At 64.8% G+C, this 57,020-nt stretch carries 52 protein-coding genes and 2 pseudogenes (1 of these 54 cut by a window edge); 27 read left to right on the plus strand and 27 right to left on the minus strand.

Features of this window, described 5'->3' with window-relative positions:
• The 5 genes and pseudogenes from CPH63_RS14095 to CPH63_RS14115 form a co-directional block, all read left to right on the plus strand.
• Positions 1-310, plus strand: the 3' portion of a protein-coding gene (locus tag CPH63_RS14095; RefSeq protein WP_096303519.1) for a hypothetical protein. It extends 206 nt beyond the left edge of the window; only the last 310 of its 516 coding nucleotides appear in the window; the start codon falls outside the window, past its left edge; the stop codon is at positions 308-310.
• A gap of 301 nt (positions 311-611) precedes the next feature.
• Positions 612-830, plus strand: a pseudogene (locus CPH63_RS14100) (HNH endonuclease); the annotation flags it as partial.
• 273 nt (positions 831-1,103) lie between these two features.
• Entirely contained in the window at positions 1,104-2,468 is a 1,365-nt protein-coding gene (locus CPH63_RS14105; RefSeq protein WP_157749561.1) for a hypothetical protein, read from the plus strand.
• Positions 2,469-2,589: 121 nt separating this feature from the next.
• Entirely contained in the window at positions 2,590-3,042 is a 453-nt protein-coding gene (locus CPH63_RS14110) for a hypothetical protein (RefSeq protein WP_096303522.1), read from the plus strand.
• 256 nt (positions 3,043-3,298) lie between these two features.
• Positions 3,299-4,416 (plus strand): IS3 family transposase gene (locus CPH63_RS14115; protein ID WP_096303177.1). Its coding sequence is split into 2 segments (ribosomal slippage): positions 3,299-3,566 and positions 3,566-4,416, totalling 1,119 coding nucleotides; the frame shifts between segments, so codons are not numbered across the junction.
• 117 nt (positions 4,417-4,533) lie between these two features.
• On the opposite strand, the gene CPH63_RS14120 is transcribed toward CPH63_RS14115, so the two are convergent.
• From CPH63_RS14120 to CPH63_RS23755, 4 genes are all read right to left on the minus strand, one after another.
• Entirely contained in the window at positions 4,534-4,848 is a 315-nt protein-coding gene (locus CPH63_RS14120) for a hypothetical protein (RefSeq protein WP_096303523.1), read from the minus strand.
• A 108-nt stretch (positions 4,849-4,956) separates the two neighbouring features.
• On the minus strand, positions 4,957-5,973 hold the full coding sequence (locus tag CPH63_RS14125; protein WP_096303524.1) for an ImmA/IrrE family metallo-endopeptidase: 1,017 nt from the start codon (positions 5,971-5,973) through the stop codon (positions 4,957-4,959).
• A gap of 2 nt (positions 5,974-5,975) precedes the next feature.
• Complete coding sequence (locus CPH63_RS14130; protein WP_096303525.1) at positions 5,976-6,326, minus strand: hypothetical protein; 351 nt, start codon at positions 6,324-6,326, stop codon at positions 5,976-5,978.
• Positions 6,319-6,678, minus strand: a complete 360-nt coding sequence (locus CPH63_RS23755) for a colicin E3/pyocin S6 family cytotoxin (protein WP_096303526.1) — start codon at positions 6,676-6,678, stop codon at positions 6,319-6,321. The genes CPH63_RS14130 and CPH63_RS23755 overlap by 8 nt, the downstream gene beginning before the upstream one ends.
• A 150-nt stretch (positions 6,679-6,828) precedes the next feature.
• On the opposite strand from CPH63_RS23755, the gene CPH63_RS14140 reads away from it, so the two are divergent.
• On the plus strand, positions 6,829-7,308 hold the full coding sequence (locus CPH63_RS14140; protein WP_096303527.1) for a hypothetical protein: 480 nt from the start codon (positions 6,829-6,831) through the stop codon (positions 7,306-7,308).
• Entirely contained in the window at positions 7,308-8,633 is a 1,326-nt protein-coding gene (locus CPH63_RS14145) for a zinc-ribbon domain-containing protein (protein ID WP_096303528.1), read from the plus strand. Before CPH63_RS14140 ends, CPH63_RS14145 begins: the two co-directional genes overlap by 1 nt.
• A 151-nt stretch (positions 8,634-8,784) precedes the next feature.
• Here CPH63_RS14145 and CPH63_RS14150 read toward each other — a convergent pair whose 3' ends face one another.
• Positions 8,785-9,039, minus strand: coding sequence for a hypothetical protein (locus CPH63_RS14150; RefSeq protein ID WP_096303529.1), 255 nt, complete (start codon positions 9,037-9,039; stop codon positions 8,785-8,787).
• A 1,939-nt stretch (positions 9,040-10,978) separates the two neighbouring features.
• On the opposite strand from CPH63_RS14150, the gene CPH63_RS14155 reads away from it, so the two are divergent.
• Positions 10,979-12,034 carry a hypothetical protein gene (locus CPH63_RS14155; protein WP_096303530.1) on the plus strand — a complete coding sequence of 352 codons (1,056 nt, stop codon included), beginning with the start codon at positions 10,979-10,981 and terminating at the stop codon, positions 12,032-12,034.
• Here CPH63_RS14155 and CPH63_RS14160 read toward each other — a convergent pair.
• A complete protein-coding gene (locus CPH63_RS14160; RefSeq protein ID WP_096303531.1) occupies positions 12,031-12,450 on the minus strand; it encodes a hypothetical protein in 420 nt (139 codons plus the stop codon). The genes CPH63_RS14155 and CPH63_RS14160 overlap by 4 nt on opposite strands.
• Positions 12,451-12,465: 15 nt before the next feature.
• Complete coding sequence (locus CPH63_RS14165) at positions 12,466-12,810, minus strand: metallophosphoesterase (protein WP_096303532.1); 345 nt, start codon at positions 12,808-12,810, stop codon at positions 12,466-12,468.
• Positions 12,811-12,881: 71 nt separating this feature from the next.
• Here CPH63_RS14165 and CPH63_RS14170 point away from each other — a divergent pair, with 71 nt between their 5' ends.
• A complete protein-coding gene (locus CPH63_RS14170) occupies positions 12,882-13,451 on the plus strand; it encodes an HAD domain-containing protein (RefSeq protein WP_157749562.1) in 570 nt (189 codons plus the stop codon).
• Positions 13,452-13,483: 32 nt separating this feature from the next.
• Here CPH63_RS14170 and CPH63_RS22340 read toward each other — a convergent pair whose 3' ends face one another.
• On the minus strand, positions 13,484-13,807 hold the full coding sequence (locus CPH63_RS22340; RefSeq protein ID WP_157749563.1) for a hypothetical protein: 324 nt from the start codon (positions 13,805-13,807) through the stop codon (positions 13,484-13,486).
• Between the two features lie 12 nt (positions 13,808-13,819).
• On the opposite strand from CPH63_RS22340, the gene CPH63_RS14180 reads away from it, so the two are divergent.
• Positions 13,820-14,689, plus strand: coding sequence for a fibronectin type III domain-containing protein (locus tag CPH63_RS14180; protein ID WP_172892214.1), 870 nt, complete (start codon positions 13,820-13,822; stop codon positions 14,687-14,689).
• 70 nt (positions 14,690-14,759) lie between these two features.
• On the opposite strand, the gene CPH63_RS14185 is transcribed toward CPH63_RS14180, so the two are convergent.
• Positions 14,760-15,182 (minus strand): hypothetical protein, encoded by a 423-nt coding sequence (locus CPH63_RS14185; RefSeq protein ID WP_157749565.1) that lies wholly within the window; start codon positions 15,180-15,182, stop codon positions 14,760-14,762.
• Positions 15,183-15,504: 322 nt separating this feature from the next.
• Between CPH63_RS14185 and CPH63_RS14190 the strand changes: the two genes are divergently transcribed.
• The 3 genes from CPH63_RS14190 (at position 15,505) to CPH63_RS22345 (ending at position 16,616) form a co-directional block, all read left to right on the plus strand.
• Positions 15,505-15,855, plus strand: a complete 351-nt coding sequence (locus CPH63_RS14190) for a hypothetical protein (RefSeq protein WP_096303537.1) — start codon at positions 15,505-15,507, stop codon at positions 15,853-15,855.
• 95 nt (positions 15,856-15,950) lie between these two features.
• A complete protein-coding gene (locus CPH63_RS14195; RefSeq protein ID WP_096303538.1) occupies positions 15,951-16,187 on the plus strand; it encodes a hypothetical protein in 237 nt (78 codons plus the stop codon).
• 60 nt (positions 16,188-16,247) lie between these two features.
• Positions 16,248-16,616 (plus strand): hypothetical protein, encoded by a 369-nt coding sequence (locus tag CPH63_RS22345; protein ID WP_157749566.1) that lies wholly within the window; start codon positions 16,248-16,250, stop codon positions 16,614-16,616.
• A gap of 360 nt (positions 16,617-16,976) precedes the next feature.
• On the opposite strand, the gene CPH63_RS14205 is transcribed toward CPH63_RS22345, so the two are convergent.
• Complete coding sequence (locus tag CPH63_RS14205) at positions 16,977-18,074, minus strand: hypothetical protein (protein WP_157749567.1); 1,098 nt, start codon at positions 18,072-18,074, stop codon at positions 16,977-16,979.
• 376 nt (positions 18,075-18,450) lie between these two features.
• Between CPH63_RS14205 and CPH63_RS23760 the strand changes: the two are divergent.
• A pseudogene (locus CPH63_RS23760) lies at positions 18,451-18,684 on the plus strand (IPT/TIG domain-containing protein); the annotation flags it as partial.
• A gap of 2 nt (positions 18,685-18,686) precedes the next feature.
• On the opposite strand, the gene CPH63_RS23230 reads toward CPH63_RS23760, so the two are convergent.
• Positions 18,687-18,881 (minus strand): hypothetical protein, encoded by a 195-nt coding sequence (locus tag CPH63_RS23230; RefSeq protein ID WP_241895661.1) that lies wholly within the window; start codon positions 18,879-18,881, stop codon positions 18,687-18,689.
• On the opposite strand from CPH63_RS23230, the gene CPH63_RS23765 reads away from it, so the two are divergent.
• Positions 18,814-19,623 (plus strand): IPT/TIG domain-containing protein, encoded by an 810-nt coding sequence (locus CPH63_RS23765; protein ID WP_371364962.1) that lies wholly within the window; start codon positions 18,814-18,816, stop codon positions 19,621-19,623. The two genes, CPH63_RS23230 and CPH63_RS23765, sit on opposite strands and share 68 nt — an antisense overlap.
• Positions 19,544-21,673, plus strand: a complete 2,130-nt coding sequence (locus tag CPH63_RS22350) for a cutinase family protein (RefSeq protein WP_157749569.1) — start codon at positions 19,544-19,546, stop codon at positions 21,671-21,673. The genes CPH63_RS23765 and CPH63_RS22350 overlap by 80 nt, the downstream gene beginning before the upstream one ends.
• Positions 21,674-21,829: 156 nt before the next feature.
• Here CPH63_RS22350 and CPH63_RS14225 read toward each other — a convergent pair.
• The 5 genes from CPH63_RS14225 to CPH63_RS14250 all read right to left on the minus strand — a co-directional run bounded on the left by CPH63_RS14225 (position 21,830) and on the right by CPH63_RS14250 (position 26,199).
• Positions 21,830-22,947 (minus strand): IS3 family transposase gene (locus CPH63_RS14225; RefSeq protein WP_096303177.1). Its coding sequence is split into 2 segments (ribosomal slippage): positions 21,830-22,680 and positions 22,680-22,947, totalling 1,119 coding nucleotides; the frame shifts between segments, so codons are not numbered across the junction.
• A gap of 1,286 nt (positions 22,948-24,233) precedes the next feature.
• Positions 24,234-24,944 carry a dihydrofolate reductase family protein gene (locus CPH63_RS14235; protein WP_096303545.1) on the minus strand — a complete coding sequence of 237 codons (711 nt, stop codon included), beginning with the start codon at positions 24,942-24,944 and terminating at the stop codon, positions 24,234-24,236.
• Positions 24,944-25,462: an SRPBCC family protein gene (locus CPH63_RS14240; RefSeq protein ID WP_096305159.1), complete on the minus strand. Its 519-nt coding sequence runs from the start codon at positions 25,460-25,462 to the stop codon at positions 24,944-24,946. The genes CPH63_RS14235 and CPH63_RS14240 overlap by 1 nt, the downstream gene beginning before the upstream one ends.
• Before the next feature lie 3 nt (positions 25,463-25,465).
• Complete coding sequence (locus tag CPH63_RS14245; RefSeq protein ID WP_096305158.1) at positions 25,466-25,807, minus strand: metalloregulator ArsR/SmtB family transcription factor; 342 nt, start codon at positions 25,805-25,807, stop codon at positions 25,466-25,468.
• 197 nt (positions 25,808-26,004) lie between these two features.
• Complete coding sequence (locus CPH63_RS14250; RefSeq protein WP_096303546.1) at positions 26,005-26,199, minus strand: hypothetical protein; 195 nt, start codon at positions 26,197-26,199, stop codon at positions 26,005-26,007.
• 417 nt (positions 26,200-26,616) lie between these two features.
• Here CPH63_RS14250 and CPH63_RS14255 point away from each other — a divergent pair, with 417 nt between their 5' ends.
• Entirely contained in the window at positions 26,617-28,635 is a 2,019-nt protein-coding gene (locus tag CPH63_RS14255; RefSeq protein WP_096303547.1) for a bifunctional diguanylate cyclase/phosphodiesterase, read from the plus strand.
• 287 nt (positions 28,636-28,922) lie between these two features.
• Here CPH63_RS14255 and CPH63_RS14260 read toward each other — a convergent pair whose 3' ends face one another.
• The 3 genes from CPH63_RS14260 to CPH63_RS14270 form a co-directional block, all read right to left on the minus strand.
• On the minus strand, positions 28,923-30,395 hold the full coding sequence (locus CPH63_RS14260) for a carboxylesterase/lipase family protein (RefSeq protein ID WP_197704356.1): 1,473 nt from the start codon (positions 30,393-30,395) through the stop codon (positions 28,923-28,925).
• 234 nt (positions 30,396-30,629) lie between these two features.
• Positions 30,630-31,133 carry a hypothetical protein gene (locus tag CPH63_RS14265; RefSeq protein ID WP_096303548.1) on the minus strand — a complete coding sequence of 168 codons (504 nt, stop codon included), beginning with the start codon at positions 31,131-31,133 and terminating at the stop codon, positions 30,630-30,632.
• Positions 31,130-32,287 carry an ROK family transcriptional regulator gene (locus CPH63_RS14270; protein ID WP_096303549.1) on the minus strand — a complete coding sequence of 386 codons (1,158 nt, stop codon included), beginning with the start codon at positions 32,285-32,287 and terminating at the stop codon, positions 31,130-31,132. The genes CPH63_RS14265 and CPH63_RS14270 overlap by 4 nt, the downstream gene beginning before the upstream one ends.
• Before the next feature lie 232 nt (positions 32,288-32,519).
• Here CPH63_RS14270 and CPH63_RS14275 point away from each other — a divergent pair, with 232 nt between their 5' ends.
• The 4 genes from CPH63_RS14275 (at position 32,520) to CPH63_RS14290 (ending at position 39,367) form a co-directional block, all read left to right on the plus strand.
• Entirely contained in the window at positions 32,520-36,167 is a 3,648-nt protein-coding gene (locus CPH63_RS14275; protein WP_096303550.1) for a glycoside hydrolase family 3 N-terminal domain-containing protein, read from the plus strand.
• A gap of 109 nt (positions 36,168-36,276) precedes the next feature.
• Complete coding sequence (locus CPH63_RS14280; RefSeq protein ID WP_096303551.1) at positions 36,277-37,296, plus strand: LLM class flavin-dependent oxidoreductase; 1,020 nt, start codon at positions 36,277-36,279, stop codon at positions 37,294-37,296.
• A 60-nt stretch (positions 37,297-37,356) separates the two neighbouring features.
• Positions 37,357-37,797 (plus strand): MarR family winged helix-turn-helix transcriptional regulator, encoded by a 441-nt coding sequence (locus tag CPH63_RS14285; RefSeq protein WP_096303552.1) that lies wholly within the window; start codon positions 37,357-37,359, stop codon positions 37,795-37,797.
• Positions 37,798-37,921: 124 nt separating this feature from the next.
• Positions 37,922-39,367, plus strand: a complete 1,446-nt coding sequence (locus CPH63_RS14290; protein WP_096303553.1) for an MATE family efflux transporter — start codon at positions 37,922-37,924, stop codon at positions 39,365-39,367.
• A 690-nt stretch (positions 39,368-40,057) separates the two neighbouring features.
• Here CPH63_RS14290 and CPH63_RS14295 read toward each other — a convergent pair.
• Positions 40,058-40,348: a protease inhibitor I42 family protein gene (locus tag CPH63_RS14295; RefSeq protein WP_096303554.1), complete on the minus strand. Its 291-nt coding sequence runs from the start codon at positions 40,346-40,348 to the stop codon at positions 40,058-40,060.
• 161 nt (positions 40,349-40,509) lie between these two features.
• On the minus strand, positions 40,510-42,522 hold the full coding sequence (locus tag CPH63_RS14300) for a C1 family peptidase (RefSeq protein WP_096303555.1): 2,013 nt from the start codon (positions 42,520-42,522) through the stop codon (positions 40,510-40,512).
• A 641-nt stretch (positions 42,523-43,163) separates the two neighbouring features.
• On the opposite strand from CPH63_RS14300, the gene CPH63_RS14305 reads away from it, so the two are divergent.
• Positions 43,164-44,066 (plus strand): L,D-transpeptidase, encoded by a 903-nt coding sequence (locus CPH63_RS14305; RefSeq protein WP_157749570.1) that lies wholly within the window; start codon positions 43,164-43,166, stop codon positions 44,064-44,066.
• A gap of 44 nt (positions 44,067-44,110) precedes the next feature.
• Here CPH63_RS14305 and CPH63_RS14310 read toward each other — a convergent pair whose 3' ends face one another.
• The 6 genes from CPH63_RS14310 to CPH63_RS14335 all read right to left on the minus strand — a co-directional run bounded on the left by CPH63_RS14310 (position 44,111) and on the right by CPH63_RS14335 (position 51,384).
• The gene (locus CPH63_RS14310) at positions 44,111-44,326 is read right to left on the minus strand and encodes a hypothetical protein (RefSeq protein ID WP_096303557.1); all 216 of its coding nucleotides are present in this window, start codon (positions 44,324-44,326) and stop codon (positions 44,111-44,113) included.
• A 78-nt stretch (positions 44,327-44,404) separates the two neighbouring features.
• Entirely contained in the window at positions 44,405-45,097 is a 693-nt protein-coding gene (locus CPH63_RS14315; RefSeq protein ID WP_096303558.1) for a DUF5825 family protein, read from the minus strand.
• Positions 45,094-47,052 carry a RiPP maturation radical SAM C-methyltransferase gene (locus CPH63_RS14320; protein WP_096303559.1) on the minus strand — a complete coding sequence of 653 codons (1,959 nt, stop codon included), beginning with the start codon at positions 47,050-47,052 and terminating at the stop codon, positions 45,094-45,096. The genes CPH63_RS14315 and CPH63_RS14320 overlap by 4 nt, the downstream gene beginning before the upstream one ends.
• Positions 47,053-47,398: 346 nt before the next feature.
• Positions 47,399-49,180: an alpha/beta fold hydrolase gene (locus CPH63_RS14325; RefSeq protein WP_096303560.1), complete on the minus strand. Its 1,782-nt coding sequence runs from the start codon at positions 49,178-49,180 to the stop codon at positions 47,399-47,401.
• A 2-nt stretch (positions 49,181-49,182) separates the two neighbouring features.
• Positions 49,183-50,604, minus strand: coding sequence for an MFS transporter (locus CPH63_RS14330; RefSeq protein WP_096303561.1), 1,422 nt, complete (start codon positions 50,602-50,604; stop codon positions 49,183-49,185).
• Positions 50,605-50,670: 66 nt separating this feature from the next.
• Positions 50,671-51,384, minus strand: coding sequence for a GAF and ANTAR domain-containing protein (locus tag CPH63_RS14335; protein WP_096303562.1), 714 nt, complete (start codon positions 51,382-51,384; stop codon positions 50,671-50,673).
• A 117-nt stretch (positions 51,385-51,501) separates the two neighbouring features.
• Between CPH63_RS14335 and CPH63_RS14340 the strand changes: the two genes are divergently transcribed.
• From CPH63_RS14340 to CPH63_RS14360, 5 genes are all read left to right on the plus strand, one after another.
• A complete protein-coding gene (locus CPH63_RS14340; RefSeq protein ID WP_096303563.1) occupies positions 51,502-53,622 on the plus strand; it encodes a catalase in 2,121 nt (706 codons plus the stop codon).
• Positions 53,619-54,023, plus strand: a complete 405-nt coding sequence (locus CPH63_RS14345) for an ankyrin repeat domain-containing protein (RefSeq protein WP_197704357.1) — start codon at positions 53,619-53,621, stop codon at positions 54,021-54,023. Before CPH63_RS14340 ends, CPH63_RS14345 begins: the two co-directional genes overlap by 4 nt.
• A 74-nt stretch (positions 54,024-54,097) precedes the next feature.
• A complete protein-coding gene (locus CPH63_RS14350; RefSeq protein ID WP_197704358.1) occupies positions 54,098-55,180 on the plus strand; it encodes a glutamate--cysteine ligase in 1,083 nt (360 codons plus the stop codon).
• A gap of 89 nt (positions 55,181-55,269) precedes the next feature.
• Positions 55,270-55,953, plus strand: a complete 684-nt coding sequence (locus tag CPH63_RS14355; RefSeq protein ID WP_096303565.1) for an HAD family hydrolase — start codon at positions 55,270-55,272, stop codon at positions 55,951-55,953.
• Positions 55,954-56,026: 73 nt separating this feature from the next.
• Positions 56,027-56,992, plus strand: a complete 966-nt coding sequence (locus CPH63_RS14360) for a TIGR03557 family F420-dependent LLM class oxidoreductase (protein WP_096303566.1) — start codon at positions 56,027-56,029, stop codon at positions 56,990-56,992.
• The last annotated feature ends 28 nt before the right edge of the window (positions 56,993-57,020 follow it).

Below are 57,020 nucleotides of genomic sequence, written 5' to 3' on the forward strand. Positions count from 1 at the left end.
AGGACAAGCTCGGGAGCTTCAGGAGGCGCACGACTACCCAGGAGAATATCTGCTGCGGTTTGAGAGGAAGATCGGCGGCCGACGGGATTTTGACCACGGATACGATCAGATCGCTGAATGTTTCTTGGCGATGCCACAGTTGTTCGTAGAGTCCGATCGGCGGAAGATCGTCGAGCTGGCGTCCTTCATGGGCAATATGACACACCAGATTCTGCTGGACGGTGAGGTCAGCGGTGGGACCTTTTGGGCGGAAGTGGTCGCCGAGGCCCAGGCGAAAAGGGCCGTCAGCTTCGCACCCTTCCGCGACTAGGCTTTGAACGATCGTGCTGACGGCTGGTGACCGCAGACCGATCCGGTGCATCCGGCACAGTAACCACGGTGAGCACTAACGACCCCCAAGATGAACGGGCCAACACGCTGCTGGTCGTCGGCGGCGGAGCGTGGATGTCCGACGAACTGGCCGCCAACACCCTCGGCGTCACAGTGACGCCCACCAACGGCCTGTTCCTTCCGACCTTCAGCCCCCTGGACGGCCCTGACGGGCCCACCTGTGAAGTACGTCATGGTCGCCTACGACCGGCTCAACGGCCCACCGGCCTGGTCGAAGCAGGGGCGTGCTCGATCGAGACGGCCGGATCTGCGGGTACTGCCGCTCGCCGCAGGGATTGACCATCGACCACATCCGCCCCCGCGCCCAGGGCGGCAAGAACGGCTGGTTGAACACGGTCGCCTGCTGCGCTCCATGCAACGGCCGCAAACGCGACCGCACCCCGGAGCAGGCCGGAATGAAGCTGCTGGTCACGCCCTACGCGCCCCGCCGTCGACGCTGACCGGGTCGGGTCGGGTCGACACGGGTCTCGTAGCGAGGTAGCCAATCCGATGGCCGTCGGCCGCGCCAACCCGATCTCCCCTGGATGCGTCGCTCGGCACCCGTCGGCGGCCAGCTGGGCGCTTCCGGCCTGACCACACTCGACGCCGGACAGGGCCGGTTCGCTGCGGGTCGGCGTGTCCAACAAACGATGCTTGCGCGAATGCAAGTGCGTCGCCTAGCCTACCCGTGGACGCTGCATATTCCTGGGGGACTAATGGCGAATCATTCACGCTTGCGCAAATCCGCTCGTTCGCGCCGTGCGTTGCTGACTTTCGTCGCGGCGATGACGCTTTTGGCGGAATTCTTTGCGGGATCGGGTATTGCGAGTGCGGGCGAGACCTATCCGCCAGCAAGTGACGGTCCGGTGTCTTATTCGCCGGTTGGCACCAGCTACGCCTGCGACGGCGGCGTTCCTGCCTCCGCAACATTCAGCTTCTCCTGGGATGCGTCGAAGTTGACGACGTCCTACGACGTCTCAATTCAATTGGCTTCATTCCCTGACGGCGGCCCGGAGACTGATATCGCCGCCGTGCCGCTGACGATCGCGGCCGGGGCAAAGAACTCGTTCACTCAAACCTTCGCTGTCCCGCCCACGATCCTCGGGCAGAATCTGGACTTTCAGGTTCTTGCATCGAATCCGAACTTTCCGTACACCTCGACGTCTGACGTCTTCAGCTGCGTTAGCCCGCCGACACCGGGACCACTTCCCACAGTGTCTATCTCCACCCCAGATTGTGCGGGCAATTACACGATCACCGTCGACGGTTCATCTACGACTCGGTACTTCTTCTACAATCTACTCACGGACGACGGGTTCACGGGAGATGCGGATGTTGCTCCTGGTGAGGTTGATACGGAGTCCTATAGCCTCGTCGATCCATACCAGAAATTGGATTTCCGCTCGACGGGTCTCGGGATGACGATCAACCTTGGTTACGACTTCGGCAACGTGCCACTCGAAGAGCTGACCAGCTTTGGTGGCCTCTCCAAATGGGATATCGGGAAATTCCGGGTGCAGCCCGTACCGGCCTCCTGTTCTGCCACGCCCACGCCCACGCCAGCTGCAACCGCATCGCCGAGCCCAACTCCCGCTCCAACTCCCACGGCCACTCCTGCCGCCACGCCGATTCCGAAGCCATCGCACTTCACAGTCAAGGGCACGATCTCTGCGATCGGCTACAACGTCCCGGTTACGGGCAGCGTGGTGATCAACGGATCAACGGCAACTGCGAGCGGCTCCCTGACGAACGCAGTCGTGCACACCACCACCTTGCTTTACGGGTGGGTGCCAGTCGCGATCGAAGGCAAATTCGGCTTCGGACCAGTCGGCGGAACCCAGGCGACTCTAACCGTGCCAGTTGGCCTGTCGGTGTCGTCGGCCAACCTTCTTGGGTTCATCCCCTTACTGCCGTCATCCACTAGCTGCAAGACGACCGGCGCATCAACACTGACGCTCGCTGGCTCAGTGGCGACCGCTTACAGCGGAAACACCACCCTCAAACCGGTGAGCGGTTGCGGACTCGCCCAGGCCGCGTTCGGCGGGATAGGCGGGGCATCGCTGCACTTGACCATCAGCTTGAGCAAGACCCTGAGCTGAGCGGCACGACTCTGGTACACAGGGCTGCACGGTACTTCGTCGGGGCGTCCATCGGGGCCTGGCCCGGTCAGTCAGGCTGCTGGGTGAAGACTGATGCCAGGTACCCGGCACAGTAGTCACCGTGACCAACCTGCACTCCGTTCTCCACCGCCCCGGCACTCTGATCTCGGTCGGCGGCGGGGCCTGGACCTCCGACGAACTGGCCACCAACACCCTCGGCGTCACGGTGACGCCCACCAACGGCCTGTTCCTTCCGACGTTCAGTCCCCTGGACGGCCCTGACGGGCCCGCCTGGTGGATGCCGTGCTCGTTCGCGACCCGACTGCTGCACGCGGGCGTCCAGGTGGCGCTGACGGCTCCTGGGCCGTTCTGGCTGACCGAGATCCCGACCACGCTGACCGGCCGGGAGGTCTTCATCAACGACGTCGCCCAGCTGCGCGAGCGGGACAACCGCATCCCCGCCGCCGGGGCGTTCGTGAAACTGGCCGAGGCCAAGGACGACGATTTCCAAGCCGGGTGCGGGCGTGGAGGTGGGGGTGTTCTTGCGGGACATGGCGGTTCATCCAAACGGTGAGTGACCAGCGCCGGGTGCGCTGTACTCGATGTACCGTCCGCGCCGATGCGACGCGCGCAAGGAGCTGCCGACTCATCCTGGCTTGAGTTCGTCGAAATTTAGGATTGTCGGCATGGCTCCGACCGTTGAGCCGCGCTGGAACGAGTACGGCGTGTTTAGCTGGCGGCCGGAAGTCCTGTGGCCTGACCCCGGTTGGTTGATCCAGGTCGAGTGAGAGTCTTGCGGCCCACGTTGTGGGCAGGAAGGCTTGACCACGATGACTACGAGGAAGCGGCACAGCCCGGAGCAGGTCGTGCGGAAACTGGCGCAGGCTGATCGGATGCTGGGCGAAGGCAAAGACATTGCCGATGTCTGCCGGGAATTGCAGGTCTCTGAGCAGACCTATTTCCGGTGGCGCAACCAGTTCGGCGGCCTGAAAGCTGACGACGCGAAACGGTTGAAGGACCTGGAGCGGGAGAACGCCACCCTGAAGCGGCTGCTCGCCGACGCGGAGCTGGAGAAGGCCGCGTTGAAGGAGATCGCCCGGGGAAACTTCTGAGCCCGGAACGCCGGCGCGCGGCCGTTCACCACCTCATCACCACGATGGGCGTGAGTGAGCGGTTCGCGTGCCGGGTGACCGGGCAGAACCGCACCACACAGCGACACGAACCACAGGCGGCGACGCCGGCCGATCCCGACGCGGCGCTGCGGGCTTGGTTACGGGAGTACGCGAAAACGCATCCGAGGTGGGGATTCCGCCGCGCGTATCACGACGCCCGCGGCGAGGGGTGGACGGTGAACCACAAGAAAATACAGCGACTCTGGCGCGACGAAGGCCTACGCGTGCCGCAACGCCGCCGCCGTAAACGCCTCGGCACCAGCACCGCCCCCGGCCTACCGAAAGCTGACGCACCGAACACGGTGTGGGCCGTCGACTTCCAGTTCGACGCCACCACCGACGGCCGACCGATCAAGATCGTGTCGATCATTGACGAGCACACCCGCGAATGCCTCGGTGGGCTCGTGGAACGGTCCATCACCGCTGATGCGTTAGCCGACGAACTGGACCGCGTCGCCGCCGGTCGTGGGTACCCCGTCGTGCTGCGCAGCGACAACGGCCCCGAGTTCGCCTGCGCGGTGATGACCGATTGGGCCGGTGAACAGGTCGGGCTGTCGTTCATCCCACCCGGCGAGCCGTGGCGCAACGGCTACGTCGAATCGTTCAACTCACGCGTCCGCGACGAATGCCTCAACATCAACATCTTCTGGTCCCTGGCCCACGCGAGGGTCGTGATCAGCGACTGGAAACAGGAATACAACGAACATCGGCGGCACTCGGCTCTGGGCTACCAAACCCCAGCCCGCTACGCTGCCATCTGCACCCACCGAAACTGACTCTCACAAACCGTGGATCAATTCACGGGGTCCGGCCACCTGCACAAGCACCTGATGGGTGCTGGATCAGCGCCTACGTCGACTCGGCAGCGGGGCGACGTTGATCGGGCTATCCGATTATGCGGTCCCAGGACGCCTCAAGACGTCCTGGGACATCTTGGGGACGGTCCGTACGTGCGTGGACAGTTCTTGGTCGCCGTCTATGACCCGGAAATGCTTGTCCTCGGCGACGATGGTGATGAGTTTGCCCTTGTGCTGGCGGCCGATTCGCAGCCGCTGGCTCGCGACCATGACGACGCCGTCTGCTGGCACTCGTCGTTGGGCGCGGATCGAACCCGCGGGGGCGGGGTTGGGCAATGCGGTGCTGGCGGTGCGGGCGCCGGTGAGGGAGGTCAGGCGATCGTCGTCGAGCAGCAGCGGCCAGGTCGTCACGACGATGTTGTCAGAGATGGCGTGCCCCGGTGTGTCCGGAGACTTTGTCGCCGCAAATCAACGGGTTGCAACGCTCATGCACTGTCCGCGTTTGAGGATGGTCGTTGGCTAGTCCGCCGCTCGCCTGTTCGCGATCCGCTCCTCCGCCTTCCTTCGAAGATAGAGATCGAAGTCGTCGTGCTCGCGGATCGCGACGGGAATACGCGGATCATCTCGAACCGCACCGCGCGCAATCGATAGGGCTTGGTCGGTTGTTGCTGCTCGGTCCTTGCTTAGCTTGCCTGCGACGATCCCGTTGATTAACATGAATAGACGCTTCGCTGTCGTATCATCGAATCGCTGCGCCGCGATTGCCGACCGCAAAATTTCACTGGTACCTCGTTCATCGTCAACCAGTTCGAATGTCGTTGATTCGTTGAGATTGAACCATTGGACGCGGCGTCCACCACACTCGAACGCTCCCATGTCGTGCGCAACGCGCGCCAATTGACGTCGGCTGCCAGAGGCGCCTGCTGGAAGACTGCTACCGGGAGACATCAGCCACCGTTCCTCTCCGTTGCTAAACACGAAGACGAAGCCGGGTAGTAAGGCGTTCCGCAGAGCGAGCAAGCCCGCCATCGTGGAAACGTTGTAGGCATCCAAGTGATCGAAGAGGTCCTGCAGGGTCGACTGCTCAGCAGCCATTATCAGTAGGTCGTGCGGCACCAATAGCGCTGACGCGAATTCTGTCGCCTCACGCTCTTGCTTCGCAATCTGCTGTCCCGCTGCTCCGGACGTGCTTTGGTTGGGCGCATCCTCGAAGGACAGCGCGTGACAAGCCGTGCGACCTAGGTGCCACGGGATAACAAGATGCCCAAGCTCGTGACCGAGAGTGAACCTGCGGCGACGCGAGGAACTGGCAGCCAAGCGTCGCAAATAGAGGTGCGGGCGTCCTGTCCCCAAGCCGACCAATACGGCGTCGCAGTCGAAGTGCCATTCGTGCTCCGTGACGTCGGCATAGAGAGCGACGAGCGCGTCAGCATCAAACGCTCCAGAGAGATCGTGTCGCTTCCGGACTGTTCTCGTGAGCTCGGCAATCGGATCGCGCCGCGGAGGCAGCAACCAACGGATGGCTGTGTCTTTCATGGCTAGCCCTCGGCGGAATCCCCAAGAAGTCCGCGACTCTTCAACCAACGAAGGAGTTGTTCGGCATCGTTTTGCGAGTCGGCGCGCGCAGCGATTCCGTGCAGACCAACTTCACTCACGGTCTGGTCCAATGTTTCGCCGTTCCTCCTTGCCGCAACCAAGAACCGTATGGATGCGGGGAACCTGATGACGCTTGAGTATTCGTCCCACGACATCCCCAGGAATTCGTGTAGCTCCAGCTTGGAACTGGGGTCCTCATTTGGCAGCTCATGCCAAGTCTCGACGTAGTCGTCGAGATCAGGGATCAGAGCGCGCCCGGCGAGGAGGTCGTCGACGAACGTGGTCCTAGACATCGATGTTCCTTCCCTTCCGCGCTGGCTTGATGATGTCACCGGTCAATATGTCGGCTACTCCGATGTGTCTACCCCGACTGTTGAACACTTCGAGCTCGCAGTGTGTGCCGTCGTATTCGTATAGGTTGTCCTCTCGGTCCCGCCATCGTGCAGGCCCTGAGCGCGGGAGCTTTTCGAGGTCATCAACGAACGACGGCCTCGGTCGCGGTGTGTAAGTCACGGTCCATTCAGTTCCGATGGGGTGTTGAGACTTAGCGTACGCACGGATCCCAAGAACTTCAGGAGGCGCGGCGATCGAGCGAAGACCGGGTGGTCTTTCATCAGTTTGGCCATGCGGGAGTTCGACCAACATCCGGTGACCGTGACGCCTACTACTGCCCGAGTAGCAAAGCAAGGCCAATCGAGAATCACTTCGAGTTGAAAATATACCGAGACACGGTATACTTAAGGCTAGGACGGGCACCAACGGATGGAGCCCGAAGATAGCAAGGGATGCACAACTATGGAATACGACCCGAGGAAGCTGGACAAGGTAGGTCTGGCCATGATGCTCGAGCTGGAGAGTGTGAAGGCCGCCTACGGCGGGACAGTGACCGAAGTGATCAAGAGCGTCTTCGACGGCTCCACGGCTGCCGTGCAAGCCGATCTCAAGTGGCACCAGACACTGATGGATACCCTGTCGACCTGCATCGCCAATCTCCTACTCGTGCAGGGAATGGCGCCCCAGCGGGCGCACTTCTATACCGAGCGCTACGTAGCCAAGATGGTGGAGGATGGCATCGTCTCCCAGAACTGGCACGCGACGGCAGCGCTAGTCGATACTGCCTGGCAGGTTGACCGGGCGCGATCGCACCAATGGTCTGACGGGCCCGCCGATCCCGACGGCGCCTTCGGTGGCGAGATCCGTCTCACCACTGGCGCTCGCGGAACCGTCGTCACATCCGACGGGGGTCGTGTCGACTGGGCGGACGCGGACGCCTGATGCTCACCTCGATCAATCTCGCCGCCTATCCGCACCTGGCCGCGCAGTTCGACGTCGAGGCGAACGGTGGGCGTACGCCGGATCAGATCCCGGCTCGGACCGAAGAGAAGCTCTGGTGGCGCTGTCCGGTCGCACCAGATCATCGATGGCGGGCTACCGGGTACAAGCGGACTAGGGGGAGGGGCTGCCCAGCCTGCGCCGGCAAGCAGATATCGATCACCAACTCATTGGCCAACTACCCCCACCTCGTCGCGCAGTTCGACACTGATGCCAACGGCGGAGTGAGCGCGGATCAGGTCCTCGCCGGCAGTCACTCGAGACTGTGGTGGCGCTGTCCGTTCGCACCTGACCACCGATGGGTGGCCGAGGTACGGATGCGAGTCCGGGGGACCGGCTGTCCCGCGTGTGCCGGGCGGCAAGTTTCAGTAACCAACAGCCTCGCCAACCATCCGCATCTCGCCACCCAGTTCGACGTCGAAGCGAACGGTGGCCTTGCTCCGGATCAGGTACTGGAGGGCTCGCACCAGCTGTACTGGTGGTCCTGCCCGGCCGCCGCAGACCACCGCTGGCAAGCGCGCCCGTACAGCCGCGTCGACGGCGACGGCTGCCCCTTCTGCGCCAGTCGTCGGGTATCTATGACGAACAGTCTCGCCACCGTTGACCCGATCCTGGCCCAGCAATTCGACGTGCTCACCAACGAGTGTATGCCAGACGAGGTCATGGCCAACCGGACCAAGAAAGTCGCATGGATCTGCCCGTCGAACTCCGAGCACCGCTGGACCTCGACGATCAACAACCGAATGAGGGGGAACGGGTGCCCGGCCTGCGCAGCGATCACCGTCTCAGCGCGCGAAGTACGTCTCGCCGCTGAGCTGGATGCTGTGCTCGGACTCGACGTCACGGACCAACTCGTGAAGCTACCTGGCCACCGTCCGATGTACGTGGACGTGCTCTGCCGGCAGCGCATGCTCGTCGTCGAGTACGACGGAGCGAGATGGCACCATGGCGAGAAGAAGGAACGCGCCGACCGATCCAAGACCGACCGCCTAGCAGCGGCCGGCTACACGGTCGTGAGAGCCCGTGAGCGCCCCTTGCCACTCACGGGCGCGCTCGATGTATCGGTCGCCGGATACGGATCGATTCACGGCGTCACGGCGGAGGTGCTCGACGCGATTGCACGCCACCGCCCCGACGTCCTCGCCCGATCTGACGCTGCTGCCTACCGGCACAACGGCGTCACACTCGGACACGACGCGGCAGACGCGAGGTTGGCCAGAATTCGACTTCGCGCGGACGACACGCGCCGCCGAAGGCACTCGGCGTAGAGCGCCGTCAGTGGGTCGCGCCGGGCCGCTTGTCGCGACGATCCGTCGGGCTTCGGTCGCCCGAACTCGGTCAGCTAGGAGACCGAAGCGTCGCGCTGCGTCGGATGATGCCGACCCGTGCCAGCCGCTGCCGGCGCACTGAGATCGAGACCTAGCTAGGTCGCCGTTCGCTGGTCGAAGGCGGCTTGAGCTTCTTAGGTCTCCCCGTTCGGCCGGGCCGCTCAGCGAGCCACTTCTGCGCCGTCGCCTCGCTCCATCCGGACACCCGGCGCCGGCCCGGGTCCTCGCTGATTCCGATGACGACATCCGGTGCGGGAAGCAGCTTGGTGTTGAGGCTGTCCGGCTTGACCTTCGCGAGATCGGCAAGGTCGGAGACGCTGTAGAAGTGCTTCGATCGCGCTGCCATCAGTCCACCTCTCGCTTCGGAAAAATTGGCGTCGCCTGCCTCCGAGAAACCTACCGCCGGACGCTCGACCGGGGACACGAACTCGCCGCGCCACGCCGATCCGACGAGCCACGTCTGATGCCCGACGCGGGGACCCGCTTGGGGTACCGAAGGTGGTCGCTGACCCGGCGAAAATCGCAGCGCAGAAGTGGCCACTCGCGTTCTCCGGTTGCGACATTCGGCGGGCGTTCGGCGGACGCTTTCAGTCAGTGTTCAGGAGAGTGACGAGCGGTCGCGACGACTTGCGATTGAGCGTGTCCGGCGTCATCGACTAGCCCCCGGGGTCGTCCGAAACTGTCCGCTGCGAGGGCCGTCCCCACGACCTACCCGTGGACGCCGGCGGCGCTTGCGCACTCGCAGATGGTCTATCCGATCGCGTAGCGTCGGACGGGCCTGGCGATAGCCGCCGGGGTCGATGGTGACAACAGATTTGAGGCTCGGGCTGGCGCCCTCGCACGTTGCCGGGCGTGACGTCTCGAGGCGCCTCGACGACGCCGCTCAGGGGTTTGGTCCGGCGCGTGGCGGTGAAGGTATTTGCGCTTCTGGTGTGCCCTGGCAGTGGTGGCCAAGGCGGCTGACGGAGAGGCGTTGCCGCCGAGAATGCACCGCTCGGAGGACGCCCCATCGATTGCTCGGCTCGGCTCCGCCAACGGGTCGACTCCGATCTGTCGGCCAGCTTCACGGTGAACCGAAATGGACCGCGGCGCGTCGGTGGTCGGCCGTCCCGCGATCGGCCACAATCGATGCCCGCCGGCCTCCTTCTGACGCACTCGGTCTCTTGATGTTGCATGCTCGACAGCGAGCGACGAGGACGACGTCACATGGGGTCTGGCGACAGGCTCCGACTCGTCGATGGCCGCGTACGTTGCACACCTGGAAGGTCATGCCTTACGTCTGCGTGCCCTCGTACAGGAACCCGAATCGCGCGGAGCGAGTTCGGTCTGCCGCGGCGAGGGCCCGCTTCACGTTCGCCTCCGCGTTTGCGGTGACGGACCGTTTTGGAGCGAAGCGGAAAAATAGTAAGTCGCTGTACGGCCTGAGAGCCAGAAATCTCCGGAAATTCCGGGCCAGAAATCTGCTAAGCTCTGGCAGATTTCGAATCTACGCAAAAACGTCTATAACGAATCCCAATGCGGACCACACGCGGCGGTAGATACGTCAATTTCTGCGCGGTGGACGACGCTCCCGCGCGACTCTACGCATGATGCGTTGCATGAGGAGCTTCAGCGAATTCCAGGCGCCGACGGACGCCCGCCGGCGACGTGACACCGGCGCCAGAGATACCGATACCGACCAGCGGGTGGAGGCCGGATCGATGCCGAGGCAGGTGGTGAGCCAGCCCAGAACGGGGCGTCGGGTGGCACCAGTTCTCGGGGTGCTTCTGCGGCGCTACGTTGTCCATGCGCGGGTCCCGCTGACCCGTCGAAGCCGAGGCGTCGACGGGTCAATCAGCGCCACGACAGAAGCAACACTTGCCTGTCGGCTCCCACTCGTGAAGACCTCGTCGTCCGCCGGGGTGGCGACCACTCGGCATGACAGTTGGTCGTGGATAAATGACTAGCCCGTCGACGCAGCGAATGGATTCTCTGCCGAGCAGAGTGGGTAACCCGCGATGCTCTGCCGCGGCCCGTCTGGACCCGTTTTGGGGTGGCATATGGAACCCAGGTAGCACCGCGTCCTGGACGTCCCGTCGCGGCCAAGAGCGAGCGGCTGACTCCGGTCGGACACGTGCTCCAAGGGCGTTCCGAGAGCGATCCGAAGGACAGGCGATCAGCGACATCACGTCCCGCCATCGCGACGTTCGGCTGTCGGCGCTGGCGGCTATCAGCATGTGGCGCACGCTCACGGTCGAGCAGGTCGCGGCCATCGTTGGACAGCCATCTTTCGCCAGTCGTCGCTGGTGGATCGAGACGTGCTGTGGGCGAGTGGCCTCGTCGAGGAGGGCCGTCTGGCCGGGCAAAACTTCAGAGGCGTCCCGCTCTACCGACCGTATCGATCAGGCGACTTCGACAGGCTTGCCCGACGCCTGTCGCAAGCGGATCTGGCGGGCGTGACCGGCGGCGTTTCGTGGAGGTGGGGCAGCCAATTCGATCGGCACAATCTATTGGGTGCGGAGCTCGCACTGCGCGTGGCCGAGTACACGACTATGGCCTGCGTCCTCGGCGAATCGGTTGCCGGAGTCGACCTCATTTCACGCCTGCTGGGAACCCGCGTCCGAGCGGGCTCCAGTCGCGCCGCGGACGCGCTATTCGTCCGCGAGGACGGCATGCTGATCGCTGTCGAAATCACCGCGACTGTCACGAAAAACCTGCAGCAGAAGGCCGAGAATTGGGCGTCCGTCCTGCAGGCCGACAAGCAGCGGAGGCTAGTCGTGCTCTTCCTCGAGTGCTCCCATCCTGACTTCGTCGGGCGAGGTAACAGGGTTCATGCTCAGCTGCAAACGGTCGTGAATAAGGCAGCAAATTCGAGCATGCCAATGGTGATGAACGACGTGCCAGATCGAATGCTCGTCGCCCGATGGCGAGACTGGTTCCCGTCACCCGGTGAGGTCCACCGTCGGTTCCTCGCGTTGGAGGCGGCGGTGCCCACGGGCCAGAACGCGAGGGATCGCTGGCGGCAGGTTTGGGCGCTCGACCCCTTCGCATTTCCGTGGGACGGCGGGGACGAAGTCGAGGAGGCCGAAACGATCAACAGATTCCGGTCGCTCTACGGCGTACCGCACTGGATGAGAAGTCGTACGCCGGAATATTCCGCGTTGGCGCCGAAGCACGAGAAGCTTGACGACAAGGGCGCCGCGGACACCGCGGACGTTGGCCGAGCACATACCGCCGTTGCTCAGCCCGGTCCGGTTCGCCCCCTGTTCGTCGCTGAGCCGACGCTTGCGCGGCCGGTTGAAGTCGCAATGCCGAGGCCGACTTCCCTACTTGGGTTCCCGCCACGACCTCCTTACCGCTAGGTAATCGCTCCGTCGGTTCTGACGATCATGAGGTGCCTGGACCAGTGGCTGTCGTCGCAGTCGAGGCCGTGAACTGTGGTGGTGGTGCCGTCGTCCCAGGGGAGGGTGTCGACGTATTCGACGTGGTAGTGGCCGTGCCAGACGTGGGTGGGTCGGACGTCGGCGACGACTTGGAGGAGTTGGTGTCGGTGGCAGCGTGAGTCGGCGATGGCGTCGGCGGGCCACTTGCTGTCGCTGCCTTCGTGGATGCCGGGGATGCGGGTGCCGGCGGGGGCGTCGTGGGTGACCATGACGTCGACCGGTCCATCTTCGCTGGCGGTGGCCAGGTCGGCGGCGCTGAGGGTCTCTTGGGGCCACCAACTCTTTCCCTGGACACGTAGTTTCCGGTCGACGCTGATGGCGCCGCCGAGGGCCATCCAGGTGGTGCCGTTCTAGGTCCAGCGGACGCCGCGGGGGAGGTGATGGATGTGATCGGTGATCAGGCGTAGGCCGGTGTCGGGGTTGATCGGGCGAGCGTTGAGACGGTCGTGGTCTTCGTGGTTGCCGTCGACGAACAACAGCCGGATGTTGTGCTCGTCGAGGCGCGCTTCCAGCCGTTGCAGGAACTTTCTGGTGGCGGGTGTCATGGTCCAGAATCCGAAGTCGCCGAGCTGCACGATGACCTGGGCTTGGGCCGCGGCGGCCCGGTCGATCGCCTGCTGTGCCCACCACAGATTGCCGTGCCAATCGCCGGCGACGGCGATGCGGTCGGGCTGGAAGTCGAAGTGCGCGGTCATGGGTTCATGGTCGCAAGCACCTACGACAGCATTAATCTGTCGTAGGTCCTTGAGAGCATCAAAGTATGACGATGTCCGAGCTGCCACCGGTGTGGCTGCTCGACGTCGACGGGGTTGTGAACGCGACCGCATCGCGTGGCGATCGCACGGTCTGGCCGCTGGAGGCGTGGCACCGGGACGAGGTGACGGACCTGGACGGCGACGTGTACCCGGTCCTCTACGCCGACCCTGTGTTGAATTTTCTGCGCGTGGTTCATGAGCGTGGTGCGGCGGAGGTGCGGTGGCACACCACCTGGCAGCACAGTGCCCCACAGCGCCTCGCCGCGGCGCTGGGCTTGCCGGACTGGCCGGTCGCTGTGGCGCCGGAGTTCACGGACAAGCACGACTCCGGGTACGAGGAGTCGGGCTGGGTTCCGGTGGGTGCTCGATGGTGGAAACTGGGAGCGGCGGTGCGAGTGGGGGAACAGGAGGGGCGGCGTCTGGTCTGGACCGACGACGACCTCAATGCCGAGCGGCGGTGGCCCGGGTCCGAGCTGCGCGAGTACCTGAAGCGGGCTGACTTGTTAGCCGTCTCCCCGCCCAGCAACGTCGGTCTGACGCCGAAGAATCTACGGACCGTCGCGGCCTTCTTAGACCTGTAGAAGTCGGGGCCGCGCGGGTGCTGGAGGCCGGGTCATCGAACTCGCGGTGGGAGGCGGGTGATGAGTCGGATCGTGGAGCTGATCCGCCACTGTTCCATGTCCGGGTTCAGCGGGTCGTCGAAGAAGACGTGCGACGAAGCACCGACGGCTGGATAGGCCACGACGCGGGTAATTGGGTGCGTGGCGTCGTCGTGAGCGAACCGTTGACGGCCTTCGCCTCGGAGTCGCTGGTAGGTCATGGCGTCGAGGTCCCAGACGTGCTGGGAGCCCTGCGAGGTGACGAGCCAACGGCCGCCGAGACCGTCCCGCAGCGCTTCGATGGTGTCTTCTGGCTCTGTCGTTAAGGGGTCATCCATCGGGTCATTGTCTTGTCAAGGTCTGACAGTTCCCCGGTCGGTGCCGCACCGTACGGTCGCCGACGCTCCGACGCGTTCGTCCCGGCCGGTCCTCCACTGGTGATGCACGCCCCGGTCGCCACCGTCAACGGAACTGCGATCGACCTCACCTGGACCAGCGGCAACGACAACGGCGGCGCCAACGGCTCGGTCGTCACCGGCTACACCGTCCAGTTCGCCAGCGGCGACAACGGCACCGCCTGCACCACCAACGGCGCGGCCATGGGCTGCACCGTCACCGGGCTGGCCACCGACACCGACTACACCTTCACCGTGACCGCGACCAACGCCAAGGGCACCTCGCCGCTGAGCCCCGTCTCGAACGTCGCGCGGATCGGCTCGACCGGCACCGGCGGCGGGGGAGGGACCTGCACCTCGACCTCGGCCGACGGCTGCGGTTCGGTCATCGTCGACGGAAGCATCAGCATCTCTCTCGACAACGCCGACTCCTCCTTCGCCCTCGGAGGCCAGTCCGGCACCGACAGCAGCACCCCGGACAACACCATCTCCTACGTGGTGACGACCAACAACGCCGCCGGATACTCCGTCAGCGTCAAGTCCGACCAGCCCACCTTGACCCCGGACAGCGCGAAGAACTCGGACAAGATCTCCTTCGACGCCATCACCGCCACCGGCACCGCATTCGTCAGCGGCACCATCCCCAACGACGGTACATCAGACGGCGGGTCGGCCCAGCTGGCCACCGGCGGCACGGTCTACACCCAGACCGCCCGTTCCAAGGCCACCGGCGACACCCACACCACGACCTTCGGAGTGAACATCCCGTTCGTCGCAGCCGATGCCTACCGAGGCACCGTCACCTTCACCGCCAGCGCCAACTAGAGGAGTAGCCGGACCGGGACTCGCCGGTCTGGCTATTCCTCGCAGGTTGAGTGGCCAGTGTCAGGGGCTGCTACTCGCGATCAGGTAACACTCGCGACAACAACAGGATGCAAACCCCAAAGAACGCTAAGAATCCCGCGAACACGATGCTAGCTAGCGCATCGCTGCCGGATTGGCCCGTAACGCCAAGGACTCCAACACAGAACGCGGCAAAGAAGAATGCCGCTGCAAGTAGCCAGAGAACGACGCGCCAGGGACTACCCTTTGCTCCCGGCAGGTTTGGCTTGGCGGCAGCAGTCGCCCCGACTTGCCTCGATGCTCGACGTTGCGCCACGTTGTCGAAAGCCTGCCGGACCTTCGGGTCACGCTTCGCTTCCCGTAGCTGTTTCGGGCTGAAGGGGTCTCCGGATTTTATGCCGAGAGCCTTACGCGCGTTATTGATGATGACCAGGTCGTCGAACTCGTCGTTCTCCCAGGGTTTCTTACCCGTCATGACGACCTCCTCATTCGGCTGACGCACAGAGAAGTTATCACCCACAAGATCGGTAGCGGCACCGTCAGGGCGGCGGCTAGAGTCCTTTCATGTCCAGTGTTCGCTGCATCCGAAATAGAACAAAGGACCTGGGGTGTTGTCGGAACCGGCAGTCGGGCCTCCGACAGGTACTTGCTAGCGTCACCGGATGATGCGACGCGCCTACCTTCTCCTTGTGGCGATTGGTCTTTCCCTGGCCTCGGGGTGCTCGTCCTCGGGCAGTAACGCTGCGTCAGCGTCACGATCGCCGGTCTGCGCCGGTTCTTGCGACGCTTTCGACTCGATGTCGGCGGCGGCAAACCGACCCACCCCGATCCCGACACCCGACGGTGCGACCGCCTGCCATCTACTGATGGCGAAGGGAGCCGCCCTCGACCAGCTCTCGGTCCTCTTCACCTCGGTCACCACCGGCAAACCCGAACCGACTGACGCCGCAGCCCAAATCGTCTTGACCGGCCTGACCGCCGCCCACGCTATCGCGCCGTCGGGACTTGATGCCCTCGTGCAATCAGACATCTACCAGGTGCAAGCGCTCGACGACGCGATCGGTGCCGGAGACCCCGGCACGGCCGACGTGACGATCACCAATAGCTTCAACACCGCTACCTGGTGTTCAGTTCACAAGTTCAGTTGACGGTGGAGCCGAGACACGCCCGCACGGGTTGGCGAACCTAGCCCCGACGACTTTCGCGTGGATAGAATCCTGGCTCCAAAGCTTCCGGAGGGCGGGTGGCAACGAAAAGAAGAAGGGTCCCGCAGACGTGCGCCGAGGCACTGTTCAACGTCCGCGACAATCCACTCGCAGGCTTCTGCTTTTCAGTCATCGCGACATTCTTCATCCTTATTCTGCCGATCATTTTCCTGTTAACGGGCAGCCCAGGGGCCGCAATCGTCGAATTCCTGATCGCGTGCGTCGCGCTCTACCTGTTGGTGCGCCACTCTGAAGCGGCCACCCGATACCTCTAGGCGGCGCACGTTGCTACCCTCCACCATGACAAATCGATGTCGACAGGGAGGCCTCCGCAAATGTGGGACGACATCGTTCAGCGGGCTCGTGAAAACCAACGTACTGCCCTGTCAGCCAGACAGGCATCGCATGACCGGGCTCAAATCCGACCAAGATCCGATTTAGCTGACGAACTCCACCGCGCGACTGCTGACTTCGTTTCTCGTGTTCCCGATCAATACTGGGGTGGTGCGTTGCGTCGGAACATGAAGACGGTAACGGTCGTCTCGAATCCCACCGGCTATGATTATCACGGCGAGACGCTCGTAGTGCGGCGTGATGGCCAGCTGTCAGTTCTCAACTACGGCGACATCTATGCAGATCCGGGCGCAACTATGAGAGTGCTGGCGGCGATGGCCGACTGGCTCGCAACCCGATGCCTTCTCTAACGATCACCCATCAGGTCAGGCGGTGCTTCTCGCTGTGCATGTCACCGAAGTTGCAGCCAAGCAAACACGGCACCTCGACACGTGGTCGCCGAACTTGACGGCATCACGATCCGTGTGACCCTCTTGTGGTCACCGCCGACACTCCAACCACCTCGAAGCCCAGCAATCACGGCCGATCTACCAACCTACCTCGGGCGTATCTCGGGCCAGACGAACAGAGGGGGCGTCGTGCATCCGTTGCAATAATGGATGTTCAGATTGTCATAATCTCTGTTATCGGCATACCAAATAGGGCGATCCGAGGACTGAAGATGGCGGCCGCGAAGCCGACAAAAGGGCGGGGTCGGCGAATGTGTAGTCCTATCCGCCGACGAGCGCGTCGAGGGCAATGGTGATTGCAGAAACGGCCGACGGGTCAGCGAAGAGCGTTGCGGCCGGGGTCGAGGGGCGGCGGGCCCAGTTCACGTTAGGTGCGTCGGCTCCATGGGCGGCAAGGCCGGGCAGTGCGAGCAACGCATTTCGAAATGCAGCAATCGATGCTTCGGGCACGCCCTTGCCGCGCTTGAAGATCCAGTCGTAGTTTACGGCCCAGGAGTCCTTCCCAGCCGCTGCTGTGTAGAAACTCCACGGTTGAATATCGCCATGAGGGGTATGGAACCACGGGGTGACACTTGGGTGCTCGCCTGTTCCCCAGTACAAGTGACTGAATGCCTCGTGACCGGTTGCATGCTCAAGCAGTGAGCTCACGGCGGAGGCGACGTGGGCGGGGCAACGTTCAGCAAGGGTCGTTCGGAAACTTGCCTCATCGTGCTGGGCGACCTTGGCCGCCTTCCGCTCTGCCGCTTCCGCGCCGTAGGTCTGCGGGATCAGAATCTGGATGTCGCCGTCCTGAATGTATTCGAACTCCATCGCGATGATCTCCAGGTCATCAGCGGTTCGACGGTTTAGGAACTCCACTATCCGTCGCAATTCTGGGGTGATGGTGTCGACGGCGAGAACCAAACGGAATCGCCCATCCGAGAGGTTGCGGTCGACTGCTCGACGGAAGGTCGCCTCGTTGAAGTCCAGCCCTTGCTGGGCGGCCAGTTTCGAAGCCTCGTCAATCAGGTCTCGGTGCGAGGTACCCCGCCAGGCGGACTCAAGTTCCCGAGACGTCCACGTGGTCATGCCGGAGGCGTAGGCCAGTATCTGACCGACGATTTCGCGTCGGATTTCGGGGTTCGAGCGCAGTTTGCATTCGGCGAGGGTCAACGATCCGTCTAAGCCCACGACAGCGATGTCGAGACGTCCAGTCCCTGCGATATCGAGCTCCAATGCGACCAACGAATTCGCCGACTCGACGCCGTGCAGCAAACCCGGCGACTCGGCCAGGATCACTTGGAGCGCGGCTTCGTTCGTGTAGGTCGTTGTCTGCGGCATGCGCCAAAAGCCGTCACCTGCGCGTCGAAGGAGCGCCATGGTCCGAAGTCCTCTCATTAAGCGGTCTGAAGGTTCCCGCCGCGACATCATGTCAGCTCCAACTGCATGATTCTTGAAGCGAACCACATACGGCGGTTTTCGGCTCCCAGCCGGACTCGTCGATCAAGTGAAGGCGACGTTAATTCCTGTCATTCAGAGAAGGTGCCGGTCGGGAGCTCGGTCCGATTCCGCATCAATCGATCTTTGCTGCCCGACCTCCAGAGATGGCGAATCTGATTAGCTATCGAAAGGCGGTAGATAGCTCGCGAACATTCGAGTACGTTCTATTCACGGCTTACCGGTTTGGGGGAACTCGGTGAATTTTTCGGTGCTGCGTCGAACGTCAATTCTTGTGACGAGCGTTCTGTTGCTTCTCATGTCAGGGCTAGCTGTACCGATCGAGGCGCATGCTGCCACTTTGCCGACAGTTGCGACGGTTTCACCTCCGACCGGTAGCTCGCTCGGGAGCACTGCCGTCACAGTGACGGGTACCGGTTTTACCGGGGTGACCTCTGTGACCTTCGGTGGCGTCGCAGGGACGTCCCTGTCTGTTATTTCGACGACCTCGTTGACAGTTCTGTCGCCGCCGCACGCTACCGGCGCGGTCGACGTTCAGGTCATGACTTCCGCTGGTGTGTCCGCCGTCGTCGCTGCCGACAAGTTCACGTATGGGCTTTTGCCTGCGGTTACCGCGGTGTCGCCGGCAACCGCGACGGTAGCCGGCGGGACGTCGGTCACCGTGACCGGTACCGGGTTCATCGGCATCACAAGCGTGGTGTTCGGTACGAGTCCTGGAACGTCGGTCACGGTGGGATCTGCTACCAAGCTGACAGTTGTCGCGCCGGCGCACGCCGCCGGACGGGTGGACATTCGTGTCACTGGTTCGTATGGGACGTCGGCGGTGGTGTCAACCGATCGGTACACCTACGGCCCGTCGATCACTGTCGTATCTCCGAATATTGGAACGACCGCCGGTGGCGGAACCGTGACCCTGACTGGCAGCGGCTTCGTCGGGGTGACGGCAGTGAATTTCGGTACTACCGCCGGCACTGGTCTGACTGTCGTGTCCTCCACTCAGCTGACCGTTGTTGCGCCTGCTCACGCGGCAGGGGTCGTGGACCTCCGGGTGATCGGCTCATATGGCACGTCTGCGGTAGGCGCCAGTGATCACTACACATACGGTCCGGCGATCACACTCGTCACTCCTGCAACCGGGCCGATCACCGGCGGCACAACCGTGACAGTTAGTGGAGCCGGACTTACCGGGGTGACCGCCGTCAACTTCGGGACGTCTGGGGGCTCGAACATAACCGTGACGTCAACAAACTCCCTGACCGTCCGCGCTCCTGCACACGCCGCCGGAGTGGTCGACGTACGAGTTGTCGGGACGTACGGCACATCAGCGATCGTGACCACCGATCACTACACCTACGGTCCAGAGCCGGTCGTGACGGTAGTCGCACCCGACTGTGCAGGCCGGCACGATTATCAAGGCCGCTTCAGGTACCTATCTGAGTGTGTCTGGGGCGCTGGTGGTGAACGGCAGTAGCTCGAGCCCGGCGGTGTTTACGTCGTTGCTTGATGACAGTGTGGGCGGGGATACCAATGGTGATGGCACGGCCAGTAGCCCGGTGGCTGGCGACTGGGGCGGCATCAGCGGGTCGTCCGCGTCGTTGTCGATCGATCATGCCGATGTTCGCTACGGCCAAACTGGGATCTCTGGCGGGTCGTTGACTACGACATCGGTGACGAATTCGACGGTCGAGTACGCCTCGTATTCTGGGATCTCGGTGGACAGCTCGGTCGCGATCACGGTGTCTGGGAACACGGTGACTGGTGTGGGGTCGAGTGGGATCCAGGTGAGCCAGGACGGCACTGTGTCGAACGCGGCGGCATCGACGACCACGGTCATCAACAACACCGTCAACGGGGTTAGTGGCGGCGCCGGCATCATCGTGCAAGCCGATCCCTACAACAACTCGGGTACTGCGGCGTTGGCAAACGTTCCCGCGCCCACGGTGACTGGCAACAACGTCACCGGCGTGTCGACTCCCTTCGCACATACGAGCGGCTCCCAAGATCAAGGCGCTGGGTTCGCGATCGCGATCTCGGCGACCAACCTGCTTCCGGCCCAGCTGACCGGTAACACTGGCAGCTCAAATACCGTTAATGCCCTAGAGCTCGGGGGCACGCTTCGGGGCAACCTCATACTGCCGGTCGCCGGGTTGCCGATCGTGGTGGGACTGGTCGACGTTCCCATTTACGGATTCACCTCGGGGCTTGCCGTCGGGTCCGGAGTAACCCTTACCGCCAACGCCGGTGCCGTGCTCAAGTTCAATCCGAATTACGACGCCTACTGGAACAGCCCCGCGGGTCTGAGTGTGTCTGGGGCGCTGGTGGTGAACGGCAGTAGCTCGAGCCCGGCGGTGTTTACGTCGTTGCTTGATGACAGTGTGGGCGGGGATACCAATGGTGATGGCACGGCCAGTAGCCCGGTGGCTGGCGACTGGGGCGGCATCAGCGTGGCAGATGGAGCGACAGCGAGCCTCGTCAATACAGACATCCGTTACGCGAGTACAGCGCTCTCGGTCGCCGACGATGGCGCGGCCGAGTTTCACGGGTCCGTCGTCACCTCAGCGTTTGGCGTTTCCGCTGGCGATGGCTACGTCGACGCGACAGGAGTGGATTGGGGTGATTCGTATGGGCCATCGCCGATCGGCTCAGGCGTTGCGTACTCCGGCGGAGCTGCCAACGTGGTCCCCTGGGTTGGATACGTGGCACCTGCACCGTTGCCCGGCGTACCCTACGTACCGCCAGCGGCAAACCCATGCGCGCAGATTTACTTTGTCGCCGTTCGGGGCTCAGGAGAGGACCCACAGGGCGACCCGCCGATTTACGGCGGTGACGAGTCGTCTGACGGTCTCGGATCTCGAGTGCGTGACGTATTGACAGGTATGACTGACGAGCTTGCGCAATACTCCCCGAGCACCACGGTCAAGACCTACGGCCTGCAGTATCGAGCATTAGGTGTCCTGTCCGACCCACTTTTGCGCGGCACACAAGCATATTTCACGTCCATTTACGAGGGCGTTGACCAGTTGACCGAGCTGATGAGCGACGAGACGCGGATGTGCCCAACAGAGAAGATCGTACTCAGCGGGTACTCGCAAGGCGCACTGGTTATCCACATCGCTCTCAGAGATCTCGCCAGCTCTGGTTCCCCGTCGATCTCGGCGACCCACCTAGCGGCCGTTGCACTTATCGCCGACCCAGCCAAGGTAGCGAATGGCGGTGAGTACACACTCGAGGAATTTGACAAGGAAGCAGGATCCGGAATTGCGAAGGCGGAGGGTATCTGGACGAAGTTTCCTCTAGATTCAGACGTTGGTCCTTTGCCACCTTCCGTAACCGGCCGAACCATCGCGATGTGCCGAAACCACGACCCCGTTTGCGCTCCACCGTCTCCTCAGTTCCTTCTTGAAGGCCTGCTCGCTTACGTTCATATCCATACCGATGGCTACTACCAAACAGAATCAGCCGTCCTTGGCCGATGGGCTGCCGACAAATTCCTCGCCAGGGCGTTCGTTTTGGCTGACTAGCTGAGATTGTGCGAGGGGCGTTACCCAGTGAACGCCGCTACACCTGATGCTAGGGGGATGTTGGTGCGATGCTTAGAAGAGGACGTCAGAGGGTCGGGTCGCATACGTCGAGGGCCCGTGGCCGGACCCCGTGAATTGATCCACGGTTTGTGAGAGTCAGTTTCGGTGGGTGCAGATGGCAGCGTAGCGGGCTGGGGTTTGGTAGCCCAGAGCCGAGTGCCGCCGATGTTCGTTGTATTCCTGTTTCCAGTCGCTGATCACGACCCTCGCGTGGGCCAGGGACCAGAAGATGTTGATGTTGAGGCATTCGTCGCGGACGCGTGAGTTGAACGATTCGACGTAGCCGTTGCGCCACGGCTCGCCGGGTGGGATGAACGACAGCCCGACCTGTTCACCGGCCCAATCGGTCATCACCGCGCAGGCGAACTCGGGGCCGTTGTCGCTGCGCAGCACGACGGGGTACCCACGACCGGCGGCGACGCGGTCCAGTTCGTCGGCTAACGCATCAGCGGTGATGGACCGTTCCACGAGCCCACCGAGGCATTCGCGGGTGTGCTCGTCAATGATCGACACGATCTTGATCGGTCGGCCGTCGGTGGTGGCGTCGAACTGGAAGTCGACGGCCCACACCGTGTTCGGTGCGTCAGCTTTCGGTAGGCCGGGGGCGGTGCTGGTGCCGAGGCGTTTACGGCGGCGGCGTTGCGGCACGCGTAGGCCTTCGTCGCGCCAGAGTCGCTGTATTTTCTTGTGGTTCACCGTCCACCCCTCGCCGCGGGCGTCGTGATACGCGCGGCGGAATCCCCACCTCGGATGCGTTTTCGCGTACTCCCGTAACCAAGCCCGCAGCGCCGCGTCGGGATCGGCCGGCGTCGCCGCCTGTGGTTCGTGTCGCTGTGTGGTGCGGTTCTGCCCGGTCACCCGGCACGCGAACCGCTCACTCACGCCCATCGTGGTGATGAGGTGGTGAACGGCCGCGCGCCGGCGTTCCGGGCTCAGAAGTTTCCCCGGGCGATCTCCTTCAACGCGGCCTTCTCCAGCTCCGCGTCGGCGAGCAGCCGCTTCAGGGTGGCGTTCTCCCGCTCCAGGTCCTTCAACCGTTTCGCGTCGTCAGCTTTCAGGCCGCCGAACTGGTTGCGCCACCGGAAATAGGTCTGCTCAGAGACCTGCAATTCCCGGCAGACATCGGCAATGTCTTTGCCTTCGCCCAGCATCCGATCAGCCTGCGCCAGTTTCCGCACGACCTGCTCCGGGCTGTGCCGCTTCCTCGTAGTCATCGTGGTCAAGCCTTCCTGCCCACAACGTGGGCCGCAAGACTCTCACTCGACCTGGATCAACCAACCGGGGTCAGGCCACCCGGCCCGGGACCACAACATGCGCAACGAATCATCGCTTGTTCTCGCCAAGTCGGCTGATCGGGATCGCTGGCGCCGCTGGGGTGGCGCTCAGCATCGGTGCATCTGAGTCATTCGGGCTGACGCGGAATACTCTGCCTGTGTGGCTCAGGTGACCGTGCGTCTCATCGGTCCGGTCGCTTCTGCGCCTCTTGGATATTGCGGGCGCTGAGTTCTGCTGCTGCCCGTGGCCCGCCCTGCTCGGCGACGGCCTTCGCCCGATAGGGGAGCGTGGTCGCGAGTAAGCGGCGAAGGCGGCCAGCGTCAACGACCGCAGCTCGCCCGTAGCCCGTGCCTATCGTCACGGCGCGACCCTGTGCAGCAGCGTCAAAGATTTCTGCGAAATGCGCCGTCGCCTCGTCGATCGTGTCGAAGTGAGTCGAATGCATTGCGGTGGCTCCGTGGTTTGTGCCGGACGCCAACGTCTGATCGCCTTGGCGGAGCCGTAAGTCTACGAGAACCGGGCGCTCGGCACAGGTACCTGAAATTGTCACGGGCCTTCGGCGGACGGGTAGTGGCCGCACCGTGGCTACTTAGGTCTCGAAACACGCGCGCGGGCGGATGTACTCTGCGACTATGCAGTGGACGGGCGGCCAAGTCCTCATCCCCATCTCATCCCCATCCTCGGGGATATTGCCCCGAACCACCGGTCAGCTGCGGTCAAGTAAGGACAACGATTGGCCAGTAAACACGGGAGAATCCGCCGAATCACGCGGTAGCAAGCTGGCTGTCCGAATTCTTGACACGGTAGGGGTCACTGGTTCAATCCCAGTATCGCCCACAACACGAAGGCCCCGGTTTTCCGGGGCCTTTCGTCGTTTCCGAGCCTACTTCGCTCGGCGGCGCGCGATCCACATGCGATCACGCTGCCACCGCTGACGCAGCCGCGGCTTCGGTGCCGCGACGTCGGTCAGCGTTCGCGAAACACCGCCTTGTCGGCGGCGCGCCAGATCTGCACGTACTCCTTGGTGATCGGCTCGTCGTCGTCGAGCGTCTCCCGTACCGCGTCACCTCGTATAGCCGGCGTCTGTAGAGGTGGTGCTGACGCTGCGCTCCTGCTGGTTGACGTTCATCTCCCTCGGCGGGCTCTCCACAGCGCAAGGCCGCGGGTTTCGTCGTTGACGCAGCCGTTGAGGGAGGTCGTGGCCGAGTAAGCGATCATCAGCGGCCTACTCTGCGTGCCAGGGCGATCGTGGTGCATCTTCTTCTTCGCCTCCTCCGGTGCGAGGGCCTCGGGGGAGCCGCTCCAGGACGAAGTGCGTTACGCCACTCGGTGAGGTGACCGCCTCGACGTCGTAGTCTTTCTCAATGCCTTCGAGACCGTCCCACAGGCGGACGCCGCGACCGAAGAGTACCGGCGTCTGGACGATGTGAATGTAGTCGACCAGGCCGGCCGCGATGAACTCCCGAGCGACGGTCGGACCGCCTCCTATCCGCACGTCTTGGCCGAGCGCCGCCTCGAGCGCGACCTCGAGGGCCTTGGCTGGGGTGGCGTCAAGGAAGTGGAACGTCGTGCCGCCCTCCATCTCTATCGACGGCTTCGGCTTGTGCGTGAGCACGAAGGTTGGGGTGTGGAACGGCGGGTTCGGGCCCCACCAACCCTCCCAGTCCGGGTCGTCCTGCCACCCGGGAGGGCCGAACTTGTATGCGCCCATGATCTCGGCGCCGATTCCCGGTCCCCACTGCTGGGCGAAGGCGTCGTCGACACTGTTCGCGCCACCCTCGCCTCCCGCCATGGCCGCGCCGAAACGAGTGCCGAAAATCCACGCGAGGTGGCTGTGTCCGGAGTGGCCCATCGGCGCTTCGAGCGTCTGGTCCTCGCCGGTGGCGAATCCGTCTAGGGACACGGACAGGTTGTGGATGCGAGCCTTGCCGGACATTAACTCTCCCTTTTCGTAGGCAATTCGGTGAGGTACATGCTGAGTTTGCTCAGCGTCTGTTGGGCGCCCTCGATCACGTGGTACTTGCCCACGGCCTCGTCGCGCAGTTTCTTGGTCGGGAAGACAGTGCGCATCACAACGTGAGTCGTCGCCTCGTGCTGCGCGAGCACGAGCGTCGACTCGAAGGCGTTCGGGTCGTCACGCGACTCGCCGTGCAGTATCACGATGCGCTCAGGCCGGACGATCTCGGTCCAGGTGATCCACTCTTGATAGTCGGTCCCGTCGGGCCCGTGCATCACGAAGTCCCAGACACCGCCCTCACGGAAGTCAAACGAGCGAGTGGTCGTGGTGAATCCATCCGGGCCCCACCACCGCGACAGATGTCGGACTTCGGTGAATGCCTCGAACACCAACTCGCGTGGGGCACTGATGAGTCGGGAGATCACGATCTCCCGATCGGCCGTCGCCGATTGCGGCGCCGCGGATTCCATTGGCGCGTCTCGTTCTGTTGTTGCCATCATCTACTTCCCTTGCGTTTCCTGCTTGAGGTCCTGCACGTACATGTCCAGCCGGTCGAAGCTTTCATTCCAGAACTGCTGAAACCCACCGGTCCACTCGTGGATCGGCCGCAGCCCATTGGCCTCAAGGCCATAGAGGCGCTGCTTGCCTGCCTTGCGGTCCCGCACCAGACCCACCTCCCGGAGCACCCGCAGGTGCTTGGACGCCCCCGGCTGAGTCATCCCCAGCTCTTGGGCCAACTCGGTCACCGGCCACTCGCCCGCGCGCAACAACATCAGGATCTCCCGGCGCTGCGGCTCGGCGATCGCATTGAACACATCCGACGTCGTCGCTGCACGGGCCATGACGACATCATATACCGATAACGGCATGAGTTACGGGCGAAGGCGATCTGAGAAGCTGCACTATCGCGATTGGAATGCCAACTAAGCGTGCGGTTGAGAGACAAGCCGGGATCGGAGAGGCTTCGGACACGCAAACGGAGCTACGCGGTGGAAGCCAACACGTCCGCTGTCCCCGAACTCAGGGCGTTGCTTCGGCCCTATCCGGAGACGCGACTGTCCGACGGCACCGGCAGCGAGGCACCCAGACCGGCGAGGTCCGCCAGGAGGTCGGGCGGCGCATCAGCTGACCGTTCGCTCACCTCGACCACCGCGTCGAGGAAGTCCAGCCCGGTCACATCGGTGGCCAACGCGAGCATCCCATCGCTGGTGAAAGCCTCGAACTGCCCCGGCATCACCACTCTCGACCCACCAGGGCAAGGGCATCCGTCCCGGCACGGTGCGGCAGCCCGACACTCTCGACTCTGCTCCGAACGTCGATCTCAGATGACACGTCCCTGCCCCTCTGCAGCGTCTGCAGCGGTGCGATCCAGGGGCCTCAGCGGCCTGCCATGTAGCTTCGGCTGTGGTCCAACTGGGTTCGGCTACGGCAGCTGGGCTCTGACCGATACGAGTCGGTCGTCAACCGAGCTGGGTGGCGATCAATTCGTCCAGGTGAATTAGCTCCACAACCCTGCTCGCGGCCGCAATGCGCGCACCCGTAGCTGTCGTCGGCGGGGCCTTCGCTAATGCGACCCAGATCACAAGAACAATCCTCAAGTTGTGGCGCGTACCGCCGATAGTCGGTAGACGCACTCACCCTTGGAGGATGTGTGGCACATCCGCCGCTGCTCAAACCGTCGATGTTCAGCGGCTTCTGGTACACCAGTGTCCTGTTGGGTTGGGGCTTGCTGGTCGTGGCTTGCGTGCAGGTCGGTACGGCATCGATCACCGCAGCCGGGCTCCCATTGTTGATGTCCGCGGTGCTGCTGCTGGTTCTTGAACTGCTGCCGCTGGTGCAGGGCCGCGGACATGATCCACACGGCGTGGTCATGTCAACCGCCTTCGTCTGTGCGGTTCTGTTCATGTGGGGTCCGTGGCCGGCCATCGTGATGGTCAGCATTGCGGCGATGGCCTCTGACCTTCGGGCCGGCAAGCACTGGTGGAAGGTTCTGTTCAACGTCGGCCAATACGCTTGTTCCGTCGCGGCGGGCGCGGTAGTAATCTGGCTGGCCGGTCAGCACCCCTCACTGCAACATCCGCTGCCGCGCTTCAGCGTGTCTGACATCGGCTGGGTCGTCGGAGTCTGGGTCGTGTACTTCACCGTCAACCTGGTTCTAGTCTCCGGAGTGTTGGCCCACCGCAGCTCGCTCCGCTCGGAGCTCTTCGACGACTTTCTCCACTATTCGATGATGAACTTCGCCGTCCTTGGCATCTCGCCGATCATTGTGGTGGTCGCGCAGAATGTCTGGCCGCTGCTACCTGCGCTGCTGATCCCGCTGCTACTGCTCTACCGGATGGCGCAGATGACCTTGGAGAAGGAGCATGAGGCCGGGCACGATGCCCTGACCGAATTGCCCAATCGCAGCAGCATGCATTTCGCGTTGAATGATCACCTCAGCCATGCGCGACGGACCGGCGATACGTTCGGTTTGCTGCTGATCGACCTGGACCACTTCAAGGAGGTCAATGACAGCCTCGGTCACCACGCCGGCGACGAACTGCTCGTCCACTTCGCCCACTGCCTTAGACGTTCGGTTCGACCGCAGGACTACGTAACGCGCTTGGGTGGCGATGAATTCGCGGTCATCATCCCCGCTGCCGACGAGCGGGCGGCCCGAGACGTCGCCGAACGGATCCGTGACTCGTTGATTGAACCGGTGTACGTCCAAGGTATGCAGCTGCAGATCGAGGCGTCTATCGGTCTGGCCATGCACCCCGAGCACGGCGAGGGACTGGAGGACCTGCTGCGCCACGCTGACTCGGCTATGTATACGGCTAAGGAGTCTCGCGAGGGCATCGCCCTCTATTCAGCTGTCCGGGATCGTAACTCCACCGATCGGCTCAGCCTGCTCGCCGAACTTCGCCAAGCACTGGACCAGCACACGCTCGAATTGCACTATCAACCGAAGGTCAGTCTGGCCGATCGCGGCCTACTCGGAGTCGAAGCGCTCATTCGATGGGACCACCCCACGCGCGGCTTCATTGCCCCCGATTACTTCATCCCTCTCGCTGAGCAGTCTGGCCTCATGCCGATGCTCACCGCCCAGGTGATCGAGATCGCCGTCGCTCAACTGCGCGACTGGAGCGAACTTGGGCTGCAGGTGCCGATGGCGGTGAACATCTCTCCGACCGACCTCACCGGCCATCGGCTCACCCACTTACTGGCCCAGACCACAACCACCCACGGCGTCGCGGCCGGGATGTTGAAGCTGGAGATCACCGAACGCGTCGTCGCCGAAGAAACCGAGGAGATGAACTCGGTCCTGCTGACTCTGCACGAAATGGGCGTCACGCTCAGCCTCGACGACTTCGGCACCGGCTACTCCTCGATGCGCCGGCTCAAAACACTCCCCATCTCCGAACTCAAGATCGACCGCAGCTTCGTCTCCAGCTTGTTCGACAGCACCGCTGATGTCGGCATCGTTCGCGCCGTCATCGACCTCGCCCACGCTCTTGGGATGCCGGCCATCGCCGAAGGGGTCGAGACAGAATCTGAGTGGCAACTGCTGCACTCCCTCGGCTGCGACGGCGCCCAGGGATGGCACATCGCGCGACCCATGCCCGCAGCCGATATCACCGAATGGATCACCGCCCACGCGCCCTCGTCACTGCGTACCGACGCCGCCTAGATTCGCACGGTGGCTGACTCGCCGTGGCTCGCGGGTAGCCAACCATCGCTACCAGGCACCGGGGACAGCACACCACCCAACCAGGTGAACTGGCATCGACCGGAACTCCCGCGACAAGTCTGCTTGGTGCGGCAGCAGTGCTCATTCTGATCGGCGGGTCGGCGGTGGCAATCGGGGCCCGTAGGCGCCACTAGCCGAATTGCCAGGCGGTCGACGGACAGGTGTCGATCGCCGGGGCAGGAACCTTGTCGAGCGGGATCACACCGACCCGAGTTAGCGCTGGTGCGCTACGCGACCGAGTCCCAGAAGCCGCATTGGTGCTCGGAGCGGAAGGCGGAGGTGCTGATCTCAGTGCTCTCGCCGGAGGGCTTCAGGGACATGATCCGGTGAGTCGCCCCGAACTTCGGCCAGTGCGCCTGCCCTTGCGCGTTCGGGCTCCCACGGAAGACGAACCCTCCCCAGTAGTGGATCATGTCGCGGGACAGCTGGCGCTCGCCCGCATTGAAGGTGGGGGCGATGGGTGTGCCGTTGTTGAAGCTCGGGAACAGGTACGCGAGTTCCGCAGCATGTCCCGCTCCCCATACGTACCCGGGAATCGGGACCAGGCCGGGACCGTGGCGGGCGTCGAACTCGTAGGCATAGGTCGGCACGTACTTGGCGAATGTGCTCTCCAGCTGCAGTTGCGAGCATCCCCCAATTCCCGCGGCGAGGCCGGAGTCGGTGGCAATCGCGCCGATCAGGTAGGCCGGCGTGAACTTGTCGGCATTGCGCGGCCACGGGTAGCGGGCCAGCACCTGGGGGGCGAGTGCCGGGAACGTCGACTGGACCCAGGCCTCGTACTGACTCTCAGTCAATCCGATGTCGCCCTGGAAGAAGGTTCGACCTTCGTCGCGATTCGATCCCGTCACGATCGGAACGCGAGCGAACTCCCCGTCGCGGACGGCAGTCGCTGGTGGCTGGGGAAGCGCCGTTGTGCCGCTGGTCAGGGTCGGCGAGAAGCCTGTGCTTGCGTCGAGCAGTTTCGCCGCCGAGAGTCCGCGCAGGCAGGACGTCTCAGTGGCCGCTGACGGACAGCCCGCTGCAGCGGCAAACGTCGTGCTGTCAGTCCTCGTTGCGGCGAGCGGCCGGCTCAGGCAGGAACCGCTCTGCATCATCGCGCGGCTGAATAGTCCCTGCGAACCAGGTGCGGTCAGATGCGCGCAGACCGAGAAGGCACCGGCGGATTCTCCACCGAGCGTGACCTCGTTCGGGTCGCCGCCGAACGCCGCGATGTTGCGCTGCACCCACCTCAGCGCGGCCTGCTGATCGAGGAAGCCGTAGTTGCCCTGGCCGGTCTTCGACAGTCCAGGTAGACCGAGGAAGCCGAAGACGCCGAGGCGATAGTTCATGGTGACGACGATCGCGTTGCTGAGGCGGACGATCTTCTCGCCGCCGGCCTGGTTCGAGCTTCCGTTCACGAGGCCGCCGCCATGGATGAAGACGTAGACGGGAATCTTTCGTCCAGCCGTAACGCCGGTTGCTCGCTGTACGTTGATGAACAGGCAGTCCTCGGCATTCGTCCGGACGCCATTGGTGCTCTCGAGCGCGGCGCAGCGAGCGCCATAACTGGTAGTCGGCAGCACGCCGCTCCACGGCGCATGCGGTTGCGGTGCCTGCCAGCGCAGGTTAGCGATCGGCGGTGCCGCGTAAGGGATTCCGAGGAAACTGTCGACGCCGTCGCTGCTTGCGCCGCGAATGGCGCCCCGGTCCGTCTGCACCACAAGGGGGTTCCTCGGATGATGGTAGGCAGCTGCCGGAGCAGCAAAAGCCACTAGTAACAAGGCGGTTGTGCCGGCGACGAAGCCAGCGCGGACTGCTCTGATCATCGGAACACGCTCCTCGTCCGATGCGGCCGTCACTCCGCTCGCGGGGTCGGCTGGCATCGAATCGATTGTTCGGGGGATCTATCCTGCGTAGCCCCTGAACCAGATAAGTGTCAAGGGGTGGCGGGCCTTCTAGCTCTCCGATGCTGGATCGGTTTGATACGAGGGATCGATGTCCTGCCAACCCAGGGCGATCGCCAACGCGTTGATTCCGTCGGTGACCGACTCGAGATCGTCACGGACGCCGACGCTGATGCTGGCCAGCGCGTAGCGCATCTGTTTGGCCGAATGGGCGCGCGCTTCGGCACGCAGGTCGATGCCCTTCTGGGTAGCCCTATATCCGGAATTGGCGGACCTTGTCTTGGTGTCGGCGTTGCTGATCAGGTCGCGGCTCTCCAACGAGCGGAGCGCGCCCGGCACAGTGGCGATCGGCAATCCGGTGCCACTGATGATGGTCCGCAGATTTGCTCCCGGGTGGCGCAGTAGATATCCGAGAATGGCGACTTCGACGATCGGAACCAGGGGTTGGTCCATTCGCTCCTCGGCTTGTCGACGGATCATCGTGTTCACCGAGTCCAGCGCCTCGGTGAGGTTCACCAGGGCTTGCACGATGTTGCTGTCCGGGTCGGCTGTCATCGCGAGGCCAGCTCCGCTGCGAGTCGGATGGCTCCAGTCAATTCTGCGCGCACGGATAGCTCGGCCGCGAGGATCTCGATATTCGCCGCGGTCGCCGGTTGAGCGTGCCGCCGAACCGACGCTTCCACCCCGTCGATCAGTGCCTTCCCGGCGGCACCGAGTTCACCGCCGATGATGAGCGCTGAAGGGTTGAGGAGATTGCACAGTTCGGCCAATGGTCGTCCGAGTGTGCGGCCGGCCTCGTTGAGGATCCGGTCGGTGACCGCGTCCTGGAACTCGTGAATCTGTACCTTCTGCTGATCGCTGCTGGGGTGCGTGTGGGCGATCTGCTCGCGCACCGCCTTCACCGAGATCACCGCCTCCAAGCACCCGAGGTCCCCGCAGCGACACAGCTCGGTTCGGCCCGGGAGTTTCGTGTGCCCGATCTCGCCGGCCAGGCCGTTGGCGCCGGTGTACGACCGGCCGTTGAGCACCATGCTTGCGCCGATGCCATCGGACGCTTTGACGTACAGGAAGTCCGAGTGGTGACGCCCGGCACCGGCCTGCTGCTCGCCGTAGGCGCCGAGGACCGCGTCGTTCTCGATGTGGACCGGCACACCGAGCCGGGCCTGTAGCTCCTGTCCGGGGGCGAGCCCAACCCAGCTCATGAGAATCGTCGGGGATCGGACCGTTCCGGTTCGGCTGTCGATCGGTCCCGGAACTCCGGCGACTACGGAAGAAAGGTGGTCAATAGAATGCTCTTCGCGCAACTGCCGCATCGTTTCGGCGGCGAAGTCCATGGCGTCGCGGGCGTTCAGGTCCACGTCCAGGACGAGGTGCCCCCGACCGAGTTCACGACCCAGTCGGTCGGCGACGGCGACGGTGACATGGCTGTGCCCGAAGTCGATACCGGCGACCGGTGCACCTGATGCCACCGCAGAGAGGCTGACCCCGGGGCGGCCGCTGCCCGAGCCGCGACCCTTTGTCCGGGCTTCGGCCTCCACGATCCGTCCCTCGGCCAGCAGTCGGCCGACGGCATGGTTGACGGTGCTGCGCGACAGGCCGGCCAGCTGGGCCAGTTCGGAGCGAGTGACCTCGTTGCCGTTGCGGACGAGCTGGTAAAGGTCTTCTCGGGTCCGATCCCGGGGAGACACATTGTCAGTAGCTGAGGTCATCCCAGGACTCTATGTCATCCGCGGCGAGTTCGGCCCATAATGAGCCCATTATTTACACAATAATCGTGCATGAAGTGCATAAAAATGGCGGTTCAAAACCATTGACCGGCTAAAAGTAGCTGGGTAGCGTCCCGGACGACCCCTTCTTGTGTACGCAGCGTCATTAGCTGAATCGGTTAGCCAGCCGCTGCGGCACGCGATCCCCTACGCATTTGTCGGAAGGACACTCTTCATGCATCTCCCGAACCCCAGGTCGGTGGCCGCGCGGTCAGCACTGACGCTGACCGTTGCGGCCGCTCTAGTAGTGAGCGGAGCGGTCCAGGCAACCGCCGCGACCACAGATCCCAATCCGAACGCTCTCGAAACCGCCAATACCGCGTTGTCGGAGACGGCGGCGACTGAAGGCATGGTGCTGTTGCAGAACCAGGACAACGCGCTGCCGATGGCCAAGTCAGGGAACGTCGCGGTCTTCGGCGTCGGTGCCTACAAGACGGTGAAGGGCGGCACCGGCTCGGGCTCGGTCAATAACCGCTCCACCGCGACCGTGCGCCAGGGCCTTGAGAATGCCGGTTACCACGTCACCACCAGCAATGCCTACTGGTCAGCCATGACCAACGCCTACGACGCCAAGTACGGCAGTTCGGCCAACAGCCTCTTCGGACCAGCGGTCGACTACTCCTCGGTCGAGCAGTTGCTGACCGCGAGCACCGTCGCCCCAACCGCCGCCACCGACACGGCGATCTACGTCGTCGCCCGCAACTCCGGTGAGGGCGCGGACCGCTCGTCCGGTGCCGGTGACTATCTCCTCGGAGACACCGAGAAGGCGGACATCACGATCCTCGGACACAGCTACCGGCACGTCGTCGTGGTGCTGAACAGCGGCGGAATCATGGACACCACGTTCGTGAAGACGATCAACGCGGCCGAGAAGGATCCATCCGGTGGCCCGGCCATTGATTCGCTGCTGCTGATGAGCCAGCCCGGCGAGACGGCCGGCGACGCGCTGGTCAAGGTGCTCAACGGCACGGTGGACCCCTCCGGTCATCTCACCGACACCTGGGCCTCGCAGTACTCCTACTACCCGGCATCGGCCACCTTCGGTGCCAACGACGGCGACACCACCACCGAGCCCTACGGTGAGGGGATCTACGTCGGCTACCGATACTTCGACTCGTTCTACAAGACGATCGACGCCGCCAACCCCGCGGGCGTCGTCAACTACCCGTTCGGGTACGGCCTGTCGTACACGAGCTTCAACATCCAGACCCAAGGCGTAAAGGCCGACGCGAAGACTGTCACGGTCCGCGCGAAGGTCACCAACACCGGTCACTACAGCGGCAAGCAAGTAGTCGAGGTCTACTACTCCGCGCCGCAGACGGGTATCGACAAGCCCTACCAGGAGCTCGCCGCATACGGCAAGACCGACACTCTCGCCCCTGGGCAGTCCCAGGTCCTCACGCTGACCTATGACACCACCCAGATGTCCTCCTACAACCCCACCAGCTCGGCCTACCTGATGGATCCGGGCGCCTACGTCGTCCGCGTCGGCGACTCCTCACGGGACACCCACGTGGCGGCCCAGCTCGACCTGAAGTCGGGCGTTGCGACCGAGCTCGTCAACCACGAGTTGGCTGATCAGTCCCCGGCCTCGGAGCTGAAGAGCTCGGCGGCGAACTTCTACACCTACGCCACCGAGGCGGCCGAACTGGCCGCAGCGCCCCACATCAAGCTCTCGACCGGCGCCTTCAAGACCAAGGACGACCGCTCGGCCGACGAGCAGAATGTGACCGTCGCGGCCGACTCGCCGTACGCGGCCATCGACGGGACCACGATCTCCTCGACCACCGCCTACCTCAGCTCGAGCAACGACGCGAGCAACTGGGAGGGCACCGGAGCGCCATACACGGCCAAGTCCGGTGAGACGGTGAAGACCGTGAAGACCAGCCCGAGTGCCACGCTCTACGACGTCGCCAAGGGCAAGATCTCGATGAAGCAGTTCGTCGCCGGCCTCACCGTCACCCAGCTGGCCAACATCGTCGAGGGCTCAGGCACCCTCGGATCGACACCGTCAGCCGTCGGAGCGGCCGGATACACCACGGCTAGCTACGAAAGCCTGGGCATCCCCGGCATGGTGCTCTCTGACGGGCCGGCCGGTCTGCGGCTGACCCAGCAGATCGCGACCACGCCAACCACCTACCAGTGGGCCACGGCGTGGCCGGTGGGCACGATGCTCGCCCAGACCTGGAACCGTGACCTGATCACCCAGGTCGGTGACGCAGTCGGCAAGGAGATGCTCGAGTACGGCGTCACCATGTGGCTCGCGCCGGGTATGAACATCCACCGCGATCCGCTCAACGGTCGAAACTTCGAGTACTACTCGGAGGATCCGCTGGTGGCCGGCCTATCAGCGGCGGCGATGACCATCGGTGTGCAGAGCAACCCAGGCGTGGGCGTCACCGTGAAGCACTTCGCCGAGAACAGCCAGGAGGCCAACCGCAACGCCGACAACGCCGTAGTCAGTGAAAGGGCGCTACGGGAGATCGAGCTGCAGGCCTTCGAGTACGTCGTCAAGTCGGCCCAGCCGATGGCCGTCATGAGCTCCTACAACAAGATCGACGGGACCTGGTCGTCAATGAACTACGACCTTCTCACCGACGTGCTGCGCGGCGAGTGGGGCTTCAAGGGCCTGGTCATGAGTGACTGGGGCGGCTCGCACAGTGCCGTCGCCTCGATGTACTCCGGCAACGACCTGATCGAGCCGGGCGGTAACCCGAACGAGGTCATCAACGCGACCAAGCAGGTCACACCGCAGTTCGACCTGAACGGCCTGCCCGTCTACAACAAGACGACGCAGACGTTCGGAACGTTCAGCTTCACCAGCTACGCCTTCTCGCTGGGGAGCCTGACGCTGTCGGCCACTGGTGACAAGACGTTCGCCACCACGGTCGACTCGTCGACGGACCTGAGCAAGGCGCCGCTGTCGGGATCTACCACCACCGACGCAGGCGGGCATCAGGTGTTCACCCCGAACCCCAAGTTCACCTCGGTGGACGAGGCCTACCAGGCGACGATCGCGCTCCTCGCCGGCACCGCATTCAACGCCACACAGAAGGCAGCGATCACCATCAGCAACGTCGTCCACGCGACGCCGAGTGACGCTACGAGTCCGGTGACCGCCTACAGGGTGACGGAGAAGGGCAGCTACCCGGCCACGTATGACATGCGCCTGGGTGACCTGCAGCGCAGCGCCTCACGGGTCCTTACCCAAGCGATGCAGAGTGAACCGTTCGCGCAGTTGGCGAAGCTGCAGGGTGTCAAGGGAATTCACGTGGCATCGTATGAGGCACAGTTCGGCAGCAAACTGGCGCAGTTCGTCTCGGTCGGCAAGAGTGCGATCGTGGCCAACCCGGACCAGGGCCATCACAACCTGCCGCTGAGCGGATCGGTCCAGTCCTCTGGAACGACCCTTCCCCTTTCCGGCAAGGCTACTGTCGACGTCACCGCAGGTGGTGCGCTCAGCGGCAGCGCGTCGTTCGCCACCCTGACCAACACGCACTACGTCTACGGCCTGTTGCCGGTGACGGTAAAGGTGAATCTATCGGCGGGGGCCCTCACCGGCACCGTTGGCAACACCAACGGAGTGATAACCCTGCCCCTCTCGGCTCGCGTCACTCAGGTGACGTTGTTGGGTTTTCCGTTACTGGCGCCAAGTGCCCACTGCGGAACCCCCAACCCCACAAACCTCGTGCTGAGGCAGACGGGACCCGATAGCTACACCGGGGCAGTCACTCTGACGACCTTGACCGGATGCGGTGCGGCACAGCAATGGATCGGACTGGTCAGCGGTGCGAAGGTGAGCGTGAAACTGAACCTCGCCTGATCCGGGCTGACACTCGCTTCGGCCGGCACCTCCTTCGGGGGGCGCCGGCCGAACCGCATGCCTTGGACGAGCCGGGAAGAGAGGGCGCCCGCGAGGTGTTGGCCCAATCATGAAACGCATCGGGTTCCTGTCCTTCGGTCACTGGTCGCCCTCGCCGCACTCGCAGACGCGTTCGGCCTCCGACGTCCTGCTCCAGTCCATCGACCTGGCTGTCGCGGCCGAGGAGCTCGGCGCAGACGGGGCGTACTTCCGGGTGCATCACTTCGCCAATCAGCTCTCGTCACCGTTCCCGCTGCTCGCGGCCGTCGGTGCTCGAACGAGCCGTATCGAGATTGGCACCGGCGTGATCGACATGCGCTACGAGAACCCGCTGTACATGGCCGAGGACGCCGGTTCGGCTGATCTCATCTCCGGCGGACGGCTGCAGCTCGGTATCAGCCGGGGGTCACCGGAGCAGGTCATCGACGGCTACCGCTACTTCGGATACGTGCCGGCTGAGGGGACCGATCACGCTGCCATGGCCCGAGAACACGCCCGTGTTTTCCTGGACGTTCTCAACGGGGCGGGATTCGCTGAGCCCAACCCGCGTCCGATGTTCGCCAATCCGCCTGGTCTGCTGCGCGTTGAGCCGCACTCCGAGGGGCTGCGGGAGCGCATCTGGTGGGGCGCCGGAACCCGGAAGACCGCCGAATGGACCGCCGAGCAGGGGATGAACTTGATGAGTTCCACACTTCTGAGTGAGGACACCGGTGTCCCGTTCCATCAGCTGCAGGCGGAGCAGATCGAGGTTTTCCGTAAGTCGTGGATCGAGGCCGGCCACGTCCGTGAGCCGCGGGTCTCGGTCAGCCGGAGTATCTTTCCGATTGTGAACGACCTCGATCGCTCCTACTTCGGGCGTGACGCGGGCTCGCAGGATCAGGTCGGCTTCCTCGACGGCGGCAAGGCGCGCTTCGGCAAGTCCTACGCCGGTGAGCCCGACCGCCTCGTCGAGCAGCTCGCCCAGGACGAGGCGATCGCCGCCGCCGACACGCTGCTGCTGACAATTCCGAATCAACTCGGCGTCGACTACTGCGCTCACGTCCTCGACTCGTTGCTCACGCACGTCGCTCCGGCCCTTGGCTGGCGCTGAGGATCCCGCTGGCTAGTTAGACACTTGACAGTTAGAACTCTAACAGTTAAGGTTCTAAACATGGACGCACCCAAGCTCACCAGCACTCTTGAATTGGTTCGCTGGATCGGCTGGGCGCAACGCAAAGCGGCTGAGGACTGGATCCGCGAGCGAGACGTCACTTTCGAGCAGGGGTTCGTGCTCGCCCACCTGGTCCAGAGCCCTGGTGCAATCCAGCGCGATATCGCGCAGAGAAGCCGTACCAGCGCGGCAAGTGTGTCGAGCCTGTTGAAGGGGCTTGAACGTCGCGGCCTGATCGAGCGCCGCACGGAGGTCGGCGACGAACGCAGTAAGCGCGTCTACGCGACGCCGGCCGGCGCCGAGCTCACGGCCGGGCTGGAGGCCGCTATGACCGCAGCCGACGAGACGATCCTCGCCCCGTTGACTAACAGCGAACGGACCACTCTGCAGGCGCTGCTGACCAAGATCACGGCCGACTTGCCGCAGCCAACCCGGCCGTAAAACCAGCCGGCCGGGCGAACCAGCCGGCCGAGCAGATAGCGCGGCCCGGTCGCGCACCCAGTACACGCCCCGCCGCGCTGGCGTCTGCCCGCGTGCACTCGAACCTGCCCGGAAAGGACTTGCCATGACCACCACGACACTTGAATCCCCGTCCAATTCCAACGCCGCCGGCTCCAACCGCTGGTACCTCTCCACCGCGCCGATCATCCGCGCCCTCATCCACCTCTGCGTGCCGATGGCGGCGGCGATGATCGTCGGCGCCGTCTACAACGTCATCAATGCCGGCGTCATCGGTTCGCTGCACGACACCGCGCTGCTGGCCGCCGTCACCCTGGGCTCGCCGATCCTCGGTCTCGTCATGGCGGTGGGTGGCGTCTTTGGCGTCGGCGGCGGCGCGCTCGTCTCGCGACTGCTGGGGGCGGCCGAAAACGACCCCGCGAAGGCCGGCGAGATCAAGCACGTCTCCTCATTCGCGGTCTGGGGTGCGGTGATCTCCGGTGCCGTGTTGGGCGGCACTGGACTGCTTCTGCTGCATCCGCTGGTCTCACTCCTCGGCGCGGACGCCGCCGCAGTGCCGGCAACGCGGGCCTACGTCGGCGTCATGCTGGCCTTCGTTCCGGTCCTGGCCGCGGCCTTCTGCCTCGAGCAACTGGTGCGAGCGGAGGGAGCCTCGCGTCAAGTGATGGTCGGTCTCATCGCCTCCACTGTCGCCAACCTCGCCTTCGATCTACTCTTCATCCTCGTACTGCACTGGGGCGTTGCCGGTGCCGCGCTGGCAACCGGCCTGGCGAACCTCGGCGTCGTCGCCTACTTCGCCACTTGGCTGGCGCGGCACAGCGACCACATGAGCGTGGCTCCGCGCTGGTTTACCCTGTCGCCCCACGTCTTGAAGCCCGTCCTGGGCGTCGGGGTCGGCGAACTGCTTCAGTCCGGCTTCCTGATCGTCACCTCGCTAGTGCTCAACAACCTCGCCGTCGGCTATGGCGACGGCCCGCTCGCCGCGATGGGCGTAGCCGTTCGGATCGCACAGGTACCCGAGTTCCTGGTTATGGGCGTGACGCTTGGTGTGCTGCCTCTGCTGGCTTACTCCTACGGCAAGGGCGACCGTGTTCGCCTGAGCGCGGCACTACGCGGATCGGCCTTCGCCGTGGGCGGCATAACCGTGATCACTGCGGCGACGTTGATCGTCTTCCGTGAGCAGGTCTTCTCCGCGTTCTCCGCCGACCGTTCGGTTCTCGCGATCGGCGTCACCATCCTCACCGCCCAGCTGGTGGCGATGATCGCGAACGGCTTTACCGGACTGCTCACCTCGCTGTTCCAGGCGACCGGACGGGCGTTGGCGGCAACGGTGATGTCCGTGACGCAGGGAGTGCTCTTCATCCCGATCGTGTTGCTGGGCAATCTGTGGTTCGGGCTATCCGGCGTGATCTGGGCGTTGACGGCGACCGAGGGAATCGTGTTCGTGGTCGGAGTTGTGATGTGGCTCGCGTCGCGCCGGGCGATTGACGACGGCCTCGCTGAAGGCAGTGCGGCGCGCGCCGACGAGGACCTTGAGCTGGCCGAAGTCTGACCGTGGTCCCGGTAAATCACCTTTGGTTCCGATGTTTCTCCGTGATCACCCCTCAGTGAATAGGAAAAACCCGGCAGACTGATCATTAATGCAGTAAATAGCCGCGGCAAATCAATTGATCTGCCGCGAGTTATTCAGTTCCGGCGCGGCGGCGTGCGGCGAGGTCATCATCAATGCCGGATTGACTTCCGAACGGGCACAACGAGCTACTACGGATGTCGCCTGATTTGCGGGAGCTCGGCCACGTCGGGGGAGTCGTGGCCGAGCGTCAACCGCAGCAGCGTCAGCCGCTGTCACAGACCGTAACGTCCCGTGAGCAGTTTCAATAGACGAAATGCCTAAGTGTGCCGGGCGTCACTTTAAGTGAGAAATTCGCGTGGACGTGACGTTTCCGATTCAGTCACCTGGTGTTCATCCGGCGGCCTCATCGCCTCTTCGAAAATGTTACTCAGGAGTCCAAGTTGCCGAAAGTATTTGTCTAGGAAACAATATTTCTGTGGCACCTGGGGGTGCCGCCATAGGGCACCGTGACATCACTCCTTATGGATCCTCTCGGGGGAGAGGACAGCTGTCGGGCGATCGGGGGACCGCCAACGTGCAGCCGTGACAAAGGTGCGCTGGTTGCAGTCTCGCGGTTCCGATCCTTCAATCGGGGCCGCGTTTCTGCTGTTCGGTCGTGACCGGAGAGAGTCAGCTCTGGGCATGAAGCGTGATGCGTACGACCCGCACCGCTTTCTCCTCGTTCGGACGAGCCAACTCGGCGTCGATCTGGTGGTCCCCAGCCTCGGCCTGGACCTGAAACTTCCGCCCCATCGACGCACCCAATGCGTGCAAGGGGTCAGGCATTGTTGCCGCGGTGTCATCCACCTGCCGCACACCGTCGGGCAGCCGCAGCCGCCAGACGTGCCCCGTCGCTGGTCCGGGCCCGATCGGCAGGACAATGGGCTGCCCGGCTACGCCGGTCACCTCGAACTCTTCCATCGGTCTCCTCCCGTCCGCACGGTACTCCGGCGGCTCGGCTCGGGGACTCGGCTCGACTCGACTCGGCTCGGCTCGGGGAGTCGAGAACTCCGCAACGCGTCGCGATGGTGTCGCGTTCGCGGCACGCTGCGGAGCCCCTGCCCGGGTGAAGCTGCCGGTGTTTAGCCCATCCGCCACCAGCCGTGCCACCAGTCGGTGAAGTCCGGCTCCCAGGCCGCGGTGTAGATGCACGAGTCGGTGCCGACCACGAAGACGTCGAGTTTGTCGGTGCTGCGGGAGACCGCAGTGACCGGCGCTCCCGGAGCGGCCCGCCCGCCGTTGAGCGACCACCATCCCTGCCAGCCGTTGGAGCCGGGCTCCCAGGCCGCCGTCTGGATGGCGCCGTTGACGTCGGTGGCGAAGATGTCGAGTTTGTCGGTGCTGCGGGAGACGCAGTGCACCGGTGCCCCCTGTGGGGCGACCAGGTCGCCGATGCGCCACCAGCCATGCCACCAGTCGGTGAAGTCCGGTTCCCAGGCGGCGGTGTAGACACCGCCGTCGGTACCGGTCACGAAGATGTCGAGTTTGTCGGTGCTGCGCGACACGGCCGTCACGGCTGCACCGGGCGCCGCGCGCCCGCCGTTGAGTTCCCACCATCCCTGCCAGCCGTTGGAGCCGGGCTCCCAGGCTGCCGTCTGGACCACGCCGTTGACGTCGGTCACGAAGATGTCGAGTTTGTCGGTGCTGCGTGAGACGCAGTGCACCGGTGCCCCCTGTGGGGCCACCAGGTCGCCGATGCGCCACCAGCCGTGCCACCAGTCGGTGAAGTCCGGCTCCCAGGCCGCGGTGTAGACGCCACCGTCGGTACCGACGACGAAGATGTCAAGGTGATCGGCGCTTCGGGACACCGCGGTGATGTGCGCTCCCGGCGCAGCCACCCCGCCGTTGACGACCCACCAGCCGTGCCACCAGTCGGGGAAGTCCGGCTCCCACGCCGCGGTGTAGGTGTGGTTGTCGGTGCCGACGACGAAGACGTCGAGTTTGTCGGTGCTGCGTGACACGCCATGGACCGGAGCCCCGGGCGCGGCCGCGCCGCCATTGAGCCGCCACCAGCCGTGCCACCAGTCGGGGAAGTCCGGCTCCCAGGCCGCGGTGTAGATCGCGCCCGAGACGTCAGTGACGAAGATGTCGAGGTGATCTGCACTGCGTGACACCGGGTTGATCTCGGCGTGAGCCGGAACCTGAAGGGTCGGCACCAGCCAACGCGCAGGCGGAACGGTGACGCCGGTGAGTCCGTAGAACGCCTCGCCGTCGATGCCGCATTCGCCGTAGCCCATCTTGAAGAAGCCGGCGCCGGTGCCGTCCGGATGAGCTGCCCCGCCGAAGTTGAGCCCCCAAGAATTTCGGCAGATCCACGCCTGGTCGGCGTCGCTGTAGCCGACGACCAGTACGGCGTGCCCGCCCCGGACGTCGCCGGAGGTGTGCCGGTACACCCCGCCGCCGTAGTTGTCGAAGTCCTCGTAGACGGTGAAGCCGCAGACCATCGGCCCGACCGTCGATAGGTAGGTCTTCCGATCGTCGCCGGTATGTGCGGTGTAGGTGTTCGCCTTGTACGCCTCGTGGATGCGGTCGCCCTCGTCACGGCAGTAGGCCAGCCACAGGTGCTCCGGGTCATTCGGATCGCCCTGCGGCGGGTTGTCGAACGCCGTCATATAAGGGAAAACGGCATCCAGCACGACGCCGCGTGACTGCACCTGACCGAGGGCCGTCGCGTTGTTCCAACCACCGCAGTTGGCGCCGTGGCTGGAGCAGAAGTGCTGGTCGGCCTCCGAGAAGTGCAGCCCGTTCTGGCCGAGTTCGATCCCGGCCTGCGCGCCGAGCAGGCCGGTCGTTGCGAACGACACGCACGATCCGCACCACTCCTGGTCCTGGACAGCGCCGATGACGCCCCGGGCTCGCCAGTCGAACTCCGAGGCGATCCCGGGTCCGCCGGCCAGCCGCGCGGCTTGGGACTTGCTCCGAATGGCGCTCAGCAGCCGGCTACCCCGTTCCAGGGCCGGGGCCTGCAGAGGCTCTGGGGCTGGCTCCCAGCCGAGACCGTGGCCGGGTTCATCAGCGGGCAGCTCTCGCACCCGCCAGGACGAACCGGCCGCCTCGACCGCGGCTCGTAGTGCGGAAACATCCGATATTGGCATCGCAAACCTCCAGGGTGAAAATGTCTCGGGAATTCTTCGGGTGGTTGACCCGATCGACTCGCCGCTCGGCGATCCGCGGGATCCGGCCAGGCCCATGCACATCACGGCTCTTCACCTGTGAATGCATGCAGTTTCGTAGACGTCGGTACCCGCTCAGCTCGTGTGCTCAGAAACGCGTCAAAGCCGGCGCCGACACAGGGAAGACGGCCGAGGACATGGATTTGATACCGAAATCACGGCATTTCCCGGCAGATTGTCGAGCAGGTGTGGCCTGACTCTTTGGTTGAGTCAGTAGGATCGCTCAGGCCTCACATCGCGACGCCGGTCGGCCACGGCTGGGCTCGTGGGCTGAGGAGTTCTTCGTCAGGGCGCAAACCGGCAGAACCGACCCGCTCGCGGCGTTATGCTTGAGCTTTCAACTAATGTGGATGTGGGGCTGACCAGTGTCGAGTCGTCGTGGAGTTCCGCCGCTGAGCCTGTGCCGGCGGGGGGCAGTCGCCGGACTGCTGGCCGTGCCGCTTCTGCTTGCCGGATGCAGCGGTTCGTCGGGTTCCGCCGGAGCCAAGTCGAGCCAACCCGACTCGCCCGCGGTCGGTAGCGGGGCGTCAACGTCCCCATCTGCACCGGCAGCGACGACCGGAGTGGCATCTGCGTCGGCGACGACCAGCGCACCCTCCTCGCCCAAGGCCGTGGCCAAGGCGGTACACATCCGGTTGCTCAACAGTGACGGGGCGACCTATGGGGTCGGGATGCCGATCGTCGCGTACTTCTCGAGCAAGATCACGGATGGGAAGGCCTTCGCCGCGGCGACCGTGGTGAAGGTCAATGGGGTCGTCAACCACGGATCCTGGTACTTCGAATCCTCGTCCATCAACCGGGGCTACCCGATTGAGGCCCACTACCGACCGGCGCCGGCGGCGGGGGCGGCGAATCAGTTCTGGCCGGCGCATGCCGCAATCACGATGGCAATGCAGACGCAGGGCAAGTCGGCCGGGGCCGGCCTGGTCTTCGACGACAGCCTGACCCTGTCCATGGCCACCGCAGACGCGCATATCTCATACGTGAACTGTGCAACTGAGCGCATGACGGTGAAGTCGAACGGTGTTGCCGTGCGTGCGCCGATGCTCACCTCGTGCGGAGCACCGGTGACCCCGACCGCGAACGGCATCAAGGTCGTCCAGCAACTCGGCGAGGATGCGCCCGGCTCCGACACGCTGCGCCCCAGTGGCGCAGTCCGAATGGTCGGCGGTGGGGGTCTGCTCGGAAACTACGACCTGATCGTTCCGTGGTCGGTTCGGCTGACGAACGGTGGCGAGTTCGTGCACGCCGCGGCCTGGAACGGCCGCAACATCGGAGCCCGGTCGACATCGGACGGGTGCACCAACCTCAACACTCCGGACGCGAAGTGGTTCTACAAGTTCAGTCGAATCGGCGACGTCGTCATCTACACGAATACCGGCGGCCCGGCCATGAAGCCCTACGACGGCTTCGGTGAGTGGAACCTGCCGACCTCCAGCTTCAACAACTCACCGACCGCGGCCTGAGGCAAGCAGCGAGTTCCGTTCGGCGCGCTGTACCCGGGTCCGGATCAGGCGATCCTGCGCGCGCGGACGGCCCAGGGTAGCCGGTTGGCGATGATGGCCGCGACCGGAGGTTCGACCGTCCAGCTGTGGCCGGTGTGGTCCCAGCGCAGAATGCGGTCATCGACCCAGGCCGCGTGAATCCAGCCATGACTGGCCGACAGTTTGCATGTTCGACCACACGCGCTCGTGGAGTCGCAGGTAAGGGAGTTGGCAGTTCGCATGCTCTGACCGTATCGCACAGACGTTCGATCACGCCAGAGGTGATCCGCGTCAGGTGAGTCGGATTGATGCTGCCCTTGTCACACCGCGAAGGATGGCCAGGGCCAGCGCCTCACCCGGTAGGGCATCCACCAGGCGAGCCCCCCGACCACGCCCACGAGCTGTTCACCGAGCAGCGCCTCCCAGACCTCCGTCGGCACCTCCTCGATCGCACAGCCTCGGCTCAGCTTCGCCACCGCATCGAGGTACAGCGGGTCATCGATCGTCAGCCGATGCAGGGTCGCGTCGCGGCGGTCACGAACCTGGATGAATCCTGGACCCTGCCGGTAGACGCACTTGTCGAGATAGAACGTCGATCGCCACGGATCGAGGATCCCCTGCGCCTCCTCATCGGTCAGGCCGACGATCCGCCGCGGGGGGCTGAGATGGCTGATCGAGGTCCAGACGTCGGGTAGCTCGCCGAGGTCAACGTCCCAATCGACGACCACGCCGAGCGCGGTGAGCTCGCCGAGCAGCAGCATCGTCGTCACCAGCAGTCGCGGGTCGACCCGCCCCGAGAGCTCGACCGGCTCGCCGAACTCGACGCGACGCACTCCGTCGGCGAAGAGGCGAGCGGCGGTCGCGGCTGGGTCGGCCCCGGCTGGGATCGAGTCGCTGCCCGCCGATACTGCCGGCATCGAAGTCGTCTCGAGATCATGGTGACGCCACTGGTGCAGTTGCAGACCGGCATCGGCCGGCCCGAAGCGGGGCTTGGACCGGAGTTCGGTGCTCATCGGGATGCCTCCAAGACGGGCTCAGCGGCAGCGGTGTCGGCGCCGGTTTCGGGGTCGGGGTCGAACTCGTAGGTGCGGGCGAAGCGGACCAACTCCTGGTTGGTCGCCTCCGGCGCGACCTGGATGTACTGGCCGTTGTCGGTGAAGACGATGCCGAGATCGCGCCAGTCACCCAGGACCGCATCCACATCCGTCTGGTCCAGTGTGGGCAGGGATTTGCGCAACTGGTCGTGCAGCGAGGCGACCGAGTGCGGCTGGTCGAGCAGCCGGAACATCGCCAGCTCCAACCGATCTCGGAGCCAGTGCACCGTCCAGTCGAACGACTTTCGGTGGCTGACCAGCAGGATCTCCTCGCCCAGATCGACGTGGGTGAGCGTCGAGTCGGGGTACCCGTCCTGCCAGACGCGGGCTGCCGCGTGCAGCCGCTGCGACAGCTCGTCGTCGATCCCGTGCGGGTCGGCCGTGAAGAGATAGGCGAGCTCGCGCAGCTCCTCCTCGGGCAGATCATAGGTGCGTCGGTACTGCGGATCCGGCCGCGCGTCGCCGAAACCGAGTTCGGGCCGGTCGAAGAAGGGACTGAAGCGCTCGATGGCGATGCGCGCAACCGCCTCCAGTGGCGGCAGATGGTGCAGCGCCGGCATCTGGGCCAGGACGTCCTCATAGTCCTGGCTCTCCTCCCCGGGGAACCCGAAGAGGTAGTTCCAGGAGACCGACAGCCCGACGCTCGCCGCGTCCCGCAGCATGCGGACGTTGAGCGCCCCGGTGACCCCTTTGTCCATAATTTTCAGCACACTCGTGCTCAGGCTCTCGATGCCGGGCTGCACGTTGACCAGGCCGGCATCGGCCAGCGCCGCCAGTTGCGGACGTTTGAGGTTCGACTTGATCTCGTACTGCAGGCGGAGGTCATAGCCTGACTCCGCGAGAGCCGGGATGAGCGATCGCAGGTAGTTCATGTCGAGGATGTTGTCGACGATGAACATATCCATCACCTGGTGCCGGCGGACCTGCTCGATGATCTCATCGTAGAACTTGGTCGGACTCTTACTGCGGAACTGCATGAATGTTCCGTTGAGCCCGCAGAACGTGCAGTGGTGCTTCTCGCCCCACCAGCAGCCCCGCGCACCCTCGAGCACGAGCTTCGGTTCGACCCAGTCATGGGCGATGGAGGCTTCCAGGCGTTCGAAGTAGCCGTCATAGTCCGGCGCGACGATCTCGGCCGGAGCCAGCGGCGTGCGGCTCATATCGTTGGCGATTACCGTATTCGTGGTGTCCGTGGCGTCCCGCCAGCAGAGGCCATCGATGCGGGCCAGCGCCTCCGGCGCCGGCGCCCGGTTCTCGCGGCGAGCGTCGTCCAGTTCGAGGAGCAGAGCGGGGAAGGCATGCTCCCCTTCGCCCCGCACCACGAAGTCGACGAAGGTGAAGTTGCGGGCCACGGCCGCCCCCTGGGCTCCGTCGCAGTTGGCGCCACCCATCATCGTTATGACGTGCGGTGCCCGCTGCTTCAGCACCCGGGCCGCGGCTAGCGATGCGGTGTTCTGCTGGAATGTCGAGGTAAACCCGACCACATCGGGGCGGTCGGCCAGGATGCGGGTGACCAGGTCGTCGATGAATTCGCCGGCGCTGGCGTGCAGCTCGAGGCTGAGCTTCTCCTGCTCCGGGGTGTAGGAGAGTTCGTTGCCGATGTGCTCGACCCGCCACTGCGGGTCGTCGTAGAGCGCGGAGGAGAACACCCAGTCGCCGAGACCGGCGAAGTACGATTCCAGCGCGAGGAAGTGGTAGTCGCCGAGGGCGAACTGGCGGCGCTCGCAGAGCCAATCGACGTATTCGAGGTTGGCGTGAACGACGTTTACGCGGGCATCGGGCAGCGTCTGGCGCGCCGAGCGGCCCAGGATGCCGACGGCGAGGGAGGGGACGTCGATGAGCGCCCATGGCATGTTGACGAGTGCGATCTGCATGATCGGCCCCCTTCGGGCGTCGGATAGCAGTGATTCGGTTACAGAGGCGGGGTAATCTGGCCGGAGAGCTGTCGGGGCGAACTCATCTCGCCCCGACAGCCCTCTCCGCGGCCAGGGTCCGTGGCCGATGGGTCGGCCCGGATGGTTTGACCGGATTGCCGGTGAATTAGCGCCGTACGATGACGACGACCACGACGATGACCGGCCGGGCCCGATTCTGGTTGATCATGTCCAGTGGGTCGTTCTTCACAATTGTCTTGCGCATCGCTCTCACCTCCTTCCGACTGGCTTCGTGGGCGGATTGCCCTAGTTGTGTTGGGGATCTGGTGTGTTCGGGTTGGCTTGGTCAGGTCGCTTCGCTGCCGACGAGGGCGGTGACCTGCTGGTCGTGCAGTTGGCCGGCCAGGAAAGTGACGAGCTCGACCAGCTCGTCGACCGAGGCCTGCCCCGACTGGACGCCATGCCCGGCGTCGCTGCGAATCAGGCGCACCGAACCACCGCGGGCGGTGAGTTCATCGGCGTACGACTCGATCTGACCCGCCGGGCAGCGCAGGTCATACCGGCCGGCGACGAGCAGGATCGGCGCCTTCACCTGCGCGATGTAGCTGGCCGGGGAGGCTTGCCGGTAACGCTCCGGCTGCAGCTGAGGCGGACCGCCGAAGAGGCGTTCGTCCAGTGCTCGCAGCTCGGTGGTAGCCCCGGCGTAGGCCTGCGGATAGTCGGCGATCGGATAGGCCGCGGCCGCTGCTCGCCACCGGTCAGGCTGCACGCCGGCGGCCAGTAAGGCCAGATAGCCACCCCAGGACCACCCGGCGATCGCCACCGCGTCCGCGTCGGCCCAGCCCCGAGCCACCAGCTCGTCTCGGGCGGCGCTCACGTCCGCCAGCTGGGTCAGCCCGACGCCGGCGCTGAAATCGTTGCGCCACCGGGGTCCGTAGCCGCTGGAACCGCGGTAGTTGACCCGGGCGACGGCCAACCCGGCCGCATTGAGCATGGCGACCGCCGGGTCATAGGCGTCGCGATCCTGCTGGTGCGGCCCTCCGTGCAGTAGGAAGACGGTCGGCCAGGGTGCCCCGACGGCCGCGGGCTCCGGTGGCAGCCAGAGGGTATGCACCGGACCGCCCGGCCCATCGGCCCAGAGTTCACCGACGGCGCCCCGATTCGACTCGCGCGGCCGTGGTTGAGGGGCTGCCTCCCGGAGGAGCACCCGGCGGGCGACCGGCGGAGTGGCGGCGTCGGTCCAGAGGTAGTGGACCTCCCCGTCCGAGTGCGGTTGCGCGTCCAGGATGGTGCCGCGTGCGGTGGGCAGCAGCTGGGTGCGGCCGGTGGTGGGATCGAGACGGGTCAGGCGACTGCGCGCGTGGCGGTCCTGACGGATCAGCACCGAACCGTCCGGGCACCAACTGGTCGAGATCTCGGTGTCGAAGACCTCGGGCCAGTAGGTGCAGCCCGCGGCGAAGGTCCAGGTGCCGACCTGATACCCGAGCTCGGTCTGCCGGGTCAGCAGCAGTGTGGCCGACGCGCCGCCGGGACCGAATCCGCTCGCCCACAAAGGCATTCGCTCGCCCGATAGCTGCACCGGTGCGCCGCCGCCGACCGGATGGATCTCGACCGCCGCTGACGATTCCGGTTCGGCCGCCGTCGCCAGCAGTGTGGCGTCGGAGCTGAGGTCGATCAACTCGCCGGCCCCGTGCCGGCGCAGCAGATGCTCGACCGCATGGTCGCCGCCGGCCCGGTCGCCGAGGCGGAGGTAGACGTCGAAACCATCCTCATCGGCCAACCCGATCGCGGCGGTGCCGTCGGTGGACATCGCCAGCCCGGCGTGGCGTCCGGCGGGCACCTCAGGCAGTGCCGGCGTGTCCGCGCCGCCGGCGAAGGGTTGGATGAACCAGCGACCGACGCCGGCCAGATCGTCGTCGAACCACCAGACCCGGCGGCCGGCCGGGTCTATGTCGGCCAGCGTGGTGCCGTCGGTGCGGTTGGTCACCTGGCGGCGGCGGCCGGTCGTGGTGTCGAGGGTGAAGACCTCGCAGCGTCCACCGGCGTCGGCGATGGTGCACTGCCGGTGCGGTGCCAGTTCGGCGGCGCTCGGCAAGGTCGGCGGGACGAGTTCGATAGCCAGTTCCATCGTCAGGCCTCTACTTCCGATTCGGGTGCCTGGCTGGATTCACTCGGCTCGCTGGACTCACTCGCATCGGCCAGGTCTTCTTCGATCGCGCTGGCGCAGTCGAGGAGGGCCTGGGTTCCGGTGCGGGCGTAGACGGCCAACAGGGCCAGGAGCGCGGCGAGCACGGTGGTGACCGCCCAGCCGGCCAGCCACTGCACCATCAGCCCGGCGCTCACCGGGGCGGCTAGCAGCGAGAGCCCGAGGAAGAAGCCCATGACCCCGCCGGCCCGTCCCTGCATCTCGACCGGAACGGTGGCGATCGCGTACGACTGGAAGAGAATGCTCACCGCCGGCGAGATCAGCAACACAGTCCCGAGCAGCAGACCCTGCGCGAAGAGCTCGCCGGTGAGGCCCATCGCCGCCACCAGCACCACCATCACCCAGGAAGTCAGCGGGATCAACTTCGTCGGCGCGACTCGCCGCAGCACCGTCGGTGCGGCCAACGAGCCGACCAGCCCCAATCCCGAGGCCACCCCGAGCAGCACGCCGATCGCCGCCGCCGACGCGCCGCTCGACGCGGCGTTGAGCAGCACTACGTAGTAGACGGTCGCGAAGACCGCGTTGATCCCCGCGCCCCAACTGAGGGCGAACCGCAGGAAGGGGTGTCCGAAGACCAGGCGCAGCCCGGCCCGGCTCGACTGCAGGAAGCTGTCGCGGGGGTCCTCCGGCTCCCGATCGACTCGCTCCCGGTCAACAGCGGCGGTCGGGGTGAGGTCGGTCCGGATGCCGGCGACCAGCACGGCGGTCACGACGTAGGAGATGGCGTTGAACAGCAGTGGGGCCCAACGGGTGAGGCTGAAGAGCAGGCCGCCGACCGGCGGCCCGACGAGCGCGGCACCCTGGTCACGGGCCTGCAGAGCGGCCAGTGCGGGCTGAGGATCATCCGGTGGGAGCAGTTGGCGGATCGCTCCCTGCGCGGCGGCGCCGTAGCTGGCGGTGGCGATTGCCTCCGCCAGCACCAGAGCGACGACGACGTCGAGACGATAGCCGTCCTGCGCCACGACGAGGGCCAGTGCGAGGGCGGCAGCGGCGGCGAAGAGCGCGGCGACGATCATCATCGACCGGCGCGACACCCGGTCGGCCAGCACTCCGGCCACCGGTTCGACGAGCGTCTCGACGCCGATCGAAAGGGTGGCGACCGCACCGGCCAGCGTCACCGATCCGCCAGCGCCCAGGACGATCAGTGGGACGACGATGGTGGCGGCGTGGGAGCCCATCGCGTCGACGGCGCCGGCGACCCAGTACCGGCGGAAGTCCCTGCCCCGACGGCGCCGGACGGCCGACGTGGTGGTGGAATCACCAGCAATCTGCGGCACATTCGTCTCCGGGACACGAAGCTGCGCCTCCGCGTCGACGGTCTCGATATTCGCTACCAACTCGTCCACCTCCCTCGCTGTCACAAGAGAGGAGACCGGTACACCGACGGTGATACAGCGAACACCAGGACTTGGTCAGGTAGGCATCAATTCCCCGGTCGTGACGAGGTGTTCAGCCACAACGGTGAGTTTCACGTTGGCCCGCTGCGAAGCCGACGAGAGCTGCACGAAGGCCTCCTGTGGTGTGATCTTCAGGCGCTCGATGAGTATGCCCTTGGCCTGCCCGATGACGTCGCGATTTCGCAGGGCTTCCAGCAGCTGCGCCGTTCGCTGTGCATCAGCCAGCGCCAGCGCGGCATGGGTGGCGTAGAGGTAGGCCAGTTGCAGATGCTGCGGGGTGAAGGCATCAGGTTTCTGCCCGTAGAGGCTCAGCGTTCCGAGGCGCAGCTCATCTACCCAGAGCGGGACACAGAGCATGCTCGACACTCCGAGCGAGATGGCCTGCCCAATGAACTTCGGCCATCTCGTGTCCGTCCCCATGTTGTCGATGCTGATCACCGACTGCTCGCGGGCTGAGTCGATGCAGGGTCCGGAACCGGTCTGCTGCTGCAGCGAGTCGAGGATGTAAGGCGGCTCGCCGAGTGTTGCCTGCGGGATGAGCTTTCCGTTCAAGACCAGGATCACGCCGGCGTGTTCGGCCGGTTCAATCGTCTGGACAGCTTGGGAGATGATCGCGTCGAGGGTCGGCTGCAGTTTCGCGTCCTTCAGGTGCAGCGACCGGGCCAGCTGCATCAGTGAAGTCCAGGTCTGATCTTCCAGATCCTCAAGCGGATGCGACGGCGTCGTCATGGATCCCTCTCCTCGGTCACGTCGTGGTCCGTTGCCATGCTGCCCGCTGCGTGTATGTTCAAAACTACAGGTGAAGAACCTCGCCTCCACTGTTTCGAAATGTGAGTGGAGCGAGCTATGCCATCCCGCCAACCCGACCAGGGCGCCCCGAAACGAACGAGCCCGACCGGCGTCGTCGCCGGCGATCCCGGCCCGCGCGACGAGCGCGCCCAGGCCGGCCAGTTCCTCACCACAGCTCAGGGTCTGCGACTGCCCGATACTGATCATTCGCTCAAGGCGGGGGAGCGTGGCCCGACGCTGCTGGAGGATTTTCACCTCCGGGAGAAGATCACCCACTTCGATCATGAACGAATCCCGGAGCGAGTCGTGCACGCGCGGGGCGCGGCGGCCCACGGAGTCTTCGAGTCCTACGGCACCGCGAAGTCGGTGACGAAGGCTGCGTTCCTGGCCGAGAAGGGGCGTAAGACAGACGTCTTCACCCGTTTCTCGACGGTCCTCGGTTCGCGTGGATCAGCGGACACGGTGCGCGACACTCGTGGCTTCGCGGTCAAGTTCTATACCGACGAGGGCAATTTCGACCTGGTCGGAAACAACATGCCGGTCTTCTTCATCCAGGACGGGATCAAGTTCCCCGACATCATCCACGCCGCGAAACCCCAACCCGACCGGGAGATTCCGCAGGCCCAGTCCGCTCACGACACGTTCTGGGACTTCGTATCGCTGCACACCGAGGCGACGCATCACGTCTTCTGGAACATGTCCGACCGGGGCATTCCCCGCTCGTTTCGGACCATGGAGGGCTTCGGCGTGCACACCTTCCGTCTGGTCAATGCAGCCGGCGACACCAGCCTGGTGAAGTTCCACTGGAAGCCCGCTGCCGGTGTTCATTCCCTGGTCTGGGAGGAGGCCCAGATCGCGGCCGGCTGCGATCCGGACTTCCACCGTCGGGACATGGCAGACGGCATCGAAGCGGGTGCCTACCTCGAGTACGAGCTGGGCATCCAGGTGATGGCCGACGACGGCAGCGACAGTTTCGAGGGTATCGATCTCCTTGACCCGACGAAGCTCGTTCCCGAGGAGCTGGCCCCGGTTCAACTGATCGGGAAGCTGACGCTCAACCGCAACCCCACCAACTACTTCGCCGAGACCGAGCAGGTCGCCTTCCACACCGGCCATCTGGTACCCGGAATCGAGGTCACCAATGACCCGCTGATGCAGGCCCGGTTGTTCTCCTACCTCGACACCCAACTGACCCGTCTCGGCGGGCCGAACTTCGCGCAGCTGCCGATCAACCGACCGCAGGCTGACGTTAACGACATGCTGCGTGACGGCATGCACCAGACGGCTATCCATACGGGTCTGGCTCCCTATCACCCGAACAGCATCGACGGCGACGAGCCCCAGCCGGCTACCGCCGCGCAGGGCGGGTACGTGCAGACGTCCCGCCCGGTCGACGGGTCGGTGGTGCGCGCGGCGCCCGCTTCCTTCGACGACCATTTCTCCCAGGCAGCGATGTTCTACCGCAGCCTCAGCCCGCTGGAGCAGGCGCATCTGGTCGAGGCGTTCACCTTCGAGCTGGGGAAGGTGTACGAAGCGGCTATCAAGCAGCGGCAACTGCAGGTGCTGGCCAACGTCGACGCCGATCTCTGCGCCCAGGTGGCCGCCGGCCTCGGGCTGGTAGCACCGGACGGGGCGCCGGTGCCCGAAGGCTTGCTGTCGCCGTCGCTGTCACAGGTCACCGACGGGCCCGGCCCGGTCGCCGGTCGCAAGGTCGGCATCATCGCCGACGCCGGATCCGACCTGGCCGGGGTCAACCAGCTGGTCAAACTACTAGCGAAGGCCAGGGTCACGGGGCTGGTCATCGCACCGGTCGGGGGAGTGCTGAAGGCGGCGCGACAGCGCGTCACGGTTGATCGGACGCTGCTCACCACCCGCTCCATCGAGTTCGATGCCCTGGTGGTTGCCGGCGGGACGAGCAGCAGCGATGACATCAAGCTCGTGCTCCTGCTGCAGGAGGCTTACCGGCACTGCAAGGCCGTCGCCGGCTGGGGTGACGCGACCACCGTTCTGCAGTCGGCCGGCATCCCCGCCGACGGCCCCGGCGTCTCGATCTCGGAGTCGGCCGGCAAACCGTTTGCCGACGAGTTGCTGGCGGCACTGGGGCTGCATCGGGCGTGGGATCGGGCGCCGTCGGTGATGCGGTCGGCTGTGGCTCCGGCCCGCCGGAGACGTCGTTGACCGCCTACGTCGGCGCGCCGCTACTGATCGCCGAGGAGCTCGAACTGCTGCTGAGGGTGACTGACCTGGCCCGGGCCGGAGAGACGTCGCAGTTGGCTGACGCGATTGACTCCGGCATACCGGTCAACCTGACGACCGCCGTCGGGGACTCCCTGCTGATCCTGGCGGCGTATCACTGCCACCTGGAGACCGTTGAGATGCTCATCGCGCGAGGGGCGGACACCGAGCGGGTGAACGACAACGGTCAGACCGCCCTGGGCGCGGCTACATTCCGCCGGCAGCCGGAGATGGTGCGGGCGTTACTGGCGGCCGGTGCCGGCCCGCAGACCGGCGCCCGGTCAGCCCAGCAGATCGCGTCGTTCTTCGAACTGACCGAGATGGCCGAACTCCTCGCCGGGTGACCACCCGCCGATCAGATCGCTGGCCGGCGCAGCCCGCCGCGAGCGCAGTGAAGGGAACCGGCAGACTGGGTCTCGTGCGAACGGTCGGGGTGGAAGAGGAGTTTCTGCTGGTTCACGCTGGGTCATCACAGCTGGCCGCAGCCGGCGACGAGGTGGTCGCGGCCGCAGAGGCAGCCTCGGACGGGCAGTTTGAACACGAACTGAAGCGCCAGCAGGCCGAGCTCGGGACGCGCCCGACAACTTCGCTGAGTGAGTTGGCCGGAGAGCTTCGGCGGCGCCGGTCCGAGCTCGCGAGCGCCGCCGCCGGAGAAGGAGCCCGGCTGCTGGCCTGCGGGACGAGCCCGCTCGACCAGCACGTCTCCACGACACCGGTGCACCGATACGAGCAGATGATGCGGGTCTTCGGCCGCGTCGCCCGCACACAGCTGACCTGCGGAATGCACGTGCACGTCTCGGTGGAGTCTCCGGACGAGGGGGTGGCCGTGCTGGACCGGATCCGGCCCTGGCTGGCGCTGCTGGTCGCATTGAGCGCGAACTCGCCCTTCCTCGCCGGCGAGGACACCGGTTATGCCAGCTATCGCACGGTGCTGTGGGGGCAGTGGCCGACGTCCGGGATCGCCGATCCCTTCGGCGACGTAGCCGGCTACGAGCGGGCCCGGGCGGCGCTGGTCTCCAGTGGCGCTGCCATCGATGACGGGATGATCTACTTCGATGCTCGGCTGTCAGCGCGCTACCCGACCGTGGAGGTGCGCGTGGCGGATGTCTGTGCCAACGCCGCCGACGCGGTCACCATCGCGGCTGTGGTTCGGGGGCTCGTCTCGACCGCCGCCACGGCAGCACGGGACGGCCGCGAAGTGCTCGGAGTCCGCAGCGAACTGCTCCGCGCCGCCTCCTGGCGGGCGGCCCGCTTCGGCACCGAACAGGACCTCGTCGACGTCTCCACCGCTCATGTCGTGCCAGCCTGGAACCTCATCGATCACATGGTCGACGTGATCGGCCCAGCGCTGCTGGACGCCGGCGACAGCGACCTCGTCCATTCCGGTCTGGAGGATCTGCGCCGTCGGGGCAGCGGTGCCCGCCTGCAGCGCCTCGCCTACACCAGCTCGGGCAGCATCGACGGGATCGTCGACGCGGTGGCCGCGCAGACGATCGCCTGAGGCTGACGGGTTTCGTTCTGCCCGTTTGGGGGTACCAGAACGGACGTCTGCCGAAACGGTGAGGGAGCGCGTCGTGTGGGAGGAAACGTATGTCGGATGACCCGGTACGCGGCGTGCTCTTCGATGTCGACGGCACGCTGGTCGACACCACGTACGTCCACACGCTCTGCTGGACCTACGCCCTGGGCAGCCGTGGGCACGACTGCCCGATGGCCACGGTGCACCGGAGTATTGGTATGGGATCGACGGAACTGCTCGATCATCTCCTCGGTGCCGGCCGTGACCGGGGTGAGGACGACCTGCTCTCCGCCGCCCATCTGACGCTGTACCGGCAGTATTGGGGGAGGCTGCGCCCGATTCCGGGTGCCCTCGACCTGCTCCGCGGCTGCCGGCGACTCGGACTGCGCAGCGTTCTCGCCTCGTCGGCGTCGGACGAGGAACTCGCGATGCTGCGCAGCACGTTGAACGCCGACGAGCTGCTGCACGAGTCCACCTCCTCCGACGATGCGGCGTCCGGTAAGCCGCAGCCGGACATTCTGCAAGCGGCGATGGAGCAGGGCAGACTGACCCGGGATGGCGTTGTTTTCGTGGGAGATTCCGTCTGGGATGCGCAGGCGGCGGCACGTGCCGGTATCGCCTTCATCGGGCTGACCTGCGGCGGAACCAGCGCCGCCGAACTCCTCGACGCCGGTGCCGTCGAAGTCTGGCGCGATCCACTGGAGCTCACCGGGCACGTGGAGGAGAGCCGCATCTACGCCTTGGCCCAAGACTGAGTGTTGAGTAAAACCCGACCAATCACCTGCCAATCCGCGCCAATCAACCCAGCCACGTGAAGGGACCGCCTCCATGCTGCAGATCGGTTACACCCTGATGTGCGAACAATCCGCGCCGGCGGCCCTGGTGGCTGACGCCGTTCGAGCCGAGGAGGTCGGCTTCTCCTTCGAGGTGATGAGCGATCATCTCTTCCCGTGGTTGGAGAGTCAGGGGCACTCTCCGGCAGCCTGGCCGCTGCTCGGCGCGGTCGCCCAGGCGACGAGCCGGGTCGAGCTGATGACCTACGTAACCTGCCCCAGCTTCCGCTACCACCCGGTGGTGATCGCGCAGCAGGCGGCGACGGTGAGCCTCCTCTCCGGGGGCAGGTTCACCCTCGGGCTGGGGTCAGGCGAGAACTTGAACGAGCATGTGCTGGCCGCCGGGTGGCCGCCGTTCAATCTGCGTCACGAGCGGTTCGGCGAGGCGGTCGAGATCATTCAGGCCCTTCTCGCAGGTGGCTACGTCAACTATGCGGGCAAGCACTTCCAGGTGGATTCGGCGAAACTATGGGACCTTCCGGTTACGCCCCCGCCGATCGCGATCGCCGCCTCCGGGGCGTCCTCGTCCGAACTGGCCGGGAGATTGGGCGACGCACTCATCGCCGTCCAGCCCGATAAGGCGATCTGCGAGCGGTTCGACGCGGCGGGCGGCGGCGGGAAGCCGCGGATCGGGCAGCTCCCGGTCTGCTATGACGCCGATCGGGACGCTGCGGTCGCCCGCGCCCACGACCAGTTCCGGTGGTTCGGCGGAGGCTGGGCCATCAACTCGGAGCTTCCGGGGACAGCCGCCTTCGCGGCCGCCAGCCAATTCGTCACTCCGGCCGACGTCGCCGACGCCATTCCCTGTGGTGACGATGTCTCGGCCGTCGTGGCGAAGGCGGCCGAGTTCGCCGACGCCGGCTTCACCCACCTCGCCCTGATCCAGATCGGCGGCGAGTATCAGGACGAGTTCCTCGGGTGGGCGGAGAAAGAACTGCTGCCGGCTCTGGAACGGCTCTGAGCTGGCTGAGCTGCTGAACCGGCTGAGC

It is taken from the genome of Jatrophihabitans sp. GAS493, from assembly GCF_900230215.1.
Taxonomy (GTDB): domain Bacteria; phylum Actinomycetota; class Actinomycetes; order Mycobacteriales; family Jatrophihabitantaceae; genus MT45.

What these genes read in the sequence shown, in the direction of transcription:
- CPH63_RS14295 (WP_096303554.1), bottom strand. Translation starts at nt 40,348, where the DNA reads ATGGAAGAGTTCGAGGTGACCGGCGTAGCCGGGCAGCCCATTGTCCTG.
- CPH63_RS14240 (WP_096305159.1), bottom strand. Translation starts at nt 25,462, where the DNA reads ATGGCAACAACAGAACGAGACGCGCCAATGGAATCCGCGGCGCCGCAA.
- CPH63_RS14245 (WP_096305158.1), bottom strand. Translation starts at nt 25,807, where the DNA reads ATGGCCCGTGCAGCGACGACGTCGGATGTGTTCAATGCGATCGCCGAG.
- CPH63_RS14325 (WP_096303560.1), bottom strand. Translation starts at nt 49,180, where the DNA reads ATGGAACTGGCTATCGAACTCGTCCCGCCGACCTTGCCGAGCGCCGCC.
- CPH63_RS14250 (WP_096303546.1), bottom strand. Translation starts at nt 26,199, where the DNA reads ATGCCGGGGCAGTTCGAGGCTTTCACCAGCGATGGGATGCTCGCGTTG.
- CPH63_RS14320 (WP_096303559.1), bottom strand. Translation starts at nt 47,052, where the DNA reads ATGCAGATCGCACTCGTCAACATGCCATGGGCGCTCATCGACGTCCCC.
- CPH63_RS14190 (WP_096303537.1), top strand. Translation starts at nt 15,505, where the DNA reads ATGTCGGCGGCGGCAAACCGACCCACCCCGATCCCGACACCCGACGGT.
- CPH63_RS14280 (WP_096303551.1), top strand. Translation starts at nt 36,277, where the DNA reads ATGAAACGCATCGGGTTCCTGTCCTTCGGTCACTGGTCGCCCTCGCCG.
- CPH63_RS14355 (WP_096303565.1), top strand. Translation starts at nt 55,270, where the DNA reads ATGTCGGATGACCCGGTACGCGGCGTGCTCTTCGATGTCGACGGCACG.
- CPH63_RS14140 (WP_096303527.1), top strand. Translation starts at nt 6,829, where the DNA reads ATGGAATACGACCCGAGGAAGCTGGACAAGGTAGGTCTGGCCATGATG.
- CPH63_RS14285 (WP_096303552.1), top strand. Translation starts at nt 37,357, where the DNA reads ATGGACGCACCCAAGCTCACCAGCACTCTTGAATTGGTTCGCTGGATC.
- CPH63_RS14315 (WP_096303558.1), bottom strand. Translation starts at nt 45,097, where the DNA reads ATGAGCACCGAACTCCGGTCCAAGCCCCGCTTCGGGCCGGCCGATGCC.
- CPH63_RS14265 (WP_096303548.1), bottom strand. Translation starts at nt 31,133, where the DNA reads ATGACAGCCGACCCGGACAGCAACATCGTGCAAGCCCTGGTGAACCTC.
- CPH63_RS14235 (WP_096303545.1), bottom strand. Translation starts at nt 24,944, where the DNA reads ATGTCCGGCAAGGCTCGCATCCACAACCTGTCCGTGTCCCTAGACGGA.
- CPH63_RS14125 (WP_096303524.1), bottom strand. Translation starts at nt 5,973, where the DNA reads ATGAAAGACACAGCCATCCGTTGGTTGCTGCCTCCGCGGCGCGATCCG.
- CPH63_RS23755 (WP_096303526.1), bottom strand. Translation starts at nt 6,678, where the DNA reads ATGTTGGTCGAACTCCCGCATGGCCAAACTGATGAAAGACCACCCGGT.
- CPH63_RS14145 (WP_096303528.1), top strand. Translation starts at nt 7,308, where the DNA reads ATGCTCACCTCGATCAATCTCGCCGCCTATCCGCACCTGGCCGCGCAG.
- CPH63_RS14150 (WP_096303529.1), bottom strand. Translation starts at nt 9,039, where the DNA reads ATGGCAGCGCGATCGAAGCACTTCTACAGCGTCTCCGACCTTGCCGAT.
- CPH63_RS14270 (WP_096303549.1), bottom strand. Translation starts at nt 32,287, where the DNA reads ATGACCTCAGCTACTGACAATGTGTCTCCCCGGGATCGGACCCGAGAA.
- CPH63_RS14360 (WP_096303566.1), top strand. Translation starts at nt 56,027, where the DNA reads ATGCTGCAGATCGGTTACACCCTGATGTGCGAACAATCCGCGCCGGCG.
- CPH63_RS14170 (WP_157749562.1), top strand. Translation starts at nt 12,882, where the DNA reads ATGTCCGAGCTGCCACCGGTGTGGCTGCTCGACGTCGACGGGGTTGTG.
- CPH63_RS14335 (WP_096303562.1), bottom strand. Translation starts at nt 51,384, where the DNA reads ATGACGACGCCGTCGCATCCGCTTGAGGATCTGGAAGATCAGACCTGG.
- CPH63_RS14130 (WP_096303525.1), bottom strand. Translation starts at nt 6,326, where the DNA reads ATGTCTAGGACCACGTTCGTCGACGACCTCCTCGCCGGGCGCGCTCTG.
- CPH63_RS14165 (WP_096303532.1), bottom strand. Translation starts at nt 12,810, where the DNA reads ATGACCGCGCACTTCGACTTCCAGCCCGACCGCATCGCCGTCGCCGGC.
- CPH63_RS22345 (WP_157749566.1), top strand. Translation starts at nt 16,248, where the DNA reads ATGTGGGACGACATCGTTCAGCGGGCTCGTGAAAACCAACGTACTGCC.
- CPH63_RS14275 (WP_096303550.1), top strand. Translation starts at nt 32,520, where the DNA reads ATGCATCTCCCGAACCCCAGGTCGGTGGCCGCGCGGTCAGCACTGACG.
- CPH63_RS14205 (WP_157749567.1), bottom strand. Translation starts at nt 18,074, where the DNA reads ATGGCGCTCCTTCGACGCGCAGGTGACGGCTTTTGGCGCATGCCGCAG.
- CPH63_RS14300 (WP_096303555.1), bottom strand. Translation starts at nt 42,522, where the DNA reads ATGCCAATATCGGATGTTTCCGCACTACGAGCCGCGGTCGAGGCGGCC.
- CPH63_RS14340 (WP_096303563.1), top strand. Translation starts at nt 51,502, where the DNA reads ATGCCATCCCGCCAACCCGACCAGGGCGCCCCGAAACGAACGAGCCCG.
- CPH63_RS14290 (WP_096303553.1), top strand. Translation starts at nt 37,922, where the DNA reads ATGACCACCACGACACTTGAATCCCCGTCCAATTCCAACGCCGCCGGC.
- CPH63_RS14185 (WP_157749565.1), bottom strand. Translation starts at nt 15,182, where the DNA reads ATGACGGGTAAGAAACCCTGGGAGAACGACGAGTTCGACGACCTGGTC.
- CPH63_RS22340 (WP_157749563.1), bottom strand. Translation starts at nt 13,807, where the DNA reads ATGGATGACCCCTTAACGACAGAGCCAGAAGACACCATCGAAGCGCTG.
- CPH63_RS14160 (WP_096303531.1), bottom strand. Translation starts at nt 12,450, where the DNA reads ATGGCCCTCGGCGGCGCCATCAGCGTCGACCGGAAACTACGTGTCCAG.
- CPH63_RS14310 (WP_096303557.1), bottom strand. Translation starts at nt 44,326, where the DNA reads ATGCGAACTGCCAACTCCCTTACCTGCGACTCCACGAGCGCGTGTGGT.